The organism is Neochlamydia sp. AcF95, from assembly GCF_018342455.1.
Classification (GTDB): Bacteria; Chlamydiota; Chlamydiia; order Chlamydiales; family Parachlamydiaceae; genus Neochlamydia.
Genome location: NZ_JAEMUC010000073.1, coordinates 1 through 57,671, shown reverse-complemented (window position 1 = coordinate 57,671; position 57,671 = coordinate 1). Strand labels below are relative to the sequence as shown.

At 38.3% G+C, this 57,671-nt stretch carries 44 protein-coding genes (1 of these 44 running past the window's edge); 19 read left to right on the top strand and 25 right to left on the bottom strand.

The annotated features are described in order from the left end of the window. The 7 genes from glgB to radC all read right to left on the bottom strand — a co-directional run. Positions 1 to 2,037, bottom strand: partial view of a 1,4-alpha-glucan branching protein GlgB gene (gene glgB / locus NEOC95_RS09105; protein ID WP_249270218.1) — the 5' portion only. 90 nt of this gene lie to the left of the window's left edge; the window shows 2,037 of its 2,127 coding nt (coding positions 1-2,037); the start codon lies at positions 2,035 to 2,037; the stop codon falls past the left edge of the window. A gap of 1,881 nt (positions 2,038 to 3,918) precedes the next feature. Continuing rightward, positions 3,919 to 4,341 carry an F-box protein gene (locus NEOC95_RS09100; protein ID WP_213152586.1) on the bottom strand — a complete coding sequence of 141 codons (423 nt, stop codon included), beginning with the start codon at positions 4,339 to 4,341 and terminating at the stop codon, positions 3,919 to 3,921. 13 nt (positions 4,342 to 4,354) lie between these two features. Beyond that, positions 4,355 to 4,693, bottom strand: a complete 339-nt coding sequence (locus NEOC95_RS09095; RefSeq protein ID WP_213152585.1) for an F-box protein — start codon at positions 4,691 to 4,693, stop codon at positions 4,355 to 4,357. A 141-nt stretch (positions 4,694 to 4,834) separates the two neighbouring features. Then, positions 4,835 to 5,005, bottom strand: coding sequence for a hypothetical protein (locus tag NEOC95_RS09090; protein WP_213152584.1), 171 nt, complete (start codon positions 5,003 to 5,005; stop codon positions 4,835 to 4,837). Between the two features lie 551 nt (positions 5,006 to 5,556). After that, positions 5,557 to 6,570 (bottom strand): hypothetical protein, encoded by a 1,014-nt coding sequence (locus NEOC95_RS09085; protein ID WP_213152583.1) that lies wholly within the window; start codon positions 6,568 to 6,570, stop codon positions 5,557 to 5,559. 4 nt (positions 6,571 to 6,574) lie between these two features. Beyond that, positions 6,575 to 7,867, bottom strand: coding sequence for a tRNA (N(6)-L-threonylcarbamoyladenosine(37)-C(2))-methylthiotransferase MtaB (gene mtaB, locus NEOC95_RS09080; protein WP_213152582.1), 1,293 nt, complete (start codon positions 7,865 to 7,867; stop codon positions 6,575 to 6,577). Positions 7,868 to 7,992: 125 nt separating this feature from the next. Continuing rightward, entirely contained in the window at positions 7,993 to 8,703 is a 711-nt protein-coding gene (radC, locus tag NEOC95_RS09075; RefSeq protein ID WP_213152581.1) for a RadC family protein, read from the bottom strand. An 83-nt stretch (positions 8,704 to 8,786) separates the two neighbouring features. Here radC and NEOC95_RS09070 point away from each other — a divergent pair, with 83 nt between their 5' ends. The 6 genes from NEOC95_RS09070 (at position 8,787) to NEOC95_RS09045 (ending at position 13,523) form a co-directional block, all read left to right on the top strand. Continuing rightward, positions 8,787 to 9,017 carry a hypothetical protein gene (locus NEOC95_RS09070; protein WP_213152580.1) on the top strand — a complete coding sequence of 77 codons (231 nt, stop codon included), beginning with the start codon at positions 8,787 to 8,789 and terminating at the stop codon, positions 9,015 to 9,017. A gap of 542 nt (positions 9,018 to 9,559) precedes the next feature. Beyond that, positions 9,560 to 9,796, top strand: a complete 237-nt coding sequence (locus tag NEOC95_RS09065) for a hypothetical protein (protein WP_166157128.1) — start codon at positions 9,560 to 9,562, stop codon at positions 9,794 to 9,796. Positions 9,797 to 9,846: 50 nt separating this feature from the next. Then, a complete protein-coding gene (locus NEOC95_RS09060) occupies positions 9,847 to 10,587 on the top strand; it encodes a cytidylyltransferase domain-containing protein (RefSeq protein WP_166157131.1) in 741 nt (246 codons plus the stop codon). Between the two features lie 2 nt (positions 10,588 to 10,589). After that, entirely contained in the window at positions 10,590 to 12,155 is a 1,566-nt protein-coding gene (locus NEOC95_RS09055) for a GNAT family N-acetyltransferase (RefSeq protein WP_213152579.1), read from the top strand. Continuing rightward, positions 12,152 to 12,826 carry an HAD family hydrolase gene (locus NEOC95_RS09050; protein WP_213152578.1) on the top strand — a complete coding sequence of 225 codons (675 nt, stop codon included), beginning with the start codon at positions 12,152 to 12,154 and terminating at the stop codon, positions 12,824 to 12,826. The genes NEOC95_RS09055 and NEOC95_RS09050 overlap by 4 nt, the downstream gene beginning before the upstream one ends. Continuing rightward, positions 12,813 to 13,523: an NUDIX hydrolase gene (locus NEOC95_RS09045; protein ID WP_213152577.1), complete on the top strand. Its 711-nt coding sequence runs from the start codon at positions 12,813 to 12,815 to the stop codon at positions 13,521 to 13,523. The genes NEOC95_RS09050 and NEOC95_RS09045 overlap by 14 nt, the downstream gene beginning before the upstream one ends. Before the next feature lie 383 nt (positions 13,524 to 13,906). Here the strand turns inward: NEOC95_RS09045 and queC are convergent, their stop codons facing one another. Together queC and NEOC95_RS09035 are read right to left on the bottom strand one after the other, a co-directional pair. Then, positions 13,907 to 14,566, bottom strand: coding sequence for a 7-cyano-7-deazaguanine synthase QueC (gene queC, locus NEOC95_RS09040; RefSeq protein WP_166154103.1), 660 nt, complete (start codon positions 14,564 to 14,566; stop codon positions 13,907 to 13,909). A gap of 2 nt (positions 14,567 to 14,568) precedes the next feature. Next, the gene (locus NEOC95_RS09035; RefSeq protein WP_166154101.1) at positions 14,569 to 15,216 is read right to left on the bottom strand and encodes a radical SAM protein; all 648 of its coding nucleotides are present in this window, start codon (positions 15,214 to 15,216) and stop codon (positions 14,569 to 14,571) included. A 311-nt stretch (positions 15,217 to 15,527) separates the two neighbouring features. Here NEOC95_RS09035 and NEOC95_RS09030 point away from each other — a divergent pair, with 311 nt between their 5' ends. From NEOC95_RS09030 to NEOC95_RS09020, 3 genes are all read left to right on the top strand, one after another. Further along, positions 15,528 to 17,369, top strand: a complete 1,842-nt coding sequence (locus tag NEOC95_RS09030) for an ankyrin repeat domain-containing protein (protein ID WP_213152576.1) — start codon at positions 15,528 to 15,530, stop codon at positions 17,367 to 17,369. A gap of 390 nt (positions 17,370 to 17,759) precedes the next feature. Next, positions 17,760 to 18,770 (top strand): malate dehydrogenase, encoded by a 1,011-nt coding sequence (locus NEOC95_RS09025; RefSeq protein WP_213152575.1) that lies wholly within the window; start codon positions 17,760 to 17,762, stop codon positions 18,768 to 18,770. A 264-nt stretch (positions 18,771 to 19,034) separates the two neighbouring features. Beyond that, entirely contained in the window at positions 19,035 to 19,862 is an 828-nt protein-coding gene (locus NEOC95_RS09020) for a hypothetical protein (RefSeq protein ID WP_213152574.1), read from the top strand. A gap of 155 nt (positions 19,863 to 20,017) precedes the next feature. On the opposite strand, the gene NEOC95_RS09015 is transcribed toward NEOC95_RS09020, so the two are convergent. Continuing rightward, the gene (locus tag NEOC95_RS09015; protein ID WP_213152573.1) at positions 20,018 to 21,034 is read right to left on the bottom strand and encodes an NAD(P)/FAD-dependent oxidoreductase; all 1,017 of its coding nucleotides are present in this window, start codon (positions 21,032 to 21,034) and stop codon (positions 20,018 to 20,020) included. Between the two features lie 403 nt (positions 21,035 to 21,437). Between NEOC95_RS09015 and NEOC95_RS09010 the strand changes: the two genes are divergently transcribed. Together NEOC95_RS09010 and hflX are read left to right on the top strand one after the other, a co-directional pair. Next, entirely contained in the window at positions 21,438 to 22,238 is an 801-nt protein-coding gene (locus NEOC95_RS09010; protein WP_249270217.1) for an MBL fold metallo-hydrolase, read from the top strand. A gap of 11 nt (positions 22,239 to 22,249) precedes the next feature. Then, positions 22,250 to 23,575 (top strand): GTPase HflX, encoded by a 1,326-nt coding sequence (gene hflX, locus NEOC95_RS09005; protein ID WP_213152571.1) that lies wholly within the window; start codon positions 22,250 to 22,252, stop codon positions 23,573 to 23,575. Positions 23,576 to 23,862: 287 nt separating this feature from the next. On the opposite strand, the gene NEOC95_RS09000 is transcribed toward hflX, so the two are convergent. The 3 genes from NEOC95_RS09000 to NEOC95_RS08990 form a co-directional block, all read right to left on the bottom strand. After that, the gene (locus tag NEOC95_RS09000; RefSeq protein WP_213152570.1) at positions 23,863 to 25,341 is read right to left on the bottom strand and encodes a leucyl aminopeptidase; all 1,479 of its coding nucleotides are present in this window, start codon (positions 25,339 to 25,341) and stop codon (positions 23,863 to 23,865) included. Between the two features lie 20 nt (positions 25,342 to 25,361). Further along, entirely contained in the window at positions 25,362 to 25,880 is a 519-nt protein-coding gene (ssb, locus tag NEOC95_RS08995) for a single-stranded DNA-binding protein (protein ID WP_213152569.1), read from the bottom strand. Positions 25,881 to 26,306: 426 nt separating this feature from the next. Beyond that, entirely contained in the window at positions 26,307 to 26,828 is a 522-nt protein-coding gene (locus NEOC95_RS08990; RefSeq protein ID WP_166157513.1) for a CesT family type III secretion system chaperone, read from the bottom strand. Between the two features lie 514 nt (positions 26,829 to 27,342). On the opposite strand from NEOC95_RS08990, the gene NEOC95_RS08985 reads away from it, so the two are divergent. After that, positions 27,343 to 29,385, top strand: a complete 2,043-nt coding sequence (locus tag NEOC95_RS08985) for a glycogen debranching protein (protein WP_213152568.1) — start codon at positions 27,343 to 27,345, stop codon at positions 29,383 to 29,385. Positions 29,386 to 30,272: 887 nt separating this feature from the next. Beyond that, complete coding sequence (locus NEOC95_RS08980; protein WP_213152567.1) at positions 30,273 to 32,552, top strand: hypothetical protein; 2,280 nt, start codon at positions 30,273 to 30,275, stop codon at positions 32,550 to 32,552. A 348-nt stretch (positions 32,553 to 32,900) separates the two neighbouring features. Here the strand turns inward: NEOC95_RS08980 and recN are convergent, their stop codons facing one another. Together recN and rnhC are read right to left on the bottom strand one after the other, a co-directional pair. After that, entirely contained in the window at positions 32,901 to 34,514 is a 1,614-nt protein-coding gene (gene recN / locus NEOC95_RS08975; protein ID WP_213152566.1) for a DNA repair protein RecN, read from the bottom strand. A gap of 449 nt (positions 34,515 to 34,963) precedes the next feature. Continuing rightward, complete coding sequence (gene rnhC, locus NEOC95_RS08970) at positions 34,964 to 35,878, bottom strand: ribonuclease HIII (protein ID WP_213152565.1); 915 nt, start codon at positions 35,876 to 35,878, stop codon at positions 34,964 to 34,966. A 101-nt stretch (positions 35,879 to 35,979) separates the two neighbouring features. Here rnhC and NEOC95_RS08965 point away from each other — a divergent pair, with 101 nt between their 5' ends. Together NEOC95_RS08965 and NEOC95_RS08960 are read left to right on the top strand one after the other, a co-directional pair. Beyond that, on the top strand, positions 35,980 to 36,390 hold the full coding sequence (locus tag NEOC95_RS08965; protein WP_207391848.1) for a helix-turn-helix domain-containing protein: 411 nt from the start codon (positions 35,980 to 35,982) through the stop codon (positions 36,388 to 36,390). A gap of 2 nt (positions 36,391 to 36,392) precedes the next feature. Beyond that, positions 36,393 to 37,658, top strand: coding sequence for a DUF368 domain-containing protein (locus NEOC95_RS08960; RefSeq protein WP_213152564.1), 1,266 nt, complete (start codon positions 36,393 to 36,395; stop codon positions 37,656 to 37,658). A 315-nt stretch (positions 37,659 to 37,973) separates the two neighbouring features. On the opposite strand, the gene truA is transcribed toward NEOC95_RS08960, so the two are convergent. From truA to NEOC95_RS08920, 8 genes are all read right to left on the bottom strand, one after another. Then, complete coding sequence (gene truA, locus NEOC95_RS08955; RefSeq protein ID WP_213152563.1) at positions 37,974 to 38,729, bottom strand: tRNA pseudouridine(38-40) synthase TruA; 756 nt, start codon at positions 38,727 to 38,729, stop codon at positions 37,974 to 37,976. Positions 38,730 to 38,756: 27 nt separating this feature from the next. Then, entirely contained in the window at positions 38,757 to 39,356 is a 600-nt protein-coding gene (locus NEOC95_RS08950; RefSeq protein ID WP_166158267.1) for a MarC family protein, read from the bottom strand. A 10-nt stretch (positions 39,357 to 39,366) separates the two neighbouring features. Beyond that, positions 39,367 to 39,966 carry a MarC family protein gene (locus NEOC95_RS08945; RefSeq protein WP_166158265.1) on the bottom strand — a complete coding sequence of 200 codons (600 nt, stop codon included), beginning with the start codon at positions 39,964 to 39,966 and terminating at the stop codon, positions 39,367 to 39,369. 619 nt (positions 39,967 to 40,585) lie between these two features. Further along, positions 40,586 to 42,007 (bottom strand): DUF4116 domain-containing protein, encoded by a 1,422-nt coding sequence (locus NEOC95_RS08940; RefSeq protein WP_213152562.1) that lies wholly within the window; start codon positions 42,005 to 42,007, stop codon positions 40,586 to 40,588. A 373-nt stretch (positions 42,008 to 42,380) separates the two neighbouring features. Continuing rightward, a complete protein-coding gene (locus NEOC95_RS08935; protein ID WP_166158259.1) occupies positions 42,381 to 43,385 on the bottom strand; it encodes a hypothetical protein in 1,005 nt (334 codons plus the stop codon). A 274-nt stretch (positions 43,386 to 43,659) separates the two neighbouring features. Then, positions 43,660 to 44,688 carry a hypothetical protein gene (locus tag NEOC95_RS08930; protein ID WP_213152561.1) on the bottom strand — a complete coding sequence of 343 codons (1,029 nt, stop codon included), beginning with the start codon at positions 44,686 to 44,688 and terminating at the stop codon, positions 43,660 to 43,662. A gap of 26 nt (positions 44,689 to 44,714) precedes the next feature. Further along, complete coding sequence (locus NEOC95_RS08925; protein WP_213152560.1) at positions 44,715 to 45,875, bottom strand: hypothetical protein; 1,161 nt, start codon at positions 45,873 to 45,875, stop codon at positions 44,715 to 44,717. Positions 45,876 to 45,889: 14 nt separating this feature from the next. Next, positions 45,890 to 46,441 carry a hypothetical protein gene (locus tag NEOC95_RS08920; RefSeq protein WP_213152559.1) on the bottom strand — a complete coding sequence of 184 codons (552 nt, stop codon included), beginning with the start codon at positions 46,439 to 46,441 and terminating at the stop codon, positions 45,890 to 45,892. A gap of 483 nt (positions 46,442 to 46,924) precedes the next feature. Here NEOC95_RS08920 and NEOC95_RS08915 point away from each other — a divergent pair, with 483 nt between their 5' ends. The 4 genes from NEOC95_RS08915 to queA all read left to right on the top strand — a co-directional run bounded on the left by NEOC95_RS08915 (position 46,925) and on the right by queA (position 51,437). Next, on the top strand, positions 46,925 to 48,283 hold the full coding sequence (locus tag NEOC95_RS08915; protein WP_166158247.1) for a sodium-dependent transporter: 1,359 nt from the start codon (positions 46,925 to 46,927) through the stop codon (positions 48,281 to 48,283). A 9-nt stretch (positions 48,284 to 48,292) separates the two neighbouring features. Continuing rightward, the gene (ruvB, locus tag NEOC95_RS08910) at positions 48,293 to 49,294 is read left to right on the top strand and encodes a Holliday junction branch migration DNA helicase RuvB (protein WP_166158244.1); all 1,002 of its coding nucleotides are present in this window, start codon (positions 48,293 to 48,295) and stop codon (positions 49,292 to 49,294) included. Between the two features lie 10 nt (positions 49,295 to 49,304). After that, positions 49,305 to 50,147 (top strand): SpoIID/LytB domain-containing protein, encoded by an 843-nt coding sequence (locus tag NEOC95_RS08905; protein WP_213152558.1) that lies wholly within the window; start codon positions 49,305 to 49,307, stop codon positions 50,145 to 50,147. Positions 50,148 to 50,399: 252 nt separating this feature from the next. Next, positions 50,400 to 51,437, top strand: a complete 1,038-nt coding sequence (gene queA, locus NEOC95_RS08900) for a tRNA preQ1(34) S-adenosylmethionine ribosyltransferase-isomerase QueA (protein WP_213152557.1) — start codon at positions 50,400 to 50,402, stop codon at positions 51,435 to 51,437. Between the two features lie 442 nt (positions 51,438 to 51,879). On the opposite strand, the gene NEOC95_RS08895 is transcribed toward queA, so the two are convergent. Next, positions 51,880 to 57,138: a tetratricopeptide repeat protein gene (locus NEOC95_RS08895; protein ID WP_213152556.1), complete on the bottom strand. Its 5,259-nt coding sequence runs from the start codon at positions 57,136 to 57,138 to the stop codon at positions 51,880 to 51,882. Between the two features lie 131 nt (positions 57,139 to 57,269). After that, positions 57,270 to 57,671, bottom strand: a 402-nt coding sequence (locus tag NEOC95_RS08890) for an ISAs1 family transposase (RefSeq protein ID WP_213152555.1), incomplete at its 5' end; no start/stop codon positions are given.

Below are 57,671 nucleotides of genomic sequence, written 5' to 3'. Positions count from 1 at the left end.
TTCTGGATTGGTATTAAGCTTTCCAGAGCCGCCATACTTTACATCATCCGTATTAAAAACTTCTTCCACTGCAGCTAAATTTTTTAAATTTACTCGGTAGTCAGAATAATAATTAGGTGTGAAATTATGTACGCAAAGCAGAATATCATGCAAGCTTTTACGAAGATAGCAAATCACACTATTGTGGCGATCTTCAAAATCTACCCATTCAAATCCTGCCGGATCATTATCTTTTTCCCATAGACTGCGATTTTGCAAGTAGAAGTGATTGAGATCTCTGTTCATCTCTTTTAAGCCTTGATGAAGAGGAAATTGCAGCAATGGCCATTCAATTTGCCCTGTACTAGACCATTCATTCCACTGGCCAATCTCACCTCCCATGAAAAGCAATTTTTTGCCTGGCTGGCACATCATGTAACTCAGTAATAAGCGCAAATTAGCAAACTGTTGCCACATGTCCCCTGGCATTTTACTTAGCAGGCTTCTCTTTCCATGGACCACCTCATCATGCGATAAAACTAAAATAAAATTTTCACTGAAAGCATAAAGCAATCCAAAAGTCAGATTATGATGATGATGCCGACGATAAATAGAATCTTTAGCTATATAATCTAAGGTATCATTCATCCACCCCATATTCCATTTCATATCGAACCCTAACCCTCCATATTCTACAGGATGAGTAACTTTTGGAAACGAGGTGGACTCCTCAGCAATCATTAGCACACCCGGATGGTTCTTATGCACAATGGAATTAAGATGTTTCATAAATTCAATAGCTTCTAAATTTTCATTTCCGCCAAACTGATTGGCAATCCACTGCCCCTCTTCACGACCATAGTCAAGGTAGAGCATAGAAGCTACGGCGTCTACTCTTAAGCCATCGACATGCATCTTATCAAACCAAAAAAGAGCGTTAGCAATCAGAAAGTTCACAACTTCCTTGCGTCCAAAGTTAAAGATGTAAGTATTCCAATGGGGATGATAGCCTTGTTTGTAATCTTCATGCTCGTAAAGAGCTGTACCATCAAACCGCCCTAAAGAAAAATTATCTGTGGGAAAATGCCCTGGCACCCAATCTAAGATAACGCCAATATTATTTTCATGCATATAGTTAACAAACCATTGGAAATCTTCAGGGGCTCCAAAACGACTGGTGACTGCATAGTATCCTGACACTTGGTATCCCCACGATTCATCTAGGGGATGCTCTTGGATAGGAAGAAGCTCTACATGCGTATAGCCCATCTCCTGGCAATAGGATGCAAGCTCTTGGGCTACCTCTCGATAATTCATAAAATGCCAGCCCTCTTTTTTCTTCCAGGAGCCCAGATGAACTTCGTAGATATGAATAGGCTTAGGATGAGCAGCCTCTGCTTGACGTTTTTCCATCCATTTAACATCTTCCCATATAAATTTATCCACATTAGCTATAATTGAAGCATTAGCGGGTCGCATTTCACCGCATAGAGCCATAGGATCAGCTTTGAGATGTAAATCCTCTCCTTGAGAGCGGATTTCAAACTTGTACTTTAAACCTTCTTTTAATCCAGGCACAAATAATTCCCATATACCCGAGCTACCTAAAGAACGCATAAGGTTGCAGCGGCCATCCCAATGGTTAAAATCGCCTACCACCGCTACACTTTTGGCATTAGGAGCCCACACGCAAAAACGAACGCCTTCCATTCCCTGATGGTTAACAAGCCTCCCTCCCATCACATTGTAAAGCTGATAATGCACTCCCCTACTGAAAAGATAGAGATCTAAATCGCCAAGCGAGGGGGAAAAGGAATAAGGATCATAGTCTAATAGGCCATTATGATGGTAAACCTTGTAATCTTTAAAAGAAGTATGTGCAGGAACTCGATATTCAAAGAGCCCGGCTGGATGGACACATTTAGCTTTAACAATTTTATCAAATAATTGTAAGTAAGCTTCGCTGGCTCCCGGCCGCCATAAACGTACAACTTTTTGCCCTCGCTTATTTTTATGCAAACCTAAAAAATGGTGAGGATTGTATTCGTCAAAATGCATAAAAGCCTTTAAAAAATGGATCTGTTTATGTGCTGATATTGCCATAAGAAATTCTCAAATAAAAAATTGCATCATATAAATTTCTTATTTCGTTTGCAAACGAGAAAACAGAATAAATTTCCTACTTAAGCTTTTTATGCTGCCATTTGCATTACCCTTTCATTTCTTTCTCTTTATTCCTTTGCAGGATCATAAGTAGCCTGCCCGTTCATCTTCAAAAGATTTTTTCAAAATCAATTTTTAAGCCAAAAAATTTTTTAAGAAGGCTTTTTTTTCAAGCAAATTTATTATTTATTCAAAGAAGGTTGCGATTAATCCAATGAGCAGCTTTAAATATCAGCCTACCTACATGCTACCTTGGTAATTGCCCCCATCCTTCTTTGCCTTAGCATTTGATAATGGCATTGGCAGGCTTTTCCTAAAGGGCTTAAATCGCCCAATAAGAAACTATTTTACCCTTCTTATTTTGCTCTGAAGTAAATTTTAACATCCTGTCATTCAACCTCAGATAAATTAATAAGTTAGCTACTCTCTATATCTCCATCCTTTCCTTCTTAAAATCACCTAACGCAATCTGCTCTATACTAATTACTTAGATAAATATTAGGCATATTCAGAAAGCAAGCTTATCTCATCGATTGCCCTGCAATTTAATGTCCACCTCTTCAGCTAAACATTGTGTTGAACCTTTAATTTTTTAACTTATTGATGGTTAGATGCCAAGTAATAGGCCAAGTTTACTCTCTTAATGATAGGAACTTTTACTCTCCTTTGCGTCGATAGTGGCAGAGTTGCTTTTTTTTAAGATTTGCAAGATTTGATCTTGCCTTTCCTATTCTATTGATTGCCTGTGTCCACGAAGGCCTAAGATCAGCCTAGGAAAGAGTGATAGGTAAATCTTATAGCTTTTTAGAAAATGCAAGCCTCCCAAATTAAAACGAAAATATTAGCTAACGAGACTGAGGCTAATCTTTGTCTCTAATCACCCTAACACCATTGCTTTTATTTTCAGGAAGTTTTAAGGCAATATGGGGGGAGATAATGAGGAAACATTCTATAGCAACGGAAGATGACGTCATATTGGCTAAGCTCCTAACAATTACTATAAGAAAATTGATTGATTTGAAAAGTAGTTAAGCTCTTCAAGATGGGGAAAGGAGAAACTAAAGTAATCCTTTCTAATAACATTTTTATTTTACTCGTTTAGATTTTAGCAGTCTAAAATCTTTGAAAAAGGAACGCCTAAGAGGTACAAAACATGTGGAAAGGAGGAGAGAAGATTAAAAAAGATTGTCCCGTGAAGATTTATGCAGTTTAAGAGAAATAAAGAAAAAAAATTTGGTAGCTAGGGCGGGTCACTAAAGGTGACGAGGGGGTCGGTCACTAAAACTGCCGACCCTGGGTCACTAACCATGACGGATGACAGGCCTTTTAGATGAATGCTTCTTATAGCTAGGGTGCTCATCCACTTCCTTTCGGAGCATTTGCGCCAGCATTTTGCCAATGATGTGGTGGGACATAAACTTTTTTTGCCTAAGTTGCCAACATTTTTACGTTTAGCAGATTTAGAGGGTTAATTAAATTCCTCAGAGATTGGCATAGTCTCTGCCTCTATGTGTATAAACTATTAGCTGTTGCCGAACTTCGCTTGCGGCTTGGTTTGCTTTTGAAGGTAAGATAAAAAGCTTACTTTCCTCATCCTTAATTAACATATTTTTTTGGCAGACTTACCAACCGCGCACACATCTCCTGGAGAAATGAAGCAACCTTGTTTCTCAAGCTCTTTAGATACTCTTAATTGCTCAGGAGCAGGCTTTTGAAAAGCAAAAATCAATACATCCTTTTCAATGAACTTGCCTACTCTTTTTTATAGGGCTTTTTTTACGGGTTATCCTCTGAAAGGGCTGCTTCTCCACCTATTTCATTTGCCCAACCAAAAAATCTTAAAGCCTCATCGGGTCTAAGATCACCATGTTCCAAGGAGCTCAACAATTCATCCACTTTTCTCCAATCATGGTCAGCTTTAGACATACGAAAATAGTCTTCTTTATAAGTTTCAGCCGCAGGCTCAATCATTTTAAAATACTGTTGATAAAGACTTTTCCATAAAATCTCTTCCTCGGCCAAATTTTTCCATTGATGGCATGTCAGTTCAACTTCAAGGAGATCGGAAGCTTGCAAAAAAGAAAAAATATGTAATAGCAACTCATCGGGAAGACGCTCTATAGAGCCAACAGGAGGCTGAGTGAGGGAAGAAGAAACCGCATTTTTATTGTTATCATTATTTGCTAATATATTTACCATCTCATTTCCTTAATTAACAGATTTTAAAGCTCTCAAACAATTCATCTATTTTTCCCCAATGATGGTCAGCTTCAGATAGACTAAAATAGCTTTCTTTGTAAGTGTCACCCACCGGCTCAATAACTTTAAAATACCGTACATAAAGACTTTTCCATAAAGTCTCCTCCTCTGCCAAATTTTTCCATTGATGGCATGTCAGTTCAACTTCAAGGAGATCGGAAGCTTGCAAAAAAGAAAAAATATGTAATAGCAACTCATCGGGAAGCTGTTCTATAGAGCTAACAGCAAGCTGAGTCGGAGAAGAAGAAACCGCATTCTTATTGTTATCATTATTTGCTAATATATTTACCATCTCATTTCCTTAATTAAACAAGTTATTATTTATAATTTTTATTTTTTAAAGCCAGCTTTTTTTGTTTAATAATTATATAAATGCATCAATTTAGTGAGCGATCACGGAACAGGATATAAATGGTTCTGCCGATAATAAAAGTTATGGGCTATCTAGTATGATAGATACATGTAAAACAACTGTCAAAACCCCTGCAATAGATTTTCCTTGGCAATGAAGAGTTCTAATGCAACAGTATAACACTCCCCCCTTACATGCCATAACTACGTTTCTTAAACCTTCTGCTGCAATGCGATTGGTCTTAGCAATCACAGGATCCTTTAAGTAAGCGCGAAAATATTTGATCTGCTTTGAAGTAAAGCAACATTCCCTCCACTTTTTACTGCTACCCAGTACTTAAGCTCTTGCAATCTGCAAGATATGCCATTTAAGATGACCCATACTATCGTCAATTAAACTGGAGCTAATTTACCTTTTTTCTTATGGTATGTTTAATCCTTAATAAGCTTTTGTCAATTGTCATACCCAACTTTTTAAGCGTTATAGATTGTCTAAAGATGCATTAGAATGTTCTAATTGCTGCCAATATTACGGCTAGATGAGCTAAACAAAATTAAAGTTCTTCTTTTGTGCTATGCAGAAAGGTTTATTGGCTGGCAAGCTTATTTTTACCCTTTATGCTCTTATGAGCAAATTTTTTAAGGATTTTTCAAAAAGAAAAGAACTTAATTGCAGATGAGAATTTTAACTAGCCAAGGTGAATAGCCTTAGAAATTTCAGGCACGCTAAAGTCAAGTGAGACTTACTTGCATTTCCTTAATTAAAAAGCTAGTTGTACCAAAAGAAAGATAAAAAATAATTTATCAATGCTGAAAACTATCAAAAATATAAACTTTTCCCTTACTTATCTGAATAGGCTTTTCCACTAGCTGGAATTGTCCATTTAGACGGTAACGCTTGACATTTTTAGGAAAATGAAACTGTACCATATCATCACTCTCAGCATGAAAAATCATACGTCGCATAAAGTGCTTGGTCCATTCTAGATCTAGCAGGCCCAAGGAAGTACACTGAATATGAAGGAAACGTCCACAATGAAATTGTGCAGGAAGAGAGGGTAAAACAAAAATTTCATTAAGTTGGGTGCGGATAAACAAGGATCGAATGATGCGTGCCCCCTCGGTCAACAAAATAAGAGGCGATAAAGTGGAGGGAGCAGCCTCCAGAGCAAATCCTTGATGTTGCTCGTCGCTCAAGCGGGGAGAAAGAATACCTTCAAAAGCTACTTTGAATAAATTGATAAAAGCATTATAAACATCTTCTTTAGAAGCTGAAAGGCAATCTTTAAAAAGAGCTGCTGTCCCCCCATAGGCCACCTCTGAAGGTGAAGTTAAAAGCTGCCCTAAACGTAGCCAGATAGGAAAAATTTCTGTTAAATTTTCTCTTAGCGCCACCCTATCCCAATCTTGATTTTTATGGTTACCTAGCGATAAACGCTCAGTCGAAAAATAGGAATTCACCGCACGATTTAAAATCAACTGCTCGGGTTTCCAAGCTGTCAATCCTTTATCAATGTAAAGAGCAAATTGTTTAGGCTGCTGGGTTGTAAGAATACGATAACGAAAATAAGCATGTAGATCAAAGCCCCATACATCAATAGCTCCTTTTTCCAGATCAAGCTGTACAGTGAATTCTTTTACAGGCCCTTTCACAGGCACAGGAATTTCTTGAATTAATTTAGGAACAGCGTAAGAGAGATCATGCACACGTAAAAGGGCTGGAAATATTTGAAAACGCAGCAGTGAGCCTGGCAGCACACAATAGGTTCCGGCTGTATGCGAAAAAGGGCGGAGCCGTTCGGCAATAGTGATATGCATAGGGTTACCCGCAACTGACCTGCCTGCAACTCAAACGTCCGATCAGACCATCAGGAGCATTAGCTATTAATTCTACTTCTAGGATCTCGTTTGGCGCATGGTTTGATCGAGGCACCCAAACCATCAAAAAATTTTCCGTGTGGCCGCAAATCTCTTCAGGACGCGAAGGGTCTATATTTTCAGTCAAAATTTTCATGCGACGGCCGATAAATTGCTCTCGAAGCTCAAAGCTTATTTGCTCAGCAGTCCGCAGGACTTCATGCTTTCTCTTTTTGATAATCTCTTGAGGAATTTTATTGGGCATAAGAGCTGCTCTTGTGCGAGCTCTCTCGCTATAGGGAAACATATGGACTTTAGCAAATTTTACTTGCTTCATGACATCTATAGTCTCAGCAAAATCGCTCTCTGTTTCACCAGGAAAGCCTACAATCACGTCTGTGGTAAAGGTAAAGTCAGCATTTGCATTCTTTAATCTTTCTACCGTATTAAGGAAAATTTGGCGGGTGTATTTGCGATTCATACGTTTTAAAATTACATTCGAGCCAGCTTGAAGAACGATATGCATAGAAGGACAGGTATGCTTCCCATTTAAGATCGCATCAGCAAGATCATCATCGACTTCGTCAGGATCAATCGAAGAGACTCTTAAACGCTCAAGTCCAGCAAGCTGATCCACAGCGCGCACTAAATCAGCTAAGCGATCAGGTTTTTCATCTGCAGGCTTGGCACCATCAAAATCCCCAATATTAATTCCCGTTAAGACAATTTCTTTATATCCATGAGCAATTAATCCTTTCACCTCTTTAACTATCTCCTCTAAAGAGCGAGAACGTGAGCGGCCACGAACATAAGGAATAATGCAATAAGTACAAAAAGAATTGCAGCCGTCTTGTACTTTGACAAAAGCACGGGTATGGGCCTCAAAGCGTTTAATGGAAAATTCAGGTAGCTCTGCAGCAGGGAAGACAGACTCTAAAAGCTTCTCTTTATCTTTATTGGGAACCACATGCGTGACTCCTTGCAGAGATCCTACCAACTCAGGCTGCCTTTCTGCAAAACAGCCGGTGATGATAAGCTTACTGCCAGGGTTATCTCTAGCTAGCTGTCGAATTTCATGCCGGCTACTAGAATCAGCAGACTCAGTGACCGTGCAGGTGTTGATGATGCAGATCTCTGCTTGTTCATGCTTTGCAGCTTCGGAGTATCCCATCGCCTGCAGTTGATCATGATAAGCTTGCGACTCATACTGATTGGTTCTGCACCCTAAGGTGACAATCTTAAATTTTTTTTCTACCATGCAAGATATAATAAACGAAAAATAGATATAAAATAAAGGAGATAGAAGTGAAAAATTAGACCAGATAAAAAAGAAAGAAGAGATGAAAGCATTCTTGAAGGATAGACTTACCTCTTTCTACTCTTTTAACGGATATCCCATAGGTTTTTATGATTCTGCCTCAAAGAAATATAGCGGCCTCGCCCTATGATGAGATGATCGTTGATAGTTATATCGACCAAGCGTGCAGCTTGGATGAGGGATTTAGTTACCTCAAGGTCTTCTGGAGAAGGAGTGGGATCGCCACTAGGATGATTATGCACTAAGATTAAGCTGGCAGCTTGATGACGGATCACTGGATGAAAAATATCTCTAGGATGAATAGGGGCGTGAGAGAGAGTTCCTAAGGCTACAAGATGATGAGAGAGCACATAACCTTTTCTATCCTGCAAAATGACTACAATATGCTCAACTTTGGCATATTCTAATTCATCTTTAATGTAGTTATAAGCGTGCAAGGGTGTAACAATTCTAAAGCTTTGATCAATCGCCTGTCTTGAGGCTCGTAAACCTAAATTTAAGGCGGCTTTTAATTGTATAGCTTTAGCAAGTCCTAAGCCTTTGACTTGCTGGAGTTCTTCAATGGAGGCTTCAGCAAACTTTTGCAAAGTACCAAAACGCATGAGCAGCTCTTGCCCTATGCGCAAAACCGAGCAGCCTTTAGTCCCACTGCCTAAGACAATTGCTATCAATTCTGCCGAAGATATAGCTTCAGGGCCATGCTGCAAAAGCCTCTCTCGAGGCCTTTCTTCTATAGGCATTTGCTGAATGGTATATCCTTCTAGTGGCTTATTCATTGCTTACTAATTTTTTAACTTGATGATGATCATGGTATTATTATCTTCACTTTTACGTTGTATGACTTCTTTAACAAGCTTATTTGCAGGCTTTTCTTCATCTTGAAGTAAACAACTTATCCCTTGCCTCTATACGCTCGACCGTAGCTAAAACTAATACAACAGACTCTTTAAATGCGGATAGACCTATTCTTGAACTTCAGGACGCGAAAAAGATCTTTTTATATCTTGATCAATGCCGCGTAAAGATTGCACGATTCCTGCTAAGCGAAGAATGTTGCGCTTATCTTCATCTATCCTTCTCTTTTAAGTGAATGAATGTTAAAAACTGCTTATCAGCTACATTAAACTCTTCTTTTTCATTTCTATAACGAGCATCGGTAGTAAGCTGCTGGCAATCAAGGCTTATTTCCTAATATAGCCTCTAAATCTCACAGGTTGTCAATCTAAACTTCTTCATTTAGGATATAAGGATTATCAAATATTAAAGCAAAACAAACCATCCTTCCTGAAGTTAGCGCTTTTTTTTCCATAAATGATTAACCTTTACCCAAGCCAATTTCAAGACATTCCATAGAGCTAGTTCCCTTAAAGATTTTTTACTACTTATCTAAACATGCCCAACGCCCGTGATTAAAGTCCCATGAATAAAGCGATAGGAGTAAAAAACGAAAGAAAAGCCCTATTTATATCCTTGCAGATACTTTTAGAATATACATAATTGACTTAAATTAAAGAAATTCAATAATGGCTTTAAGACAAAAATTTAAGAAAAAGTATTAACTATTTCGCCTATTTTCGATTAGCTTGGCATCAAAATTGCATGGTGATCCACTATTAACCCTAGGAGGTTCATATGGCCACTACAAATAATGCCAATAATAAAGCTAACTCTTTCCCCCTCCCTTCACTGCTTAAGATAGAATCCTCATCTCCTCTTGCTCCCGAAGAAAATCGTGTTTCATCTTTATCTGTAACTAAAAATATATCTTCTGCAGGGGAAGCTAAGCAAATGCTGCCCTCTGCCTTAAATCAAAAGATTTTAACAGCAGAAGGATGGAAAAGAATGATGTTACGCAATAAAAAACTTTAAAGAGCAAATAACACTTGATTTAGAATGTTAACGTACTTTAGGTTTAGCTCATGAAAAATCCAAAAATTAACATTATCATTCAGGCCCGCATGGGATCTACCCGCCTGCCCGGCAAGGTCTTGCAACCTATCATGCAGCGCCCTCTCTTGGGCTATCTCATTGAAAGAGTGCGGCGCATCCAAGCCATGCATACTCTCATTATAGCGACAACTACTCATCCTCAAGATGATGTAATTGCCTCGTTTTGTGAAAAAGAAAAAGTTAACATTTATAGAGGTCATGAACATAATGTTCTTGATCGTTACTATAAAACTTGTTGTGAATATCCTGCAGATATTATTGTACGGCTGACAGGCGACTGTCCTTTAATCGATCCAGCGATCGTCGATCAAGCCCTTAATCTCCTTCTTAAAAAAAGCGCTAGCCTTGACTATGTGTCTAACACGCAACTTCGCACTTTTCCTAGAGGTATGGACGTAGAAGCTTTCAATTTCTTTACATTAGAAAATGCTTATCATAAAGCTAGCAGTAAATTCGATCTTGAACATGTCACTCCTTTCATTTATAAGCATCCTGATCTTTTCCATCTAGCCAATTTTGTGCACATGCGCGGGGCTGCCAACTATCGCTTAACTGTTGATACTCCAGAAGATTTTTTGCTAGTCAGCAAAATCTTTGAAACTATATACCCTACTAATAAAAACTTTACTCTAGCGGATATTTTGAACGCCTTCAAAACCCATCCGCAATGGAAAAAGATTAATGCCCATGTAAAACAAAAAAAGGTGTGAAAATGGAAGCTGATAAGATAGGATTCGAAATTGTAAAACCTACTAAAGAAGATGCTTTCCAGATTCTGCAATGGCGTAATGATTCTGAAACATTGCGTATGTCTATCCACTCGCAAGCTAAAAAATGGGATAACTTCTATAAAGAATTTATCAACGAATATTTTTTATCTCCAGCGCTGCCCCCTTTATTTATCCTGCTTGATGGCCAACGCGTTGCTTTCTTTTTATTCAAGCCCATTTCCCACCCTGAGCATGCCCATGAACGCCGTTGCGTAGAAGTCTCTTTAAATGTAGCGCCTGAGCACCGCAATAAAGGGATAGGCACAGCTGCTTTGATCGTTACTAAAAAATGGGTGCAACAGCAAGGGTTTGATGATATTTTTGCAAAGATTAAAATCGAGAATATAGCTTCTCAAAAAGCTTTTATTTCTGCTGGTTATGAAAGTCTTGGGCAGACGGTTTTTCATGCAGAAGATACTCAAGAAAATATACCTATTTGCCGTTATATGGCCCGCATGACTCCCCTCATAAATAATAAGTCTGTTTTCATTATCGCTGAAGCAGGTTCTAACTGGCGCATGGGAACTTTAGATAGAGACTTAAACATGGCTAAAACGCTTATCGATAGCGCAGCCGAAGCAGGGGCTGATGCGGTTAAATTTCAGATTTATCGCCCTGAGACTGTCTACGTCGCTAACGCCGGCATAAGTAATTATTTAGCTGCAACAGGAATCAAGCAAGAAATGCAAGAAATTTTTGCTGACTTGGCGATGCCTTATGAAATGATTCCTCAGCTAGCCGAATATTGCCAAGCAAGTGGCATTGAATTTATGGCCACAGCTTTTTCCATAGAAGATTTTCTTTCCATTGATCCCTATGTTAGAAGACATAAAATTGCTTCTTATGAGATTGGGCATATACGTTTGCTTGAGTCGATCGCCCAAAGTGCTAAGCCGACATTTATTTCAACAGGGGCCGCTACTGAAAATGAAATAGCTTGGGCGGTGGAAGCTTTTTTTGCCTATGGAGGAAAAGAACTAACCTTATTGCAATGCACGGCCAAATACCCGGCTGAAGCAGATAGCATGCACCTACGCTCAATCCTCTGGTTAAAAGAACGTTTTAAATGTTCTGTAGGCCTTTCAGATCATAGCCGTGATGCTAGGGTAGCTCCTATCCAAGCCGTGGCGCTAGGGGCTAAAGCTATAGAAAAACACTTTACCCTGGATCGACGCTTGCCAGGCCCTGACCATGCATTTGCTTTAAACCCTCAGGAATTAAAAGAAATGGTGCGTGCTGTACGGCTGGCCGAGCAAATGCAAGGATCATGGGTTAAAACAATTCATCCTTCCGAACAAGAATTGCGCCGTTTTGCTCGTAGAGGAGTGCAAACTTTATGCCCCATCTCCTTAGGACAAGTGTTACAAGAAGGCGTCAATATAGATATTCTAAGGCCTGGAAAGCAAATCCTCGGTATCCATCCTAAGTATCTTCAGCAAATAGAAGGTAAAAAAGCAGCTCGTTTTATTCCTTTAGGAGACGGTATTCAATGGGGAGATTGGGAATGAACTTATCGGCGAATTTTCGGCACTTGAAAGGAGTATTGATTGATTTTGATGGTACGTTAGTCGACACTATTCCTTTCCTTTTTAAGCACTATCTTTCCTTTTTAAAAATATTTGACCAGGAAGGCTCTCTTGAAGAGTTTAAAACTCTTATGGGCCCCTCTCTTGAAGAGTTTGTACCTATTTTAATGGAACGCTATCGATTGCCGGGAAAAAAACATGCCTTAATTTCTCTTTATCAGCAGGGCCTGGCAGATGCTTATAAACACGAAGGCAAGCTTATTCCAGGAGCAAGAGAATTTTTAGACCTTTGCCAGCATAAAAAGATTAAAATGGGCTTAGTAACATCATCGGCTTATCCATTAATTGCAAGCTGTATAGAAGCACTAGAAATAAAGGACTACTTTGCTTTCATCGTTACCAAAGAGAATGTAAAGAAAACTAAGCCAGATCCAGAAATCTATTTACATGCCTTAAAAACGAGTTCTCTTCTAGCAGACCAAGTGTTAGCTATTGAAGACTCTAGGGCAGGCATTTTAGCCGCTTTAAATGCTCATATTCCCACTATAGCTATACGCAATCCTTATCTTGTTTCCATTCCTTCGGGTGCGATGACTACAGATAGCTGGAAAGACCTTACCCTTTGTTTTAAGGAAGCTTATGCAAGACTTTAATATCTTTCCCCTCTCCCCCTCTTTTAAAGTTCACATTAGCCGTATCCAACCCCCCAGAAAAGTCAATCCCTCTACATTCTTCTCTATTGAAGAAATTTGGGAAAAAGAGCTTCTTCGTACCCAAGGAAAACTTTTTAATGGGAAAATTCTTTGTGCAGATCATTTTGACGGAAAACATCTTTACGGGCGTTTTGTAGAATATAAACTTTATCTTGCTCAAGTACGCGATCCTACTCTAATCCATGAACTTCATCTTAAACCCATTTGTGTGTGTGGTTATACTTTAGCAGGCAATGAAATTCTCATGGGTAAGCGCGCAGAACATGTTACCGATTATCCCAACTATCTTGAGCTAATGCCCGCTGGAGGGATAGACCCCTCCGCCTTAAACGAGGGGCATGTGGATATTATCAAACAACTAAAAATTGAACTTAAGGAAGAAGCAGGAATTGAAGAAGCAATGATTCATCATATTCTTCCCTCTTATTTAATTGTAGATACTCACTCTCATGCTTATGAAATCTGTGCAAAAATCCTTTTAGATCCTGCGGTACCTAAGAAAGAACTTAGCCATGATGATGAACATACAGAAGTTTTATGGATAAAACAGAATCATCTATCCACCTTTGTTCATCAAAATCGTCCTCTCATTAATCCCTTGTCTATGCAGCTGCTGCAGCTTTTTCTACATGAATAGGCTTAAATTTTGGCTATCCATATAAGCCTTTTCCTAGCTTCTTCCTTCTCCTCCTTTCCGTAAGCAATAGAAAAATTCAGCCTTCGCCTTTTATAGCTCTCTTAGAGGGTAAATTAAAATTTCATTGCTACCAAACAACTCCCTTATATAAGAAAATTTTTATCCTTTTGAAACTACATCCGCTCTTTTCTTACGCCCAAATTTTGCTTTGAAAATTAAAATTTAGATCATAGGTAAGGAAGTCAGCAAATTTTTTATAAAATACCTTAAGATGGCAAGCTGTTGGGATTCTTCTGCAATAGATCAGCTCCTTCTCTTTTCTTATGTCAATGATAGATAAAAGCTTTATAAGCTTTTTAATAGCCTGTTATTTAAGAGAAAATTTACCCTTTGGCTGCTGCAAATCCATAGGCCCTTAAGATGCATGCATCGCATTGCCCACAAGGCTTTTGCTGAGGCGTCGGATCGTAGCAGCTAAAAGTCATGTGTATAGGCACGTCTAATGCGAAGCCCTGGCGAATAATTTCAGCTTTATCCCACTGGATTAAAGGTGTTAAAAGCTGAGGCGAGCTTCCTTCAGCAGCTTGCTTAGTGCCCACATTTAAAACCTGCTGAAAAGCTTGAATGTAGCTAGGTGTACAGTCGGGATAGGAGGGAGCATCTAATGCATTAGCTCCTAAATAAATTTCCTGAGCAGCTAGTATTTCAGCTTGCCCCATAGCATAAGCTAGAAAAAGAGTGTTACGTGCTGGCACATAGGTATTGGGGGTTTGCCCTGAGCCTATATCTTCTTTTGATCGATTTTTTGGTACCGCTAGATCGGACACTAAAGAAGAAGATTTAAATACACTTGAGTCAATTTGGACAATACTATGTTTAACTTGATAGTATCTGGCAATCTTACTGGCGTGCGTAAGCTCTATACGATGCCTTTGACCATAGTCAAAACTCAAAGCATAACATTCCCTCCCTTGTGCCAGAGCAAGAGCTAATATAACTGTTGAATCTAATCCCCCGCTCAATAAAACGATAGCTCTTTTCATCTTTAAACGCCTTTAGTATAGGGAGGCCATATAAATTTATGAATTTGCAAATTTAAGCGCACGGCTAGCTGATCTTCTAATATCCAATTGACTAAGGTTTGGGAAGGCAATACCTCAAATACAGGCGAAAACAATATCTCACTGACTTTCTTAAATAATTGATGTTGGTTACAGACCGCCTTAGCATAATCGTAATCTTCCCGATTGCTGATCACAAATTTTATCTGGTCATGAAAGCGCAAATGGGCAAGGTTATCCCAAAGGTTTTTATTGCTCATCTGGCTTCCAGGGCATTTAATGTCTAGAATGATGCGTACATTTGCATTCACCTTTTGGGTAGACAGAGAACCTCCAGTTTCTAGGCTGACGATATATCCTGCCTGGCATAATTGCTCCATTAAAGGGAGGACGTTAGCCTGCAAAAGTGGTTCTCCTCCCGTCACGCAAACATATTGACAGCCAAAAGAAGCTACCTTTGAAAAAATACTTTCTAAGGTATAAGAGACCCCCCGTCCAAATGAATAGGTAGTATCACACCATGAGCAGCGAAGATTACAGGCCGCCAAGCGTATGAAAGTCGTAGGTAGCCCGGCTAAGCTTGTTTCCCCTTGAATGCTACGAAAAATTTCAATAATATTAAGAGAAGTCATTGATTTACAGAAGGTACTTTTTTATCAGAAATAATATGATAAGGGATAGTTTATAAAGATAGAAACAATTTCAGGTTCCCACAAGCATTTAGTGCTTTAAGAAGAAGATGGCTATAGCTAACTACCTAAACTTATATAGACAATAATTTTTTTTGTCTAGATTGAGTGTCTCATAAGATAGGTAAATTTTCCTTGTCTTTTACGATTCAACATGTATTAAAGCTATGATTGCCCTTCTTTTAAAAATTTAATATAAAAAAACAGTAGGATGATATATTATTAGTAGTAAAATTTTACAGGGATTGCTAGCAATGAAAGTATCAAATTTTTTTTCCTTAATTAACCCTTGTTCTTCTCAGCATCATGCTCTTCGAGATTTTAGCATTCTTAATAGTAAATCAAAGCTATGGGTGGGTAGCCTTACCGCCTTAATCACCTTAGTGGCCCTCCCTCTTCTACCCTTAGCTGTGCCCATCGCTGTCTTCTCTTTTCGCACTTTAGTGAAAAAATTTTCTGCTGCTAAAATATCTACAAAACCTAGGCTTCAAGAGCAGGCTAATGCAGTGCAATACGCTGCCCGCCAAATTACTTTTAAGCCGATAAATGTTGAACATGTTAATAGAGCGGCCGCCGAGAATCTGAGCAGCCCTAAGAAAGAGTTGACCTCTACAAGCGAAAATGATATTTCCTCCCGGGTTAGCTCTCTAGGCAAAACAGATAGCATCTTGTTGCCAGAAACGGAGGAAATTAATTTAAATGAAGAGGAACTCCCTCCTTTACACCTGGCCGCAAAAAGAGGAGATCTAGGCAAGGTCGAAAGCCTACTTCTTATTCATCCCGTTAATGAAAAAAGCCCCACCTCTCAGCGCACGGCGTTAAGTGTAGCCGCTGAAGCTGGGAAATTACATATTGTTAAATATTTATTGCAAAAAGGTGCTGATCCGCAACTGAAAGATCAACATTTTCATTGTGCTTTAGAGCTAGCCGCTCAGGCAGGGCATTTAGATATTGTTAAAGCTTTGTGCAATCAAGGCACCAGCCCATTCAGAGAGATTTTGAGCCAAGCCTTGCTTTTATCTGCTAGAACTGGAAAAAAAGAGGTGGTCAGCTATTTACTAGAACAAGGGGCCGATGCAAATAGTACCAATAGAGAGGGCAATCTACCTTTGCACCTTGCTGCCCAAGCTGGACATTTGCAGGTTGTCAAGATCCTAGTAGATCCTACTAAAAATATTGATGCTTTAAATGATGACAAGCGCACCCCTTTAAGTTGTGCTGCAGAAGTAGGAGAAGTAGCAGCAGTAAAATATTTATTAACTCAAGATTCTAACCCTGCTATTAAGGACAAAAATAATGAGCTGCCTATCATTTGGGCAGCTAAGAAAGGACATGTAGCTATCGTTAAAATCCTACTTTCAAAAATTGATAAGGCCTACGAGCGGGAAAAAGTCTTAACTTTAGCATTAAGATTTGCTTGCCGCTACGGAAAGAAAAAAGATATTAAAGCCTTACTCAAATTAGGAGGAGATGTTAACAAAGAAGATGATCATGGGAAGCTACCTTTGCACCATGCTGTTGAGAAAGGCTCTTTATCTACTGTTAAAATTTTACTTCCTCTGACTCATAATTTGAATGCCAAAGAAGGAGATAAGGATCAAACAGCTTTAAGCTTGGCAGCTGAGGGCGGCAAAATTGAGATAGTTAATTACTTGTTAAAACACGGTGCAGATGCTAATGAAGCTGACCAATCTAAAGCTTTACCTCTACATTATGCCGCTATGGGAGGGCATTTGCCAGTTATTAGAGCTTTGATAGAAGCAACCCCTCACATTAATGCGAGAGATGATAGCGAAAGCACCTCCTTAAGTTATGCTGTACAAGGAAATCATCTAGAAATTGCCCAATTTTTATTAGAGCAAGAGGCGGATGCCAACATCTCTGATAGGAACTTAAGGTTACCCCTGCACTATGCGGCAAAGTATGGGAATGTAGAGTTGGTAAAAATTTTGGTAGATAAAACTACAGATATCAATGCCAAAGATTACAGGGGCACTACAGCTTTACGCTGGACAAAAGAGTATTTATCGGAAAAAAATCGGATAAATTACGAGCAGATCATTCAACTTTTAGAAGCTAAAGGCGCCTTAGAATAGCTGCATGGCAAAAATAGATTTATATATAAACACCTAGGCACTCTTTTTTAAAAGAAACCATAAAATCTTCAATGATTGATGGATTGACTGCCGGAGCTTTACAAGTTTTTTCCCCTTATAAAAAATTTCTTCCAAAGAATTGAGCGCATTAGCGAAAATTTTAGAGAAAAAAGCCATTATTGATTGTACTTATGGTGGAGAAATGGCAACTTCGGAACTATCTTTAACCAAAAAAAGTAACAAAGATAGAATTTTTCTTAAATTGCGTAGGTAAATTTCTAGCCCTAAGTTTTTTTAAGTTTCCCTTGGCTCTATAACTTTAGCTTAACCAAAATTGAACTTTACTTTTAGAATTCCCTTATCCTTTAATAGCAAGAAAGAAGAATTTTTATGCCTCAACCTCTGAAACGTATTGCTGTCACAGGCGGAGCAGGGCAAATCGCTTATAGCCTCTTATTCCGTCTAGCCAATGGCGACTTACTAGGCGCTACTCAGCCCATAGGATTGCATCTTTTAGAAATTCCTGAAGCCATGCCCATTCTCCAAAGTGTAGCTATGGAGCTTGAAGATTGTGCTTTTCCCCTTTTAAAAGAAATAATTATTGGAAGCAATCCCGATGAGGTCTTCAAAGAGATAGATTATGCCTTCCTAGTAGGTGCCAAACCACGCGGTCCTGCCATGGAAAGAAAGGATTTGCTCAATGAAAATGGCAAATTTTTTGTTGAGCAAGGTCGAGCATTAAATAAGTCCGCCAATCCGCATGCCATTGTGTTGGTCGTGGGAAATCCCTGTAATACTAATTGTTTAATTGCTCTTAGCCATGCTCCGCGGATTCCCCCGCAAAATTTTCATGCGATGATGCGTTTGGATCAAAATCGTGCCGTAAGCTTATTAGCAAAAAAAGCAAATGTTAATAGCCATGAGGTAACAAGAGTCGTGATATGGGGCAACCATTCTTCTACGCAAGTGCCTGACTTTACTCATGTGCATATAAAAAATAAACCTTTGATAAATTTTCCGATAAGCCAGCATTGGCTGGAAAATGATTTCATGAGCGGAGTACAAGAAAGAGGGTCTAAAATTATTGCAGCCAGAGGAAAATCATCCGCAGCTTCAGCAGCCCATGCAGCTATTGATGCCATGAAAGCTATCATCAACCCTACCCCTCCAGGAGAGTGGTATTCCTCAGGAGTGATTAGCAACCATAACCCTTATGGGATTCAAGAAAACCTAGTTTTTTCCTTTCCTTGTCGTACCAAGGAAGATAAAACATATGAGATCGTAAAAGATCTTCCTTGGCATGAGTGGATAAGAAGTAAGATTATGGCCTCGGAAAGCGAGCTAATTGAAGAGCGCACTTTTGTGAAAGATAAGATAGGTGCCCATTTACACATCAGCTAGGAGCTTAGAAGATGAGTGAATTTTAACTCGAGATAACTTCAGGCCTGTTTAGAGATTAGCTTATATAGCTATCAACATAAAGTAATATAGACCTTCTTGAGTTGATTTCTTATGAAGTACTAGCTCTTTTGATAAGCATGTGAATAAAATTGCATTTGAGCTCTAGTTTTTTATGAATAGGGGGAAGGCCCTAAAAGCAAAGATATTCTTACCGTAAGAACTAAATATTTTTTTTCAAACCTCGAAATGAGATAAAAAACAATTATGACATTCGATGACTTACAATTAATGTTTAATAGAGCGTTAGCCCTCTCTCTTAATAAGAAAAAATTTCTACTAGTCTTTACCATTTTAGCATTATGTGGTGTCTTAGTAGTGTTTTTTCGTGGCCTAGCTTTAGGAGCTAATGAATGGCTGATGATGAGTCTAACTTTTTTACCTATTTTTCTTTGTGCAGGATTTTTACTTTCCACAGGGATTGTTCTTATTCGCATTTATCATGATGAAATAAAAAAAAAGCAGGCCAGTTACACAGAGATATTAGCTAAATCATGGGAGATCATGATTGGAGCTTCTTATTTTTGCATCCCTATTATTTTAAGCTATCTATTGCTGTGGATGCTTTTGGGTTTCTTTTTTTTACTAGAGGAGATTCCTGCAGTAGGCCCCTTCTTCAGCGCTATTTTGGCTTTTGGTCCCTTTTTAATTAATTTAGGTACTCTGCTTCTATGCATATTGAGCCTGGCAATTCTCTTTTTTGTTACCCCCGTGATTGCTTTGAAAGGCTTAAATCGCATACAAGTTGCTGACATATTATCTAAAAGAATGAGAGGTGATCTATTTAGTAATATTATCTTATCCCTAATAGCTACCTTTCCTCTATGGTGCCTTGCGGGTTTGCTAATTTTAGCCGCTTGGATGACAGGATCAGTATGTTTTTCATGCCATCACCCTTTACATGCAATCCTTCAATGGTTTTTTACCATGATACCTTTCACTGCAGTCCTTACGCCTGCTGTAATTTTTTTCTTTAATTTTGCAGCTGAGGCTCATGTTTTAATGATAAGAGGTTCCCAAAAAACTTCTTTATAAGTGCCTAACTTTGTATTAAGCTACCCATGAAAAGTTTTAAAAGATGAATAAAAAAACTGCTAGAAAGCTAGCCGAGCCTGTGAGAGTAGGTTTATAAACCACTTCCAGCCTCTTAGAACAATTTGAGAGAAGCCAGCCATATATAACGTTGATAATTAAAAAGAATAAGATGATTGCCTTTCTTTCATCATATCGACTAGCTTTTCAGCATATAAAGCATGATATAGAAGGCCTTTGGATCCCATGCCGGTAATTACCCAAACATTTGCTCCTACTTTTTGTAGGATAGGCATGTGACCAGGCGTAGAAGCACGCACCCCTGCCCTGCAGTTTAGCACTGGCGCACCTTCTAATGCAGGCAATAAAGCCAGGGCTTTAGGCATAATTTCTGCTGCAGCCATTTTTAAGTTGGCCTGCGCTGATTGAAAGCCACGTTCATAAGTCGCCCCTAATGTGCAGCTATTTTTTTCCTTATTCATAATTAGGTAGGCTTGTGAGCTTAAAGGACAGGGTAAAGGTTCCAAACGCTTAGGCCACACAATATCAATAACCTGGCCTTTAACTTCGGTCACAGGCAGCTTTGTCAAGGTTAGCAACCTATTAACGAAGGCACCCGCAGCTAACACGATATGGTCAAAAGCTTTCAATTCATCGAGTGTTTCTACTTCCTCTCTTTCAAGCAGGGCTCCTTCTTCCTTGCAGGCTTTCCATAGTCCCTCCAAATAAAGAGAGCAATCTACTGCCATGCACCTTTTAATGAAGATTGCTGGATGAAAAGACAGTCCTGAAATTTTTTGCTGAGCTTCCTTTGCTTCTAGCCATAGCAAGTCATCATACTGAAAAGCTGAACGCTGAAAATCCTTTTTCTGTTGAAGGGAAAGAGCTACCCGCAAAAATCCATTATAACTTGCCACTGGCCTGCCCATTTTTTCAGAGGCAACTTTTAGCAGCTTCTCTGTGGCCTCAAAACCTTCTAGTCCATAACGATTAAGCTTAGCGGTAGCACCCACATAAGGGTGCAGCAACCCAGCAGCTACTCCGGAGGCCCCTCCTCCCACTCCTAAAGGATCAAAAAAAGTTATATTAAGTCTTGGCTTGCAGGAAAATTTTTTTAGCAAAAACCACCCTGTGGCTAATCCTGATAGACCGGTTCCTATAATAGCTATACGCATAAGCCCAACAGCTTATTTGATTTATAGTTAAATTACAATAAGCCATCTTGCATTATTCCTCATACACTGTATAATAAGAACTTTTATGTTTAAAGCTGATTAAATTTTAACCATAATTCTTTCGCCCATAAAGCAAATAACAAAATTTTTAAGCAAATCTGAGCAAGATGGCTACAGGCATTTTCGCTTGATTACTATAGATGAATAACCTAACTATGCCAAAGCCTATGCACGCTGTTATTCTTATAAGTTGTAAAATCTTTCCTCAAGCTAACGCAAAATTTTTAGCAAACGATAAAGAGAGTACAGCCTGTATTTATTCAATCATAAGCCCTAACTTTCCCCTAGAGCGTTTTAATAGAGTCAAAACTTATAATTTTTCTATGAGCGTTTTTTCATGAAAATGGCAGGCAAATTTTTATTCTTTGGAACAGGCAGTTCATTGGGAGTACCAGTAATTGGTTGTGAATGTGCAGTTTGCCGTTCAGAATCGCCTTTTAATAAACGCCTACGCTCCTCTGGGTTGATTAAAATCCATGATAAGCAAATTGTCATCGACTGCGGTCCTGATTTTCGCACTCAGATGCTTCACCATCATATTAAACAGATTGATGGCTTAATCTTAACACATGCTCATTATGATCATACAGGAGGATTTGACGAGCTTAGGATCCTTAATGCTCGTTCCAAGCAACCTATCCCCTGCCTACTGGCTGAAGCTACAGCAGAGGAGCTAAAAATGCGTTTTCCCTATGCTTTTGAGCAAACTTCTTCCCCAGAAAAGTTAACGACTCGATCTGTTTTGCATTATCTAAAGTCTGAAAGAGGAAAAGTAAATTTTTTAGGATTACCTATTCATTATGTAACCTACCAGCAAGGTGGCATGTTAGTCAATGGCTTTAAAGTAGGCAATTTTGCCTACATTTCTGACATCCGCCATTATCCTCAAACCATTTTTGAAGACCTGCAAGGCGTGGAAACTTTAGTGGTAAGCTGCCTGCGTCAACAATCCTCTCCTTTACATTTCAATGTTCAAGAAGCTATAGATTTTGCTTACAAAGTGGGTGCTGACCAAGCATGGTTTACTCACATCGCTCATGAGCTGGAGCATGATTTTACTAATTCTAAGCTTCCTCCTAATTATCAATTAGCTTACGATGGCTTAGAGATTGATTTTGAGATCCCCTTAAATTCCTCAATATAAAGAGTAAATGTATGCCCTCTATTAAACCAAAAATCCTACAATCCTCGGAAGACGAATTTCAACAGCCTAAAAAAGCTTTACTTGTTTCTGTTTATAAAGGATCTAACTTTCGTCCAATCTGTGAAGAGCATCTTGATGAGCTAGCTTTACTTGCTGAAACTTATGGCATTCATGTTAATTCTAAGATTCCTTGTATGGTGCGTAAATACGATGCCTCTACTTTTGTCACCGAGGGTAAATTACAAGAGCTTTTGCGGATGGCACAAGAGCAAAAAGTAGATTTAATCATTTTCGATGATGAAATTACACCAGGCCAGCAGCGCAATTTGGAAAATATTTTCAACATGCCTGTGATAGACCGTACGGGAGTTATTTTAGAAGTTTTTGCTCAGCGTGCGCACACTAAAGAAGCGCGTCTACAAATTGAACTAGCTAAAATTAAATACCAAGCGCCGCGTTTAAAACGGTTATGGTCTCATCTATCACGCCAAGCGGGTACGGGAGGTAAAAGTGGAGGGGCCTACCTCAAAGGGGAAGGTGAGAAGCAAATCGAGATTGATAAGCGCATTTTAAAAAAACAGATGGATAGCCTTCAAAATGAAATTCGTGAAGTGCGTGCTAATCGCCTCACCCAACGCACTCTTCGCACCCGATTAGAAATTCCGGTTTTCGCCATTATAGGCTATACAAATGCGGGTAAATCTACGCTTCTTAATGCTTTAACGGATGCTAAAGTCTTTGTAGAAGACAAACTTTTTGCTACTCTTGATACCACTACACGTAAATATTTATTACCTAATAATCAAGAAATTTTATTGATTGACACGGTGGGTTTCATACGCAAGCTGCCTCACTTGCTTGTGGCAGCTTTTAAAAGCACATTAGAAGAAGCTTTGCAAGCAGATATTCTTATCCATTTAGTCGATATTAGCCATCCTATGGCTGAAGAGCAAGCCGCCACCACTTATGAGGTATTAAAAGAACTGAAGGCTGAAAATAAACCCATCATTACCGTACTTAATAAGATAGATAGATGCACCGATCCCCAGAAAATTACCCGCTTACGCATCCTTTATCCCAAATCTGTTAGTATCTCTGCTCTTAATAAAATCGGTTTTGAAGATTTATTAGAACAGATGATTCAAGAGCTCAATCGAAAACGTACTTCAGTCACCTTAAAAATCCCTCAGCTTGAATACCATAAAGTGAGTGAAGTCATGCGCTTAGGCAATATTATCCATCAAGATTATGAAGATAATGATGTTTTAATTAGGGTGGATTTACCATGTGCATTAGCTGGAAAACTGAAAAATTACATTATTGAAGGTTCGGCATAATATCGCCTCATTAAGGCTCCCAGTGATCTATCTATTTAAATCTTTTTGTCGAGTAGGCTTGAAGAGACTTAACGAATATTCGAGAGCTAAAAGTGGATCTACAAAAGAAGAAGAGGGTACAGATAAAGCTAAAAGAACTTAAGAAAAGATGTACGAGATAAAAAAGGCTGGAAAAAAATTACCTAGAAAAATTGAAGCTAACTCTTCAAAAAAGAAAGCGAAGAAAAATTTTTATAAAAAATCTAACAATCAGCTTGAGAAGCTATTCACTTCAGTATTTTTTTAGCTCAATTTTTTTCAGACAAAAAATCGATCAATAGCCGTACGCCAAACCCTGTAGCATACTTGGGATGGTAGCGTTTTTTCTCACTGAAAAATGCGGTGCTTGCAATATCCAAATGAGCCCAAGGAGTTTCCTCTACAAATTCTTGTAAAAACATAGCTGCTGTAATAGAGCTAGCCGAACGGCCGGCACTATTCTTTATATCAGCAATATCTGATTTTAGATAACTATGGTATTCTTCGTACAAAGGCAAACGCCAGACTCTTTCGAACGTTTTTGATCCTGAGTGTATCAAAGCATTGGCAAGATCATCATTATTAGAAAACAATCCGCAAGCTTCGGAGCCAAGAGCCACATCAATCCCTCCCGTCAAGGTAGCCACATCGATAAGACGAGTGGGTTTTAAATATTTAATAGCATAAGTGATTGCATCCGCAAGGACTAAGCGACCTTCAGCATCAGGGTTATTAACTTCAATTGTTAATCCCTTGCAACTCCTGTAGGCATCGCCTGGTTTAAAGCTAGTAGAGCTAATACTATTTTCTGTGGCCGGCACTACTACTGTTAGATTAACCTTAAGCTCCAAAGAGGCTGCAGCATAGAGAGTACCTAGTACAGCCGCACCTCCTGCCATATCAGCTTTCATCGTTTCCATTGAACCTACAGGTTTTAAGTTAAGCCCCCCGGTATCATAAGTGATCCCTTTACCAATTAATATTGTATGCTCTTTAGAAAGGGGATCGCCTTGATAGGACAAAATGATCATGGCAGGATCACTAGTTGAGCCCCTATTCACAGCTAAAAGCAATCCTAATTTTTCTTTCTCTATCAGCTTTTTATTAAGGATAGTCGCTTTCACATGAGGAAGCTTGCTTTCAAAAGCTTTTGCAAAGCTAGATAAGTATTGAGGGGTAACTTCATCAGCATTTCTATTTACTAAGTCGCGTGCCATGTAAACACCCTCAGCAATTTTACCACAGCGCTGTGCAATCGCCAGCTCTTGCTTAGATAAATTCATAAAGGTCACTTGCTGCAATAACAGAGAAGGATCAGCTTTGGTGGCTTGCTTAAGTTCTTCGAAATTATAATTAGAAAGCAAAATTCCTTCCGATATACCAATAAGGAGGGCATCTTTGGCTAAAGTATCTAACTGAGGGCAAAAGAGACAAATATTTTTGATATTTTTCTGATGACAGAGGCGGGTTAACTTAGCATATATACGACGTAACTTTTCTGTATCAATTTTTTCTTTAGCTCCTAGCCCTATCAAAGCAAGCCTTTTACCCTCCTTGGTGCTGGTATCATAGACAACCAGAATTTCACCTTCTTTTGCCAAAAAATCTTGCCTAATAAGGGGAGCAAAATGAGAAGCATATCTATCGATTTGCGCCGCCTTTTCTGCTTGCTTTTTCCCTTGCCAAAAAGGTAAAACAATCAGCTCAAATTTTTTGCTATCTTCATTAGAGGAGGAAAAAAAGCGCATTTAAACCATCCTTAGTTGGATCAAAAGGGAATATTATCATCATCGGGTACATTAGGAGCTGGCTTATAACTTGATTGATTGCCAGGATAAGATGGATACCCTGTATTCCCTGTCGATTGAGAAGTATAAGAAGGTTCAGAATAAGCACTCGGGCTAGTGTAGGAAGAAGGAGTAGAAGCTTGGCCATAAGGGGCCTGACCAGAAGGCTCTTGACCGGCACGGTCTGCTTTACCAAAGGGGCTAAAGCGAATCATTTCTGCTGTCAAATCAAGAGAGACTTGAGGGCGTCCTTCTTTATCTGTATAGATCTCAGGCTTGCCCATTTCGCCAATCACAATAAGTGCACTACCCTTTTTTATATAAGGCATCATCTTATCAAAACGCTCTCCCCAAATGGTCACACGCCACCAAACTGTTTCATCTTTCCCACTTTTACGCGTATTCGCTGCCAAGCGTAACACAGTAACTTTTTGACCACCTGGTGTAAAGCGAACTTCGGGATCTGTCCCTAAATGGCCTGCGATTTCAATGATAATCATTTTATTAAACCTCGCTAATTTTGTTCATATTGTACCCTTTCAAAGGTACTTTTATTTTAACCAATACAATAGAGCATCAATAGAGCAAAAATCAAGGCAAAAATCAAGGACTACAACAAAGATTTACAATATAAAGCAAAGCATTTTAATGCTCTGAGCTGTTGTAAATCCAAACAGCTTTGCAACTAAATGCCCTCTTAAATATTTTTTTTGAAAATCAACAAGAGGCACCTTCTTTTAAGCTGAAAAGAAAATATATTTCTAGTAATTCTAACGAGAAAAATTGCTAATTAAGAAAATAAAGTCAAGAAAGATTTAATACTAAAAGGAATGTTTTTAGATAATAGAGAAAATTAACCCAGTTTTATAAAGCACATAAAAACAGGTATACGCAAGACATCTACATGCCTTGCGGTATATCTAGGATCAGATTTTGATAAATCCTGGGGTTTTCCCGCCGGGTCCCATGGAAGGTCCATCAGATAGATCGCCTAACAAAGAAGGGGAATCAGACTGAGGTGCTTCATCGCGTCCGTCGCATACTTCTTGGCATGTCTTACGCCATTTTTCAACTGTTTCGACATATAAAGGGGCAAAAGCGCGCAATCTATTGCCTTCAGCATGCTCCATTTCGATGGTGCAGTGAATCAAAATGAGTTCTTCTTTAACAGCTACTCCAACCCCGCCTCCAGCCATTTGGCCACCAAGCATCGAGCCCTCAAGCAAACGCTCATAAAGACGTAGCTTGGTTTTATTATCTTTTGGAAGGCCATCAAGTAGAGGTGAGTACAAATATAGCCTTTTTGAATTGGGCTCATAGGTAAGATGCAATGAAAATTCGTCATCTATCCCTAATATACACGTATTGTTTTCATCGAATTCAAGCCCTTCAAGGCCTAATTCTTTACCAAATTCTTTGAGATTTTCCTTCGCATTTTCAAAAGACATGTTAAAACCTCCTCAGGACATTTCTGCGAATTTTTTATTTATCCTATCATTAAACCAAGGTGGCATCACTTATTAAGCAAAGACCTTTTGAGAGATTACTACTCTCCTGATCTAATTTTAAGCTTCATTAACTCAATTATATTCTTGTTTAGCAATAAGAATCAATTAATTTTAACAAGCAGAAAAAACCCTTAAAGTTATAGAACATCTAAGGAGCATAAAGAATTGTTTAAGATTCTTAAAATCAATAAGTTGATAAGAAAATTGGTTATCTGCACCCCTCTATATCCCTAAGGCAGTTTACCATTTACCATTCCCCTTATTATTTTTATAAAGTCAACCCATAAAGCCTAGAAAAAATTTTAAGTTTCTACCTTTTTAAGCTCCAGCTCCCTATCCTCTCTATAAAACTTTGTTCCCTTTGAACCTGCAGGCCAGGTTTCCTTTACTCTTAAACGTCTGGATTTAAAAAAATGATTTTATAAAATTATCCTTACGTTTATAAAATGCAGGAATGAATACTTTCAATTATAAAGTTAGAGCTGGGAGCCCTTTTCCCTTGGGAGTGACTTGGCAACAAGATGGGATTAACTTTTCTTTAGTTTCCTCCCAAGCTTCATCGGTCATTTTAGCTTTATTCGATTCCCCCACTCACCAGCCCTTTGTAGAAATCCCTTTGGATCCTCATCTAAATAAAACGGGCGATATTTGGCACCTTTTTCTGGCGACTACTCTTAGCAAGCCGATAGGTTATGCTTATAAGCTAGGAGGTCCCAGTAAGTATTTTGATGCCTTCAGCTATCTATTAGATCCCTATGCTAAAGCTGTTATTTCTCCTAAGATTTGGGGAGCCAGGCGCCTGGCGCCTAGTAAAGATCATCCTCTTTTTCTAGGGCTGCTTTATCCTGAGGAAAAATTTGACTGGGAAGATGATAAAAAACCCCAAATTTCGCACAAAAGCTTGATTATTTATGAAATGCATGTGAGAGGATTTACTCAACACCCCTCCAGCCAAGTAAAGGCACCCGGAACATATTTAGGAATGATAGAAAAAATTCCTTATTTACAACAGCTAGGCATTAATGCTGTTGAATTACTTCCCATCCAAGAATTCAATGAATGTGAATACCCCTTTCCTCATCTTTCTCTTCAAAAAAATTTATTTCAATATTGGGGCTACTCCTCTATCAATTTTTTTGCTCCTATGAATCGTTATGCATTCAGTCCTGCTCCAGGAGCAGCTGTACAGGAGTTTAAAAAAATGGTAAAAGCTTTTCACCAAGCAGGTATAGCAGTGATCCTTGATATTGTTCTTAATCACACGAATGAAGGTAGTGAAGATGGCCCCCTTACCTCTTTTAAAGGTATTGATTGTAATACCTATTATTTAAAAGATAAAGAAGACCGATTCATGAATTTTACAGGGTGCGGGAATACTTTCAACACTAATCATCCTATTCTTCAGCATTTTATTCTGGATGTTTTACGGTACTGGGTCGTAGAAATGCGGGTAGATGGCTTTCGTTTTGATCTGGCTTCCATATTTAACCGTGGTATGCACGGGGAAGTTCTTGAAGCAGCGCCTATTGTCGAAGCAATTTCCTATGATCCTGTCCTTTCGCAAACAATTTTAATTGCCGAGCCTTGGGATGCTGCTGGCCTCTATCAAGTAGGGAAATTTTCTCCTAAAAAAAATCGATGGAGTGAGTGGAATGCTCTTTATCGAGATACTGTCCGCCGCTTTATCAAAGGAACGCCTTACACAAAAGATCTGTTCGCCTCTCGCCTAGCAGGCTCTCAAGATATTTATGGCTTTCATTCACCTTTAAGCAGCATTAATTTTATAACAGCTCATGATGGATTTACTCTCTATGATTTAATCGCCTACAATCATAAGCATAACCTAGAAAATGGAGAGAACAACCAGGATGGCACCAACCAGAATGAAAGCTGGAACTGTGGTTTAGAAGGGCCCACGGATGATTTGCATATTAACGATCTAAGGGAGCGGCAGTTGCGTAATTTTCATTTAGCCTTAATGATGTCGCAAGGAATTCCCATGTTACAAATGGGAGATGAATATGCTCATACAAAAAGGGGTAACAATAATACATGGTGTCAAGATAATGAACTTAATTGGTTTTTGTGGGATAAACTCCAAGAAAATTCAGCCTTTTATCGTTTTTATCGCTTAATGATTAAATTCAGAAAGCAAACCCCAGCTCTACAGCAAGGAAGATTTTTAAACGAACAGGATATTTTCTGGAGAGGAACTAACGGAGAAAAAATAAACTGGGATAAAGAAACCCAATTTTTAGCTTTTACTTTACTTGCGAGAGAAGAAAACGCCATTCTTTATTGTGCTTTTAATGCACAAAATATTCCTCAAACAATTGTCATTCCTAGGCTTGAAAAGGATCAATGCTGGCAATTAATCATCAACACGGCTAATCCCTCTCCCTATGATTTTTATGAGGAGGGGCAAGAGCCGTGGATTGAACAGCCGTTATTACAGATGCCAGCTTTTTCAGCTCTTCTACTCAAAAAAAAAGCTTAATTAACTCATTAAAAGCTAAAAATTTGCTTTTTCTTCAAAAACCTTTATGGGGGCCAATTTTCTATCTTTATTATCCTAGTAAAATTTTTTTCTTGTGTAGTAACAATTTTCTCTAGCTGCATTTTGTTGGTCTTTTACTCTCCAGCTTTTCTAAAGCACAAGCATACTTTTACCCGCCTTACTTTTCCTAGAAGGAAGGTCATACCTTTTAAAGAAACTATGTCTATGTAAAAAAAATAAACTTTTCTCCAAGCCAACTCTTCTTGTAAAGCAAACTTTTTATTAAATATAGGATGACATAAAGAGCCGTTCGAAAACCGCCTCACTCTTTAACTTTTAAAAGTTAAAGGGGAAGGAAATCTTGGTCTAAAAAGCTATATTTTTTCATTAATAAACTTATCCCACCAAATTAAAAATCCTTTTGGCAAGGTTTAATTTATACGCTGGGGAGTCAATCCTTATACAATTATACACTTAGCAAACTTATAATCTTAAGTAGAAAAGCAAGTTATAAAAGTTATATGCCCATCATTCTTGGCTTAAAGCAATCAAATGATCATCTCATGGCAACTAGCTAGCTTTTTAGCTAGTGCTCTCCTTGCGGGAAGAATTGATCTTCTTTATTTTTTAATATCCTAAAGCTTTTAAAGTTCCTGATATTTTATCTCCCCAATAATGAGAAAAACCAACCTGCAAACCTTACATTTATAGTTATTTTATCTCTTAAGTTCACTTAATTATGCTCTTTTAGCTTGTAAAGCACATAAGGCTGTATGCTTTAGGTAGCTAAATAAATTTATTCCATTAAAGGGTTTTTTATGTATATTTAATTTACTTTTTAAAAATCGCCTGCTATACTAATTGTAACCCTAGCAGTGGTATGCCTTATGACGAACAAAGATTTTTTTTCCCTTCCTCCGGTGGCTCCGCCTCTTCTTGTAAACCCTATTTCTAACGCAGAAGAGAGGAAGGTGCCGAATCAACGAGCTCAGAGAGTAGATCAAATTGCTTTAAAAAAAATAAAGGAAACTACTCTATGGGACAAGCTTTGCCACAAACTAAATGCAATAGTTACCTGGCTGAAATCTATACCCAGCAAAATTTTTAATCTTTTTAGGTGCTGCCTTAAAGATACTCATGAAGATTTTGATGAATTCGTGGAAGATGATGAGGAAGAGTATATTGGAAGACGCGTAAGCCAAGAAATGCAAATCTTTCCTCATCCTACAAATTCTACCTCAATAGATAAGAAAGCCCCACCTATAATAGAAAATCCTCTTATCCAAAAAGCTTTTCTAGATGAGCTTGAGGCAAATGTTTTACAACTGAAGTTAAAGGTCGAGCTGCTAGAGATTGAACCTGAGGTAAATAATGAAGCTTTAAAAAAAGCAAAATCTAAGATTAATAACTTCTTAGACAAGATCTCTAATCTACCTCCTTCCTTAAAAAAAGGCGAAACTAGCAAAAAAATAAATGCCTGGAAAGAAACTTTAAAAACTACGCAGGCAAAGTTAGAACTTTTAAGCTCTGCTCAGCAGAGGGGCTCCCCATTAAAAATAGAAAGCGGATTTGCTGACCTCCTACAAAGGGTAAAAAACAGCTTAGAAGTAGCTAAGGGTCATGAAGTTAAAAAACTGTTGAGCATACCTCCAGCTTTTAAAAATAAAAAAAACAATTGCTGGTTTCACGCTTCTATCCAATTGTTATGGGCGATGGGCGATTCATTTCATCAATTGGTAGCAGAAAAATACCAAGAACGTTCTATATTAGCTGACACTTACCATAAGGAAATGGATGAATATAAAGAAAGCTTGTTAAGTTACCAGACTAAATGTGAGCAGCACAAACAATCGCTGCTTGACCAACTTAAAGCTTTAAAAAATTTTAGAAAAGAGCTTAAAGCCTATTCATTAGCTCAAAAAAAAGCTGAGGTTGAATATCAAAAAGCTTTTCAACGCTATGAAGTAGAAAAACAAGCGTGGGATGTTTATTTAGAAGAAAAAATGAGATGGAAGGCTTCAGACCATGCCACTACGCCCCCTGCCACACCTCAAGAAAACGAGCCTGTGCTACCTGTTATGGAAAACTTTGTTTTTCCTACCGCTCCCCACGTTGAAATAGGCGCGATCACTCAAAAGCCTACTCTACCCTCAGAGCCTATCGATCCAACGTTTTTACTTGATTCCATTCATTTGCTAAGTGAAGCATTGCAATTGGGCAATCAAGACGCCATTACTTTAGCAGCTGAATGCCTAGAAACAGCTACTCCTCTAATGAATGCTGAATTCGCAGAAGGAGGCCTACAACAAGATGCCGATGCTTTTATGACAGCACTCTTTTCTTATCTTTCCCCTCCTTTTTTTAAAGTTGAAAAAGAAATCAAAGGTTTACCCGGAACCATTTTTAAGGATGTTCATCATTTCCGTGAAGATAGTGCATCGACTTTAAGGCTCCCCCTTCTTTCAGACCAAACGAATTTCCAAGAAATTTTAAATAGAGCCTATAGTCTACAAGAATCTGATGATGAGCCTGGATGCTTTTTTGATCGAGAAGAAAACGGAAAGGTAACAAGAGTAACCCAATATAGTGAACAAGAGAGATTAGTAGAAATCAAAGAATGTGGATTTATTCTTGTGAACGTAAAACGTTATAAATATTCTCTGTTTACCCAGAGAGAAGATAAATATGAGCGGCTTATTGCCAGTAGGGCCAAACAATTAATTAAAAATGATCGCGTAAGTTCTACCAGCGAAGAAGAGGCAAAGAAAACAGCGCTGGAAATGCTTAAAGAGGAAAAACGCATCCCTCATTCCTATCCCGCAACGCGGTACGAATCTAAGAAAATTTCGACCCCTCTAAGTTTCCCCGATAATCAGCGTATCAACTTCTCCCAAGCTTTTAAAGATCAAATGGATAAAGATTACGAGTATGAATTAGTAGGAGCTGTCTTACAAGAAGGAACTTTATATGGTGGTCATTACAAGGCCAATGTTATAGGTGTCAATCCACATAATGGGCAATCTCAATGGTATCATGCCGATGATTTAAAAGACCGTATAACTACCCTTAGCTTGGCTGAAGCGCGGACATCGAATGCGAATGGCTACATCTACTTGTTTAAGAAAGTAGCTAAGGTGGCGGACCCTTCCCCACAAGCACCGGGATAAAAAACTTATCTTCCGATAAAGAACCTGTTTTTAAAGAAAAAGTCAGTTTTCAAAAGATAATGCTTCTTTAACCACAAACATAATTTTTTTAAACGCTAGAGTAGTAGAAACAGGTTGATAGTTTGATGCTTGTGCTGCCAATAAGAGTTTTTCAGCGATAGGTTGTAGCACCGTTTCTTAAGATAGGCGAGCCTTGGATAAGCAGATGCCTAGCTTCTTGCAGAGTATATTCAAGGAGATTAAATTCCTTCTTTTTAGAAACTTATCTTAACGAAGCTTAAAAAAACTTTATTCGGCAGGGCTTGCAGCTCGCTGGCATTAACTTTAGAGTCTAATTCCTTGATAGCTTTAGCTGGTTTTACCTGTCATTCGTGCAAGCTCTTGTTTGCGGGTGGAAGCATTTAATAGATTAATGAAGGTTACTGTCCGATCTCCTACCACCTTTTTAGAAATTTGTAGATGATAATCAGCATGTTGAGCGACCTGTGGAAAATGAGTAATACACAATACCTGTAGATCTTTGCCAATAGCTTTAAGCTTTTCTCCCACGATTGCTGCTGTCTCGCCTCCAATGTTTGAGTCCACTTCATCAAATATCAGCGTAGGTATACGTTGTTTATCACTTAGAACAGTTTGTAAAGAAAGCATGACCCGCGATAACTCTCCGCCGCTTGCACAATCTTTGATAGGAATACGACGTTCTCCAACATTCGGTAGCAGGAAAAATTCTACTTTATCATCTCCATAACGATTCCTCTTAGCAGGATGAATATCTATTTGAAAATCTACTTTAGGCATGTTCAAAGAACATAACTCCTTTTTCAAAGCAGTCGCCAACCTTAATGCAGCTTTTCGACGGCTATCCGACAATTGTGAAGCTCTCTGATTATTTTTCATTTTAACACGTTCAAGATTATCTTTTAGCTCTTCAATTCTATTATCGGCATTTTCTAGAACTTGCAATTTTTTCTTACTTTCCTCCGCAAAGCTTTGCATGTCTTCTATTGTAGGCCCATATTTCTTCTTTAAACGAGTAATCAATTTTAAGCGTTCATTTATCTCGGAGGTACGCACAGGATTATATTCTAAGCGCGATTGGTAAAAAGTTAATGCGCTTGCTACTTCTTGCAGCTCTAAAACGGCATTACGGAAAGCTTCCGAAAGTTCTTTTAGAGCAGGATCAAGACTTGCTAAATAGCCTAGAACATGATGTTGGCGATTCAAATGAGGTAATAAAGCAACTTCCTCACCATCCAACATTTGGCAAACATCCTGCACTTTTGTACCCAATTCTTCTGTATGCGTTAAAAGGGTATATTCGTTAAAAAGTTCCTCCTCTTCTCCTACTTTCAAATGAGCTTCTTCTAATTCTTCAAGTACCCGGTGGCAAACTTCCATTTCGCGCAATCTTTGAGCTTCGTTATTTATTAATTGCTCCAATTCATTTTGCAAGGCATTTTCTTCTTCCCAGCTAGTTGAAAAGGCTGCCACTTCCTCTTTAATATTGCCGAAAAGGTCGAGTAATTCCCGATGACGATCTAAAGAAAGTAAATCTTGATTAGCATGTTGCCCAACTAGATGAATCAAATGGGCAGATAGAGCACGTAGCAAGCTTAACTGCGCTAGCTGGTGGTTAATGAAAGCACGACTTTTACCGGTAGCAAAAATCTCGCGACGCACATACAGCTCGGTACCCTCTTCTCTATCAATCCCGCTTAATTCTAGTAAGCTCTCTACTTCCACCAAGCCTTTTATATCAAAAACAGCCTCCACAATGCCCTTTTCAGCGCCTTTACGAATTATCCCTGTTTCTGCTCGCTCTCCCGCAGTTAAGCGAATAGCGTTCATGATCGCAGACTTTCCTGACCCCGTTTCACCCGATAAAACATTAAAACCTTCTGCAAAATCTATTTCTGCAGATTCAATAAGTATGATATTTTTAATACGCAATTGCTTTAGCATAGGTGATATCCTGCGGATAAAAAAGTAAATCTACATACGTCTAAACTGCACATCATTTCTTTTTTAAACGCTCCCCAATTTTTTAATTTTCATTAGATTTAATTAAAATTAGCTCTCAACATCGCCCTTTTTATGCGAGCTTATTTTTTTCATCTCGAAAAAAGCTTACTTTCCTCATTTAGAGGAAGAGATACTCATAATAAAAAAAGCAAGGCTTATTCTCTTTATCTAGAGCCGTTTTCTATAAAGAATTGTCTAATCTTTAGATTCAAAACCTTTTATATATTCTTTAAAGCTTAGAAGCTGTCCCTTTTTGCCCTTTAATTTTTTGAGCAAAAAAATTTGCAAATAAAAGTTAGAAGATTAATAAATATATTTATTCTTGTGGTAAAGAAAGCTACAGCTCCTCTTTCCTAACTTTTATTTTTTTTAGCCTCTCTATGGCTTACTTAATTTTTCATAATAGCATCTAGCGTTTTAAAATGTAATTTAGCCACATGCTCTAACACTTCGCTACCGTAAGTTTGTACAAGCTTTTTTCCTATCTCAATTGTTTTCATAGAAGCTCCCTTAGGAAATTCTATCTTATATTTTTCGGATAATTGATCAAGAGCTTCCACAAATGTTTGGCGGGCAAGTATGGAAGCAGCAGCCACGACTAAATCTTCTTCTCCTCGGTACCTTTGGGTGAGGTTAATCTCCATTTTTTTTCGCTGGAGGGCTCTAATTACCACTCGTTCATCTGCAAACTGATCGATAATTACATTTTGACAACCCGTTCTATTTGCAAGCTGCTCAATAGAGGTAGCGTGCCCCCAAGCTAAGAGATGATTGAGATTTTTAAACTGGATCATTAGTTCATTATATTTAGCCGGGTTTATCTTCACTATGTGGTGCGCATATTCGGTGCGAATCTTATTGCCAATTTTTATAATGGACTGATCGCTTAAAGACTTAGAATCTTTAACCCCTAATGTTTTTAAATGATGGATAGCCTGGCCTTCCGCTTGTACTCCAGCAATACATAAAGGCCCAAAAAAATCTCCCTTACCTGATTCATCAATTCCTATGCGAGCCGTTATATCGATCTCTAGATGCGCATAACTAAACTTAAAATTTCCTAGAATATGGGGTTCTAAATAAAATTCCATAAAGGAAGCCATTTCTTTCCCTTGAACCATCAATTTGCCTGATTGGTAAAGGGTGCAGCTGATCCCTTTCTTTTTGGCAGAAAATAGAGTATAAAGAGGTTTCGTTATCTCGAACCCTTGATTGATGAGATCTTGCATTAGCTTATCAGCTATCTTTATGTCTAGGGTGGTGACAAAGTTAGTGGGTTTACCAGCGGGAGATGAATCGATCATGCATTAACTTGAGTTATTATTAATTTTATAGTATAAGAGGTAGTTTTGATAACTGTCAACACAAGGAGAAGGTTGATCTTGTAGAGATCGTTACCTAACTTATGAAAATCCGAGAAGAATCTATCCAAATGGGAGAAATTTTTAAGCAGCGCCGCAAGGAGCTTAACCTATCTCTCAAAGAAATTGAGAATGCGACCTCTATTCGCATCTCCCATCTTCAAGCTATTGAAGAGGGAGAAATTGATAAACTTAACTCTCCTGTTTATGCTCAAGGATTCATTCGTCAGTATGCAACTTTTCTAGGCATCGATGGGGAAAAAATTGTTCGAGAGAATCCAGCCATCTTTTCACGTCCAGAAGCACAAGAATTTGCTTATGGAATAGGAACGCTTGAAGTCCGTGGCAATCCTGGAGCGGGAGTCAAATGGTTTCCTAATGCCATCTGGATAAGTGCTTTTATTTTGCTCATCATTACGGCTTGGTTTACGGCACGGTACTTCGGAGTCATCTAATCATGTCCTTATTGCTGCCTAAGCCTTCTCATAAGCTGCCTTTAGCAGCAACAAGAGGTTGGCTATGTTTAATTTGCTTAGGCCTATGCATGGGAACAGCAGACATTATTCCTGGCATTTCAGGAGGTACCATAGCTTTCATCATGGGTTTCTACGAAGATTTCCTTTCTAGTTTAAAAACTCTTAATCGCTTAGCATTTAAAACTTTACTAAAAGGTCATTTTCGAGAATTTTTTAAACTTATTGCTTGGAAATTTTTATCAGGGCTGTTGATAGGCATTATCGTAGCTATGCTTTGCTTAGCCCACCTAGTCTCCTACCTTTTAAATCATGAAACCTATCGTTCCTTACTCTATGCCACTTTTTTTGGATTAATTATCGCTGCCACCCTACTATGTATGAGTCAAATCAAGCGTTGGACCCTGTTATCAATCTTCTTATTTACAAGCGCTGCTAGCTTAGCCTTTTGTTTAACTCAATCATCTTCCATGGCATCCTCACCCACTGCTGATAATCTTTATGATATCAAGATTGATAATGTCGTTTCTGATAAACCTTTACGCAATTATGATTTTTCTACCCACACATTAAAAGCAGTTCCTGCCTCAATGCTCTCCGCTATGCTAGCTAAAGGGGCGATTCCACCTACAACGCTTGCCTACAATTATAAGCTTGCCACTTGGGGCCCCTTAGAAGCTTTTCTCTTCAACAGTAAGAGTAAAAGCCTAGACCCCTGGATTATCTTCTGCGGGGCCCTTGCTGTGTGTGCGATGCTTCTCCCAGGAATATCAGGAAGCTATCTTTTATCTATTCTAGGCATGTATACCCGCGCGGTAGGAGCTTTAGCAGATTTTTCTAGTAGCTTAAAAAATGGGCATTTTGATTATCCCTCCTTTCTTATTTTAGCCAATTTATTATTAGGTATTTTTTTAGGCGCTCTTTTTTTCTCACGCTTTATTAGCTGGATTTTAGATAAGCACCATGATTTAGCTATCGCTTCCTTAACAGGCTCTATGATTGGCGCCATAAAAGCAGTCTGGCCTTTTTGGAGCTATCGCTATGCTCTTTTACCTCTCCATCTTGAAAAAGGTGCTCAATTAGAGACCCTTGAGCCAATCCTACCTTCATGGATTGCTTATGAAACGTGGCTCGCCGTAGGGCTTGCTGCCTGTGGAGCCCTCTTAGTTTTTAGCCTGCATATTGCAGCCAAACGTCTGCAAAAAAAAGCCTGCTTAGGTAAGCTGAGCTATAAAGCTTGCACAGAGTAGAATAGATAATTTTAAATAGATAAGCAGTTCTAAGTAGATAAATAGCCTTCCCCTTTTTTATTCAGCACTTATGCAAGTATAAGACTGTACTCCAAAAGGAGATTATCTCTTCAGCAACTTAGCCCTCTCTAAAGACTCATTTTTTTAAATATAATAACACGCTTTGAAAAAACTAGGTCTGCATACCTAACCTTTTAAAAATTGCCTCTCTATTGAATGAGAGCAATTTTACAAAGTATAGGGCCACATAAGAAGTAGTTTGAAAGCGTATAACATGAGACACGGCTTGAAAAAAATAGGATTATCTTTTTGTATCTATGCAGGCAAATATTTAAGTTGGTAGAGGCAAAGACCATGAGCTGGGGCAGTAATACCAGCTAGCCTTCGATCATGATTTGCTAATATAGCAGGTATCTGTGATCCTAGCATTTTGCCCATGCCTATATAGGCAAGGGTGCCTACTATGTTGCGGACCATCTTATACAAGAAGCTTTGGCCTACTACCTTAAATAGCAGTCGATCTGGAAATACTTCCTGGATCTCTATCCCATCCACTTGGCGCACAAAGCTAGCATAATGCACATGCTTTTTAAAGTTACAAAACGCGGAAAAATCTTTTTTTCCTACCAATAATTTTGCAGCTGCTTTCATTTCAGCAAGCTTAGACAAACGAGGGCAGTGCCAGGAGTAAAGCCTATTATGAGGCATTTGCACTGCCCCCTTGCAGATGAAATAATGGTATTCTTTCTGAATACAATCTAAAGTAGGATGAAAATTTTGAGACGCTTCTTGGGCCTCTAGGACCGCAATCGAGGGGGGTAAGAGCTGGTTTAAGCTAATCTTAAAGCTTTCGTAATTTAAAAGCTCTCGGGTGGTAAAAAAATTGATGACTTGCCCATGAGCATGGACGCCTGCATCCGTACGGCTAGCAGCTTGTAAAGTGACTGGGTGCTGAAGAATTCTTTCTAGTACTTTTTCTAAAGAAGCTTCAATAGTGGGACCTAAAGAGGTCTTTTGCCATCCTAAATAGCTTGTGCCATCATAAGCAATTTGTAGCTTAATATTTTTCATTAAACCTCTCGGCTTATCGCGGTGCTTCTAAGAAAAAAGAGCTATAAATTCTTGGATTCCTTCTAAGCATCTTTGTACTGCTAGCATAACGAGCAGCATTCCAGTCAACCTTTCTGCTGCCATTAATCCATTATATCCTAAAGCGCGCTGCAATTGACGAGCGAATAGCAGAACAAACGTGGAAATTATCCAAGCTATTAATATTGCAATTAGCATCTTGAGCTGACTAGACTCTAGATGAGCTAGCATAAGGATTGTAGCTAGCAATGAAGGTCCAGCAATTAGAGGAACAGCTAATGGTATGACAAAGGGTTCACCTCTGGGCCAATTTGCCCGCAAACTATTGGAAGCGGGAAATAAAATTTTAATCGCTGTTAAAAATAAAATAATGGATGAGGCCATTTGAACAGTGGGATTATCCAACTGTAGAATGTGAAGTATAAATTCTCCTAAAAAATTAAACACGAGCATAAATGCGAGAGCAATCAGCATTTCTCTAGCCACTAGCCATCTTACTCTTTTAGATGGCAGCTCATCTACCATCTGTAAAAATGTGGAAATATTGCCGATAGGATCCATGATCAAAAAAAGAATCATTGTCATAGTGAACAAAGGAATTTCTATCATCTTTCACTTCTTATGAATGTTTATAGTGTTCTATAAATAATTTAAGTCCCGTAAGTACCATACCTGCCGACATCATAGCTAAGAGCATACCCATTAGCTGCTCTAAAGCCACCAATCCTCTTTTACCTAAAAGCTTGTGTAAATAAGGAGCTACTGCAATAATAAGGATTACAAAGATCCAAGCTAAAAGAAGCGCTAGGGTAATCTTTATATTATTCCCTTCTTGCCGGGAAAATAGCATGATGATCGCCATCAATCCAGGTCCCGACAATATAGGGGTAGCGATAGGCACAATAAAAGGCTCTTGCTTTTGTTGATTTGCAGATTGAGTGGAAGGCGCTGGGGAAAAGATCATCCGTAATGCAACCAAAAATAGCAAAATGCCTCCTGTTATGCTAACTGCAAAATCATGTACAAAAAGGACACCTAAAAAAATTTCACCCAAATACTGAAAGAATAGAGCAATAAAAAAAGCTATGAGGCCTTCACGCATTAATATTTTTTTTTGATGCTCGAATTCAAAATCCTTAACTAGCGCTAGAATAGTTGGCGAATTTCCAATAGGATTAGTAACTAAAAAAAAAGTTAAAGCTATTTGAAATAAAGACACAGAATGAACCTATCATTTAACAGACGTACTATCATAGTGTTTTAGGAAATTAAATACAACTTGCTCATTTTCGTTCAGCTTTTTAGTTCTTATCTAAGTGAGTTTAAATAATTAGATCCAGAGAGGCCTACGTGCAAGTTAATTACTTTCTTTTTAAACTAAATTTCAATGTTATGTTAGGTTAATCTTTAAATTTCCTTTCTTCAGCTCTACTTTACCCAGAAATTTATAGCCTATTGTTTCCCCGCTTTATAATCTGCTGAAAGACTGCAAGTAAAGCAAAAAACCTTCTTATCTCTCCATATTTTTTTAATAAGGCTTAAATCTCCAATACCTGCCTCTCTACTCAAGCGAGATAGTCTTGCTATGCTTACCAATAAAGAATAAATAACGACTAGGAAAAAAAGGTATAAAAATTGAAAATGTTCATAGAGGCTTGCTTTAAAAGGACACTTTATAGTCTATCGGCTCTATTAGCTCAAGGTCTGCTCCATAACAGCTTCAAAACAAGCAACATTAGTCGACAAAATGAAAGCTCCTCTTATCCTAGGCTTGACTAGGCTCATCATTTATTAATAGAGAAAAGTTAAATTTTTTAAATTTAATTGCTCATGATCATTTAGCTTCTAGACAATTCGATAAGTTCCATATCCTTTTGAAGCCTATGGCTAGCATACTTAATAGATAGGCTAGAATGCTTAACGGCAGCAAGGGCAACTTCCTTATCATTCTTAAGAGTTGAGCTAGCATATTGAAGAGCCCAGCCAAATTTTTGAACGATGGCAAGTACTAATTCTTTATTATTTTGAAGATCTGGACTAGCATACTTAAGTGCTAATCCATTTTGCATGGCGGCAGCCAAGATAATGTCTCTATTGCTTTTCAGCTCTTCGCTGGCAAACTCAAGTGCTAATCCATTTTTTTGTACAACAGCATGGATTAGCTCTTTATCGTGTTGGAGTTCTTGGCTTGCATACTTAAGCGCCATACCATTCTGCAAAGCAGCTGCCAATACTAGGCACTTATCATTCTGAAAATCTTCAGTGAGATACTCTAGCATCAAGCCATTTTGTTGAAGAGTAGCAAGAAGAAAATCTTTATCTTTTTGTAGCCTTTGGCTAGCAAATTTTAGCGCTATGCCCTTATTCTTCGCAGCCACAAATACCACTTCTTTATCGTTTTTAAGCTTTTGACTAGCATACTCAAGAGCCAAGCCATTTTGCTCAACAGCAAGAAGAACTATTTCTTTATCGTTCTTAAGCTCATGGCTAGCATGCTCAAGCGCCCAGCCATCTTGCAAAACTGCCGCCTTTACCACTGCCTTGTCGTTTTGGAGTTTTCTGCTTGCAAACTTTAGCACCCAGCCATTTTTCCGAACAAATGCCTGTATGAGGCTCTTATTACTTTTAAGCTCTTTGCTAGCATATTTAAGCGCCCAGCCATTTTGCTCTACAGCAGCTACCATAATTTCATGATCTTTCTTTAGTTCTTTGCTAGCGCTTGCGAATGCTAAACCATCTTTCTTAACAGCAGCAAGAACGATTTCCTGATCATTTTTTAGCTGCTGGCTAGCATACTTAAGAGCCAGGCCATTGCGTTGGACAGCAGCAAGGACGATTTCCCTATTGTTTCTAAGCTCTTGAGAGGCATATTTAAGGGCTAAGCCATCCTGCCTAACAGCTTCAAAGACCACCTCTTTATCATTTTTAAGCTCTTCGCTAGCAAAATAAAGTTTACGGCCTTTTTTGCGCACCGAGGCAAGGATAAACTTTTTATCATGGAAAGGTCGAGGCGTAAGGTCTTCCATTCCAATGAAAATATTTCCTAAAATAGGGATCAATAAAATAAGGCAACGTCTAAAGCTTTTCTTGTTAAGATGGGCATAATAGCGACTTTTTGATATGTTTTCCTTGTTTTTAAAAGGTAAACAGACACACTTCTGAAAAATATCCCATAAATTAGTTAAAGTACTCATTAAAGGTATATAGTCTGCTGCCTTATCTATGAAAACACCTGTGTTTGGCCATGTAGCTATTTTCATAGTAACCTTAGAGTTTAATCTATCTTAAGACGATAGAATAAATGCATTTTTTAATCTTTAAAAAAAGCTAATTGAGCAAAAAGCATTCTGCTCAATAGAAGGTACAATTGCATGAAAAGTTTTTTCCTCCTGTATGAGAGAAAGAAAAAGCAAGTTCAAAATCACTCTTTCCTTAAATGAGTTTCACTAAACAAGATTTTTTTTCTAGCTCTAGCTAAAAATTTAATAAATTAAGTGAGGAAGATTGATGAATCAGGCCTAGCAAGCATTCGTAAGCCAAAGCAAGGTTGTTCATTACAGACAAAAAAGTCCTTTATCATGCCATGTAAGCATGATAAAGGACTTGGAAAAAACTTAAAGGCATTAAAGCCAGCTATTTTCTTACTTTGACATATTTTTTGAAAACTTTTGACATTTCTTTACCAAGGGCTTTGACGGTAGATTTTTTCAATTTCTCTTGAAGAGGATTTTGTAAGCAGAGTTGAGTAATCGATTTCTTTTTTAATTTTCCCTTTTTGATATAACCTGAGTGAATGATTTTACTTGCATATTGTGCAATATCTCGACGATTTAAGGAGACTAAGACGCAATTATTTTTACATTTTGCAGCTATCTCTGATTGGCGTCTATTTAACTTAGGAAAATCAGGCTGCCCCGCATTAAAGTAAATATGAAAGGCTAGCATATGGTCAGGAATATCTGTATTTAACTGATCTGGAGTAATTTTATGGATCATTACCCGGCCTAATTGCTTTTTCATCTCCTTTTCAATTTTTCTTACCCTTTCGTGAAGAGCTTTTTCACGAATAATAACGATCGTATACTCTACGCTATTTTTTTCTTCTATTTTAGCCTCTTTAGATGGCTCTGCAGATTCAATAGAGGAGGTTTGGGACTCGGCAGATGAGGAGCCATTGTTAAGATCAATCTTTTTCTTTTTTTTCGCTTGTTTAGTGCTTACAAGCTCTTTTTGTTCAAGAGCAAGCAAATCGCCATTCTCTGAGCCAGAGATTTTAAGACCTAAGTTATTTATAACTAGCTGCTTCTTTTTATTTTTGCGTGGTTTACCCCTAGCTGCAAAAATTGCTGCTTCTACAAAACCTACAGCACTACCTAAGGCTGGCACAAACTGGGCGGCTGCCATTAAATTATGAAACCGAATAGCAGATTTCATTTTTTTCTTTTCGGTTAACTCATTTTTATCTAAGCGTTTAATCTTACTAAGAAGCTGCCTAGATTTAAGGTAATGCAACACTCCCCCCACTAGAGGAATAACCCTTATAAATTCACTACCGACAGCACCGCAAATGCGAGGAATATATATTCTTTCGTAATCTATCCGTTTTTCTAAACATGTAATATTGTTACCTACTGACATAGCTACTCCTTAAAAGTTGGTATAAATAATTTTCTTTACGAAAAAACTCGATTTATATCAAACATTTTTTAAGTAGTAGCTAAATAAAACTATAAAAGAAAATTGACGAGCTGGAAAAAGTTTTATTTTCTTAGATTAAGTTTTATCTTGAATAGGGAAAAGTTTTTTTATGAGTTTCCTTAATTTAACCTGTGCAAGCATCATGTAAATAAAAGATAAACGAATAAAAAAGAAATTAGCAAGAAACGGTGCCTTTCCAGCACCGTTAGCAAGATTAAACAGCTGCAGCTCTCTTAACTGATTCAGTATGAGTGCGCGCTAGCTCATTCATAATCGCAAATAATTGCTGACTAGATTGATGGATTTTTTCTATGCTTCGATCACGGTCATGGCGAGTTTGTTTTAACTTCTCCCCTTCATGATCATGCTCGGTACGAGCAGCCATTTTTTTCTCCGATTCAATGTCCCCAATTTTGCTAATAGCATGTCCAAATCCACTTATTCCGTGCGAAGTTTGGCCTAAATTTGTTAAAGTTTTGCCGAGCATGGAAGTGTCACCTAGCATCTGGCCACCTAAAGGAGCAAAGGAAAGAGCTGCTCCTGTTCCTTGTAGAAAGACTGAAACATAGGTCCAAGCACGCCCGCCTTCAAATGTTTTCACTCTTTTTTTAACATTTACTTCTAGATGCTTAAATAAATCATCGATCTCTTTCTTGTTATAACGATGACCAAGCGATCCTAACAAAATGGAAATTTTGCACATCATTTCCATCATGGCTTTCATATTGCCGCCATTAGCATTTTGTAGCTCTAGTTCATAAGCGACAAGCATATCCTCAATTTCTTTAATACGTTGAGCTTCGATATCCTCTTTCTTGTTAATTTTAACTGGGGCTAGCTCACTAGTCGGCTCGATTGCCAAGGGGGCAGTTATCGACACGTTTTTAATGCTAGCTAGTTTATTTTTTCCAAAAAGGTTAAAGGCCTTGTCTTTCCAGCTAACTAAGGTTTCTTTATTAAAAAGTTGCCAAAAACTTTTTTTATTTCTTTTTAAAATTGCTTCCTTTTGCTTGGCTTTTTGCATTTCAGCTATTTTTAGATTAGCTTCTTGTTCCGATTCAATAAAAAGATCTTTAGCAGCGTAAATAGGAAGGGGGAAATCTTTACAAGATGCGACTGAGCTAGAATAACGCTCGGTAGTCTGAATGGCATCGCTAGCTTTAAAATCTAGCGGATACTCTCCACCTAATGGGCCACGGGGCGCACAAGAGGAATAGCTTTCTTTTATTGCATCTTCACGCATAATCAATTCTCCTCAAAAATTATTATTTATTTACCATACTGGGCAGAAAGAAGTCCACTTCCCATTTCCGCATGGCTTATCAAAGAAACTAGCGCTTTTTTAATCTCTTGAACATCCACTTTAAGTTGAAATTGGTATTCATCGCGTTGGGATGTCCTTGCTAACAACTCACCTTGCAGTTTATTTAGTTTATCTTTAGTGTCACCTTTTAACCAAGTATTAAATGCTTGGCCTGCTCCTGCCATGCCATTGAAAACTCCCGTTACAAACATAAGGGGCGCGGCAGCACCACCTGTAGCTATTGTAGCTGCAGTTGCCACTACCATAGCAGCAGAGGCTATTCCCCCTAGGGCTTGCGTGACCGTTAATCCTACGCTGACTTTTTCTAAAACACCAGAGCGTTTACCTATCAGAGCAAGTTCAGCTTGAATTTGCATACGCTCGGCGTGCAGCGCTTTTAAGTCTTGCTGCCTGTGAAGAATTTGCTGATTGATTAGCGTAGCCTGCTCTTGGCGTAACTCCCCTTGCTTAACTAATATGGCTAGCATAGCTTTTAAAGGATCCATAACGGTGATATCTACATATTTAAAATCTTCATCGATCTCTTTAAAAGAAGGACGTGCCAGCGGCTTAGCTGGTGAAGAATACTCTCGCTCCATTATTTTTTCAGCAGGCTTACTGCCTTTTGAGCTTCCGCTAAAAAAGCTCCATTTTTCTTTAATCCAATCACCTAGCTGGTATAAAAAGCCTTTCTTTTGTTTTCCTAAAGCTTCTATTTTAATCGTTTCAGGTTGCTTATGAATAGCAGATGATCTATTTTTAAATTCCTCAAGTGCACAAGCTTGGGTAGTCGACTCAAGTGAAATCTTCATTTTTTGTTGGGCTTCTAAGGCAGGCACAAAAGCCTTTTTTTGCGGAGCTCCTAGATAACCCATTAAAGTATTTCGCAAATTCTCCATCCAGGAGAGGGCTTTTTTATTTTTTTCCCCGTGAAGTTGCTCGTTTTGCACAGCTTGATTAGTAGCTTCAATAGGTTTTAAAGAAGTAATCGAACTTGCATACAGAGAAGGCTGGACATCAGCAGGTGCAGAACCTTGCTTTTTCCAATAGCTGTTGCCATGCGTTTCGGCATTTGTATTTAATTCCCAACTCCTTTCTGAACTTGAGTTAAGTTTATCTAACAGCATATGATCCTCCTCAATTAACGGCCTACGATAGCACGAGCTTTGCTCATTTTATCATCATGGATAGGTTTTAAAATAGCGCGAGCCATTTGATAAGACTCATAACGCTCATTAATTAGTCGATTGACAGTCTGCATTTGCATATCATTTTTAGTATTATAATCGTCAATGGTCATACGAATATTATCAATTAACCTATCGCGTTGATCTTTCGTATAGATCATTTTACCGTTTTTAATAGAGCCTTCCTGAATATCAATCCCTAATTTTTCTTTAGCGTCTTTCAAATGCTGAGTTAAATCATGCGAGGTATCAAAAGATAATTCACTGCGATCAGTGGTATGGCTGTTAATCAGCTTTAACACCTTATGCATCTGCACTACTTCTTCCTGACGTTTTTTCAATTCTTGAAATTCATCATTGCTTTTTTGCTGGAGTTGATTAAGCCGCTCGGTGAGTAGAAGAAACACGAGCTGTTCTAGTTCCATTTCTGTCGTCTCTTTGGAATCTTCGCTTTTAACTGCATTTAAAGCCTTCGTCCTCGATACTTCACTATTAAAACTTGTCATCAGTTTTCTCCTTGAAAAATATGCCAAAACAAAAACCTGCCCTAAATTAACCGGTTTGATGTTTGGTATTACATTTTAATTAAAAACAAAAACGTCATAAATTCCGATTGTATCATCCAACGTCCAATTAAAGCAATTTTTTTTAACTTATTCAGTGATTCTTTTTACTGCAGCTTTTAGAACTACCCCTTCTATCATTAGAAAATGGCAAACAAAACAATAAAAAGCTTAAAGTGTCTATAAAGGAAAAAAATTTTTAATATCTAAAGTTAACCTTAGCTTGCCAATCTCTTAGAATAGTTTATTATATCCCCTCTATTTTGAGCTTATCAGCTAGCGAATAGATTTTATAATGCAAATATTTAAAGACTTCGCTACACTTTTGGCAACCCTAAAATAATATACCGCGCCTTTTAGATTATAAGCGGCCAAATTGCCAGGCTGAATAGATGATCAATGCCGGTTAACAAACAGGAATACTGAATGACAAGACCTTTATGGGGTTCGCGCTTAGGCTTTATCTTTGCCGTGGCAGGATCAGCGGTTGGACTCGCTAACATTTGGCGCTTTCCTTACATTGTAGGCCAATATGGAGGCTCTGCTTTTATTATCGTTTACTTATTGTGCTTATTTCTGATTGGATTTCCCGTCTTTATGGCAGAGATGTTAATCGGTCGAACAGCGCAAACAAGTCCTAGCGGAGCTTTCCGCCTTTTAGGAGGCAAATTAGCATGGTCTTGGGCAGGAAAGCTAACCATTCTTACAGGATTTATTGTTAGTTCTTTTTATAGTGCAATCGCTGGATGGGTGCTGGGATACCTAGTTGAGGCAGTCCAAGGAAATCTTTCGAATTTTACCTCGGCTACTCAAGTGGCTGATCATCATCGTAGCCTTATGAATAACCCACTATGGGGGCTAAGCTTTCATTTTTGTTTTCTTCTTATCTGTATTGGAATTTTATATCTTGGAGTGCGTAACGGCATTGAACGAGGCAACAAGATTATGATGCCTTTACTATTTTTAGTTCTACTCTATTTAGTAGGCACAGGTTTAAAGATGCCAAATGCTCAGCTAGGGCTAGAATTTTTACTTAAACCCGATTGGAGTCTTCTCACTCCCACTGCAATCTTAGCCGCGCTAGGTCAGTCATTTTTTACCCTTAGCATAGGACAAGGCACTATAGTAACCTATGGTAGTTATTTAAAGCCTGATGAAAATTTAGTAAAAAGCAGCTATCCTGTAGTGATTATGGATACACTCGTCTCTTTGCTTTCTGCAGTAGCTGTCTTCACGATTGTTTTTTCCGTAGATTTAAAACCTGATCAAGGCTCGGGGCTTATTTTCCATACCCTCCCGTGGGTATTCAGCCATCTTCCTGGTGGGCATTTCCTAGCAAGCATGTTCTTTTTACTCGTAGTTTTAGCAGCAACGACTTCAGAAATATCTGCAATGGAGCCTACAATCGCATATTTAATGGACGAATGGGGGTGGAAACGTCGTCAAGCCGTATTAATTTGTGGCTTGGGTGCTTTCCTTGTAGGTATTCCGAGTGCTCTTTCAAGCAGCATCCTGGCTGATGTACGCTGGCAGGGAATGACTTTTCTTGCTCTTACTGATTTTGTTGCTAACGCTATCCTTATTCCGGTTGGAGGCTTTTTAGCCATCATCCTCGTAGGATGGGTATGGGGCACTACTCATAGCTTAAATAGTTTAAAACTAGGCTCTTCTCATTTTTTTGACAATCATCCTTGGCTATTGCATTATTTTAGGTTTTGCTTTAAAATAATGTCTCCTATCTTAATAATATTTGTTTTCCTAAACGCCTTAGGGTTCTTTTCCTAAAGATTAATTATGGAATCAAAAAATTACATTGAATCTACTCTAGGTCAAGAAGATGTTACTTTTGAAGTCCCCTTACGCCCTCAATCCTTGGCTGATTTTATCGGCCAAGATCAGTTACGTGAACGACTAACAGTTCTTATAGAAGCTGCCAAGCAACGTAAAGAAGCATTAGGGCATTGCCTCTTTTCTGGCCCCCCAGGTTTAGGAAAAACAACACTTGCTAATATTCTTGCTAAGGTCATGGGCACTAATATAGTGATAACCTCAGGCCCAGTCATTGAGAAGCCTGGCGATCTTGCTGGCTTGCTCACTAACCTCAAAGATGGCGACATTCTCTTTATCGATGAAATTCATCGCCTCAACCGTACCATCGAAGAATATCTTTATCCTGCTATGGAGGATTTTGTGCTCGATCTTATGATCGACAGTGGCCCCAATGCGCGTAGCGTTCAAGTTAAATTAAGCAAATTCACCTTAGCAGGTGCAACGACCCGTTCAGGACTGCTTTCTAGCCCTCTAAGATCTCGTTTTGCGCTTAATTGTCGCTTGGAACTTTATCCTCCCGAGATTCTGGTGCAAATCATCATGCGTACAGGGCGCATTTTAAATTTAAATATCGCCCCTGAAGCGGCTTTAGAAATTGCCCGCCGTGCACGCGGGACTCCACGAATTGCCAATAATCTTTTGCGCTGGGTGCGTGATTATGCCCAGATCCGTGCAGGTAATAAAATTAACCCAGAAGTTGTTTCAAAAGCTTTAGAAATGCTTTCCATCGATCATAAAGGTTTAGATGAAATGGATATTAAGATTTTAGAAACGATGATTCACCATTATAAGGGTGGCCCGGTGGGACTCAATACTATTGCTGTTGCTATTGGAGAAGAAGCCCATACGATTGAAGAAGTGTACGAGCCCTACCTTATCATGCAAGGTTTTATTAAAAGAACTCCGCGCGGTCGTGAAGTCACACCTCTTGCCTATCAGCATTTAAAATTAACGATCAATAATTAGGAGAACGACTATGATCAAAAAAATGTTCATCGCTTTCTTGAGTCTCATTCTACTGTCCAATGCAGCGTATGCAGGCATAGCAGATTCTTTATCTACCTTTTTTAACAAACCCTTGCCGGCAGCCAATGATACTTTAAAAATTTTAATTATGCATAATAAACCAGGGACTATGTTGGAGGTCAAAGGTAAATACAAAATTTATGATCCTCATGCCAATAAGCATATAAGCACACGCTTTATCGGTAAAAAAAAATATATTCAACCTTTAAGCGAAGGCTTAAAATGGCAGGAAGAGTTTCCAGGCCTTTACCAGCTCATGATTCTGCCTGATGACAAAGCTACTACTATAATAGTCGACGGCATTGAATATAAAGGACGTATTTACATCTATGACATCGGAGGTACAATTAGTATTGTTAATGAAATTCCTTTTGATGAATATGTCAAAACAGTCCTAGCAGCAAGGCTGCAAGCACCGCTGCCAGGAGAAGCTTTAGCTGCAGTGGCCATTGCGGCACGCACAAATGCCTATTATCTAAAGCAAAAAGCTCCTAGTCATTACTGGGACGTTGAAGCCAGACAAATAGGCTATCAGGGATATGCCCTTTCTCCCCCTTCTAACCTTATCGAGCAAGCGGTTAAAGCCACTCACCATATGGTGATGACTTTTTCTTCAAATCCGTTGATGGCTAAGTGGGATAGTATAGAAGCAATAGATGGAGCAGATGCGCAAGTTATCCATTCTAAAATTTCTTTAGATCAAGCTGCCATGCTTGCCCATCAAGGTGAACATGCCGCTCAAATTCTTAGGAAAGCTTTCCCTGGTGCACAAGTAGATTTAATCGCGAATTAATTAACATAGTAAAACTAATTCAATAACCTTGCCTATAGAAGCTAGACAGAGATAGAGATAGAAAGCCAAACTAAAAAAAGTAAAGATAAAGAAAGCCTGCGCTTAAGAGGCACTTTAAGGCTGAGTTAAATGAGATGGATCTTTCTCAACAGATTTTCATTCCTAACACCACCTTTAAATTTTCTGACCCCCTATAATGGTTTCTTGCTCGATTCCCTGTCACCTTTAAGGACTTTATATCTCTAACCTTTTATGAAAGATTGGCATTCACTAAATAATTATCTATATGATTTACCTGAAGAGTTGATCGCTCAATACCCGTGCGAGCCTCGTGATACTACACGATTACTTGTAGTCGACCGCTCTTCAGGAAATATGTATGAAATGGTTTTTCATGAATTGGCTGACTTTTTAGGCAAAGGAGATAGCCTAGTATTCAATAATACCAAAGTTCTTCCCTCTCGCCTTATCGGTTCACGTTCTACGGGTGGTAAAGCAGAGATATTATTGATCAAAAGGCTTCCAACAGGCGATTGGGAAGCTTTAGTAAAACCGGGTAAAAAACTAGGCAAGGGAAGCTATGTGACCTTTAAAGAAGGTTTTTCCTGCAAAATTATAGACGTTTTAGCCGATGGCAAGCGTGTGGTCAATTTCGATTATGAAGGAGATATTACACAAGCTTTAGAAAAATTTGGTCATATCCCTCTCCCTCCTTATATGCGTCGCGCAGCTATTCCTGAACTAGATAAGGAGCGCTATCAAACTGTCTATGCGCAACATCCTGGCTCTGTAGCTGCACCTACCGCAGGCTTGCACTTTACGGATAAGTTGCTACAAAAACTTGAAGGAAAAAGCGTTCAGGTAGATAAACTTACATTGCATATTGGCTTAGGAACTTTTCTGCCTGTTAAGGTAGAGGATATACGTGAACATCAAATGCATGATGAATCCTTTGAAATTAGCCAAGAGACAGCCGAGCGCCTTAATAAAAGACCTATCAACAAGCGACAAATCTGCGTAGGTACCACTTCTTGTCGTGCTCTAGAGGCAGCATCCTCCCCTTCTGGTACGATAATGGGAGGGAAATATAACACCAACATCTTTATTCATCCGGGCTATCAATTTAAATATGTACAACATCTCTTAACCAACTTTCATCAGCCAGGTTCAAGTCTACTTATGCTAGTCAGTGCTTTTGCTTCACCGGAGTTAATCAAAGAAGCTTATAATAAGGCTATTAAAGAGCGTTACCGTTTTCTTTCGTATGGCGATGCTATGTTAATTCTATAAATGCCCATCTTATTCTTCAAAAAATATTTTCTCCATCCGAACCTAAGCAAGCCTCATCGCATAAACAATTTAATAGCGAATCTCTTAAGTCACGCCCCCTATCAGACCTTATACCCTAGGTTGGGACTCATTGCTTTTTAGAGATTTTAAGTTTTTTCATAGATAAAAGGTTTACCATATAGCTCTGCTCGCTATCAGCTATTTTTGTAGAACGCAAATTCCTCTACCCTACATTCCTCAACAAAAGAAATAATTAAGAAATTTGAAGACTAATCGAGTAAGATATTTTCTTTAAAAAAGCACATCGCCGTTTCGATCAGCATCCTTTAAGTATCCATGAACTTAAATCAGTAGAGTTTTCATTACAATTTCTTGCTCATCACGATAGCAATCAGATAACCTTTCAATTTACTGCTAAAATGAAGCTCAACTCCATATGCCCTTAATCGTGCATAGCTTTTTTGGCTGCATTCTTTGCACACTCCAATAAATAATGAGCCATAGGGTCAAGAGAAGCTCCAACTTTCTGGTTAAAATTTTCCAAATTCTTTTGAGCATCTTCCAATTGACCTAATTTAATGCAACAATTGATGAGTAGCTTATAAGCTAAAATTGAAGCTACTACTGTTACATCTAACCCCTCTTGCTCAATTTTTATTTTTAAGTCTATATCAATAATATTCATCTCCATTTTTCCATAGGAAAGCTCTTTTTGATCAATTTGATAGGCTATTGATTGGAGTAGAAATTCAAGTGCTTCAAGTTCATGTCCCCCTATATAAAGTAAGTGTCCAAGTTCACAAAAATTTCCTGAATTTGGGCGTAATTGTATTGCTTTTTCCAACTTTTCTCTAGCTTTACTAAACTCATGCTGAGAGGCATAACAACAGCCTAAATTATGATAAGCTGAGGCCACAAATTCCAAACTGTAAGGATCACCCTCTTCATAAAAATTTATACCTTCTTCAAATTTTCTAACTGCCATTTGTATATCGTGATTTTCCTGCCAAAAATAATAAGCTTGATAAATTAAAACAACACCCAAATTGTTCTTGATTTTTTTCAAGATACCATGGCTCGAAGATAACACATCATTATAAACAAACAACAATTGCAACAAATATTCTTCAGCTTTTTGATAATTTTGTGAATTGATTGACTCTTCACTTAGTTGATTAAGTTCTCTCAATACGTTAACCAAATATTTTTTAGCTTCTGTATTAGATACCATTTTGATTATGATTCCTTGCAAAATTAAGCTTATATATTCACAGATCTGGACGTCTTGATGATTTTCTGCTTGGATTTTTTGGTAAAGGGATAAGGCTTGTTTCAAGTACTTTGGAATCTTTTGATACTCTTCAAAATATTGTAAAATGGAACATAAGTCACAAATAACTTCTAAATAGTCAACATTATATAAAGAAAATTGCTTATGCATTTGATAAGCTTTTTCAGTATATTCTCTTGCTTCTTGATAGTGTTCTTGTCTCATTAAAAGTACACGCAAGCTTCCTAGGACTTGCAAGATCTTCTTACTGTAGTTTTCAGACCCGATCTGCTCATACAAATTAAGAGCTTGCTTGAATTTTTCCTTTGCATCTTCATAATAATGCAAATTAAAGCAAACCATGCCAAGTGTAAATAATATTTCTGCTTTAACAGCTTCTTTATCACTTTCAATTTTAAATTGAGACTTTTCGATTAGATAGAGGGCTTCTGAACTATGTTCCATTGCTTCCCAATTATTTTTGAATGCCATCTCGATTGCACTCAACTTTCTTAAAATGCGTATCGTTAATTCCGCGCAGTTGTTAGTCTTTATACTCCTGCAAATTGAGAGAGCTTTTTGAAAGAATTTTTTGGCTTGTGCTTCATTGGCAGCGTAGTAATAAATTTCTCCTAATTTTGTTGCACATTCTGCAAAAGTTTCAGGATATAGTGGCAAAGCTGCTTTCAAAAGAGGAAAGGCTGTTTCAAAACATATTTTTGCTTTTTCGTATTTTTTTGATTTCATAAGTATTGTGCCTAAATCGCAGAGGGTTGCGGCCCTCTCGGGGCTGTCTGAAGGTAAATGAACGTGATAAATACTAAGCGCATTTTTCAAATAGTTTTTTGCTTCAATCTTATTACCCAAATTTATAAAAACCTCACTTATACGCCGGTAAACAGATGCTAAAGATAATTGATTTGCAGGAAAAGATTCGAGTACCTCCAAAAGAGGAATCGACAGCTTAAGCTCATCGATCGCTTCAGAGTAAAGTTTTAAATCTGCTAAAATTGATGCCTGAGCATTTTTAGTTCTTACTAATAATCGCATTACTTCCACATGAGTCGATGTAATCTCTTTATCGGGGTCAAGTGTTTCATTAGGTTTAATTTCTAAAAGTTTATAACTAATAGAGATTGCTTTGCGGTAGAATTTATGCGCCTTGCCTAGGTCATTTAAACTATAGTAAGCTAAACCCAAGTTATGAAAAAGGCGAACGCACTGAAGAGAAGTTGATCCATAAATTTCTTTTATTAAGGGAAGACATTGACGATACAAAATCTCTAAGGCATGAATAGTCGCTCCCTGATAAACCAAATACAATGTTTTGCTATCTAACACATCGCACACTGTATGTTTTTCTACCTGCAAGTTTAATGCATGTTGAGAAATACTGTCTGCATGAGATACTAATTGTAAGTTTCTTTTAGTTTTTTGTATGTCTTCTTTCGTAAAATCAAAGAAGCTGGCAAATAAATTAATTGACTTCCCACAGACCTCTTTTTGTTTTTCTTCTTTAAGCTGGTCTCTTGTCACCAGCTGCACTAAGCTATGAATATTAATCGCCTCAGCATGGGCCTCAATCATAGAATAACGTCTAAGCAAATCAATACTATGGTTAACGTCTAATGACGGAGTTTCTGATTGATAAAGCTTAATCACCCACTCTTTAAGCAAATCACGCGGAATGCCATGTGAACTCAAGTAAGAACAAAACTGCATTAAAGGATCGGCTAAAGAGGGATATTCATTACTTTCCTTTTCTCTTGCTTCTTCCTGCCGAATCTTTTCCATAGACACGTGCCACGTCACCTGGACTGTCGCCTGGTAGATATCTGGCGGCACTTCAAATTCCCATAATACCTTATAGTGTTGTTCAAACTTCTCCCTATACTCTTCTATGGAAATGCGCGTTTCTTTGATATAAAAAGCCGCTTGAGAAACAGCTAAGGGTAAATTTTGTAATAGATCTGCTAGCTTGCCAGCTTCTGCTTTTTGATCTTCTAGATGAGTAATTTTTAGGATAAGCTCAATGGATTCTTCTCGTTTAAAAACGCCTAGGGTAAAAACTTGGGCATTAGGCCAATTAGGCTTACGAGAAGTAATGAGAAGATGTCCACCCGATTCAGGCAGCCAGCTATTAAGAGTGGTAGCATTTTCGGCATCATCAAAAATAAGCAGCCAACCGGGATTTTCTTTAAGCCAGTGATGGACTTTTTTGACTAAGGCTTTATCTTCCTTTTCTTCTTCTTCGGTTAAATAAATTTGCAGCTTTTCTGCTAAGCTAGCGTACGATTGGATTAAAGTAGTCTCGCTTTCCCCATTTAGCCACCAAATAAGACTATATTGCGGTGCTGCACGGTAAGCATATTGTAGGGCTAGCTGGGTTTTACCTACCCCTCCTAAGCCTACTTGTGCAGCTAACACTAAGGGCTTACCTTGCGTTAATGTTTCCTCTAAAGCCACTAAATCAGCTTCGCGACCAGTAAAGTACTCATTAGGGAGTGTTAAATTGCTCCTAGCCTCCAAGTAGGCTTTGTGCTCTGCTAAGCTTGCGGCTTGCCTAGTAAAATAGACTTTTAAAGGCCAAGCATTATCGTTTAGCCAATCAGTAGCTCTTTTTAAAGAGCTAGGTACACCCCCTAAGGCTTGCCCTATCTTTTCAGCTTCTTCAACGCTATGTTCGTCCTTTTGGTGAATGACTTGTAAGAGGTAGTCTTTGCTTTCCTCGCTACTAAATAAATTCACGGGTATTTGAAAAATAGCACTATCATGAGCTTTATCGCGCGAAGTAACAATTAATTTACCCTGTTTTTTTTGAGCAAGCTCTATAAGGCCTAATTTTCTTAGCAGAGAAATATGGCTAAGCCCATCGATGATGATCAGCCAATGGCTATGCGTACCTAGCCACTCTTGCCAATCCTGCCCTACTTTCTGGCTAAATTCTTGTAAGCCTTGCTCGATAAACCACTCTTTTTCTCCTCTCAACCACAGGGCTTGGCTATAAAGCTCCCTTTGTGCATAAAAATAAGCTTTAGTGAGTTCTGTTTTACCTGTAGGGCAATTGATTCCTTCCTCATTAATCAAACTTACCAGGCCAAATTTTTTTAAGCCTTTCTCTAAAGCTTTACTAAGATTAGGACGGCAAAAAAGATTTGCACTGGGCAAAGGAGCTTCTATATAGCTTAAGACATATTCTTCTAAATAGCTACCCTCTTGAGGAGCAGGTAATAAAATGACTTTTTTATCTGTAGCTTGTGGATTATAAAGAGCAAAAAGACCGGGCTGTTCTACTTCATTGACCAGGCGAATGAGAGCTTGAGGCTCAATTTCGCCTTGCAGGCCTCCTTGAATTTGGTTAGAAGAGATTTCTTCTATCAGCTTTTCTTTTCTATACAAATACCCTTTTAAGAAGCCACCTTTTATATACAAATAGAGCTTTTCTGCTTGGTTGCCAGTTATCATGCAACCTACGTAGATCTCAGAAACTGTAGAAGAAGACTTATCTAAAGAAAGAGGAAGGAGAGAATCGTTTAGCGAAGAAAAAAATGGAAAAGGATCACTTAGCATCTCAAGCTGATGTAATGTTTTTTGAGCATAAATAAAATGGCCGCCTAAATCCACAATAAAGATATATTCTTGAGGCCTTTCTTCTTGAGGAATAGTTTCCCATTCCTGGGATCTATCATCTTCCGCTAGACCTGTTTGGGAAAAAATTAACCTATCATGAATACCGCAAATCGATCGTTCTTCATTAACCGTTATTAATCTTATAGGAATAGATAAAGCTGCAGCTAATAAATCTCCTTCACCTAAACCACTTATCCAAGCTCCTTTTCCTATTATTTCTGCTGCTCTTATATGGTTCGAATGTTTAACAATGTCTGAAAGTACTTGCCTTAAATAGGAAATTTTATCTTTTTGACCATCTAGCAAGGGTATCTTTCTAGAAAGTCCTTCATAGCTTCCTAAAAAAGCGCTAAAAAAGCAGTCGCCGTCCCCTGAGGTACCTTTTAGTTCATAGCCTTCGGTATATAGGTAGGTAGCTACAGCATTTACTTTTACTAGCATAGCTTTGCTGATAGGAGTGCCAGGATCATGCCATAAAAATTCAGCGGTGCTCGACGAATTCCATTTAGGCGCAGGAAGATCTAGAGAAATTAATTGATCGCTTACCGCTTTTATTTCTTTCTGTGAGCTACTTTTATCACTTCCTTGATAAAAGCCTTTCCATAAATTGGCTTGTTGAATTAGCTGCTTCCATTCTTTACATACTAGTCTTGCTTGACGCAAGTCTACCAACTGCAATTTTGCAAATATCTGTAAGCTAATCTCGACATAAGGACCCTGGCTAGGGGAAAGGTTTCTTTTTTCTATTTCCTTAAAGTCAGGAAATACAAAAGGAACAGGGGTTGAATTTCCTATGCTCATAAGTTTTTCCTTTTAAATTCATTTATTTTTTTATATAATTTAAATTTTAATTTTCTAATGTTTACTTAAATCTAGTAGCCTACTTATAGCCTTAATCCTATCTAATTCACCAGGGAAATTGCATGAAGATTTTATTTACCATTTAGCATTTCCATCATATACTCTCGATTCCATCCAGCTTTTGCTCTCTTACCCTTAATTCCTGCTTTTGTTTTTGTATCAGCTTTTAGTAGATTCATTGTACATCTTTTCAAAACTGATAGATTTTGGGCGCCGTGGTCTTTACGGACTTTGCTTTTATCTTCCCCATAAGAAACATCTAATTGCCAATGAACCTTATTCTCTATAGACCAGTGCGAACGTATGCCTAGCCCATGCTTTTCAGCGCTAGCTTTTTCACTAGCAATATAGTATCTAGCTTCTACTGATGTCTTATCTTTAATGCACCTAGTGCTCCTCATGCAGACCAGAGCATTTAGGTCCACCCATTCTTCTTTTTGAGGCAGCCAATCTAACTCATGGGTACACCAGAC

Coding starts and splice junctions, on each gene's coding strand:
- NEOC95_RS08980 (WP_213152567.1), top strand. CDS start 30,273: ATGACGAACAAAGATTTTTTTTCCCTTCCTCCGGTGGCTCCGCCTCTT.
- queA (WP_213152557.1), top strand. CDS start 50,400: ATGAAAGATTGGCATTCACTAAATAATTATCTATATGATTTACCTGAA.
- NEOC95_RS09095 (WP_213152585.1), bottom strand. CDS start 4,693: ATGGTAAATATATTAGCAAATAATGATAACAATAAGAATGCGGTTTCT.
- NEOC95_RS09050 (WP_213152578.1), top strand. CDS start 12,152: ATGAACTTATCGGCGAATTTTCGGCACTTGAAAGGAGTATTGATTGAT.
- NEOC95_RS09100 (WP_213152586.1), bottom strand. CDS start 4,341: ATGGTAAATATATTAGCAAATAATGATAACAATAAAAATGCGGTTTCT.
- NEOC95_RS08940 (WP_213152562.1), bottom strand. CDS start 42,007: ATGAAAATAGCTACATGGCCAAACACAGGTGTTTTCATAGATAAGGCA.
- NEOC95_RS08965 (WP_207391848.1), top strand. CDS start 35,980: ATGAAAATCCGAGAAGAATCTATCCAAATGGGAGAAATTTTTAAGCAG.
- hflX (WP_213152571.1), top strand. CDS start 22,250: ATGCCCTCTATTAAACCAAAAATCCTACAATCCTCGGAAGACGAATTT.
- NEOC95_RS09085 (WP_213152583.1), bottom strand. CDS start 6,570: ATGCATATCACTATTGCCGAACGGCTCCGCCCTTTTTCGCATACAGCC.
- NEOC95_RS08990 (WP_166157513.1), bottom strand. CDS start 26,828: ATGTCTTTTGAAAATGCGAAGGAAAATCTCAAAGAATTTGGTAAAGAA.
- NEOC95_RS09010 (WP_249270217.1), top strand. CDS start 21,438: ATGGCAGGCAAATTTTTATTCTTTGGAACAGGCAGTTCATTGGGAGTA.
- NEOC95_RS08905 (WP_213152558.1), top strand. CDS start 49,305: ATGATCAAAAAAATGTTCATCGCTTTCTTGAGTCTCATTCTACTGTCC.
- NEOC95_RS08895 (WP_213152556.1), bottom strand. CDS start 57,138: ATGAGCATAGGAAATTCAACCCCTGTTCCTTTTGTATTTCCTGACTTT.
- truA (WP_213152563.1), bottom strand. CDS start 38,729: ATGAAAAATATTAAGCTACAAATTGCTTATGATGGCACAAGCTATTTA.
- NEOC95_RS08920 (WP_213152559.1), bottom strand. CDS start 46,441: ATGACAAGTTTTAATAGTGAAGTATCGAGGACGAAGGCTTTAAATGCA.
- recN (WP_213152566.1), bottom strand. CDS start 34,514: ATGCTAAAGCAATTGCGTATTAAAAATATCATACTTATTGAATCTGCA.
- NEOC95_RS08925 (WP_213152560.1), bottom strand. CDS start 45,875: ATGCTGTTAGATAAACTTAACTCAAGTTCAGAAAGGAGTTGGGAATTA.
- NEOC95_RS09035 (WP_166154101.1), bottom strand. CDS start 15,216: ATGACTTCTCTTAATATTATTGAAATTTTTCGTAGCATTCAAGGGGAA.
- queC (WP_166154103.1), bottom strand. CDS start 14,566: ATGAAAAGAGCTATCGTTTTATTGAGCGGGGGATTAGATTCAACAGTT.
- NEOC95_RS08960 (WP_213152564.1), top strand. CDS start 36,393: ATGTCCTTATTGCTGCCTAAGCCTTCTCATAAGCTGCCTTTAGCAGCA.
- NEOC95_RS09055 (WP_213152579.1), top strand. CDS start 10,590: ATGGAAGCTGATAAGATAGGATTCGAAATTGTAAAACCTACTAAAGAA.
- rnhC (WP_213152565.1), bottom strand. CDS start 35,878: ATGATCGATTCATCTCCCGCTGGTAAACCCACTAACTTTGTCACCACC.
- NEOC95_RS09045 (WP_213152577.1), top strand. CDS start 12,813: ATGCAAGACTTTAATATCTTTCCCCTCTCCCCCTCTTTTAAAGTTCAC.
- NEOC95_RS09030 (WP_213152576.1), top strand. CDS start 15,528: ATGAAAGTATCAAATTTTTTTTCCTTAATTAACCCTTGTTCTTCTCAG.
- NEOC95_RS08935 (WP_166158259.1), bottom strand. CDS start 43,385: ATGTCAGTAGGTAACAATATTACATGTTTAGAAAAACGGATAGATTAC.
- NEOC95_RS09000 (WP_213152570.1), bottom strand. CDS start 25,341: ATGCGCTTTTTTTCCTCCTCTAATGAAGATAGCAAAAAATTTGAGCTG.
- NEOC95_RS09060 (WP_166157131.1), top strand. CDS start 9,847: ATGAAAAATCCAAAAATTAACATTATCATTCAGGCCCGCATGGGATCT.
- radC (WP_213152581.1), bottom strand. CDS start 8,703: ATGAATAAGCCACTAGAAGGATATACCATTCAGCAAATGCCTATAGAA.
- NEOC95_RS08950 (WP_166158267.1), bottom strand. CDS start 39,356: ATGATAGAAATTCCTTTGTTCACTATGACAATGATTCTTTTTTTGATC.
- NEOC95_RS09020 (WP_213152574.1), top strand. CDS start 19,035: ATGACATTCGATGACTTACAATTAATGTTTAATAGAGCGTTAGCCCTC.
- ssb (WP_213152569.1), bottom strand. CDS start 25,880: ATGATTATCATTGAAATCGCAGGCCATTTAGGGACAGATCCCGAAGTT.
- NEOC95_RS09065 (WP_166157128.1), top strand. CDS start 9,560: ATGGCCACTACAAATAATGCCAATAATAAAGCTAACTCTTTCCCCCTC.
- ruvB (WP_166158244.1), top strand. CDS start 48,293: ATGGAATCAAAAAATTACATTGAATCTACTCTAGGTCAAGAAGATGTT.
- NEOC95_RS09015 (WP_213152573.1), bottom strand. CDS start 21,034: ATGCGTATAGCTATTATAGGAACCGGTCTATCAGGATTAGCCACAGGG.
- mtaB (WP_213152582.1), bottom strand. CDS start 7,867: ATGGTAGAAAAAAAATTTAAGATTGTCACCTTAGGGTGCAGAACCAAT.
- NEOC95_RS08915 (WP_166158247.1), top strand. CDS start 46,925: ATGACAAGACCTTTATGGGGTTCGCGCTTAGGCTTTATCTTTGCCGTG.
- NEOC95_RS09025 (WP_213152575.1), top strand. CDS start 17,760: ATGCCTCAACCTCTGAAACGTATTGCTGTCACAGGCGGAGCAGGGCAA.
- NEOC95_RS08930 (WP_213152561.1), bottom strand. CDS start 44,688: ATGCGTGAAGATGCAATAAAAGAAAGCTATTCCTCTTGTGCGCCCCGT.
- NEOC95_RS08985 (WP_213152568.1), top strand. CDS start 27,343: ATGAATACTTTCAATTATAAAGTTAGAGCTGGGAGCCCTTTTCCCTTG.